At 63.7% G+C, this 56563-nt stretch carries 51 protein-coding genes (2 of these 51 cut by a window edge); 30 read left to right on the forward strand and 21 right to left on the reverse strand.

Annotated features, from left to right (window positions below; genetic code table 11):
- Positions 1–146, reverse strand: the 5' end (the start) of a protein-coding gene (locus OKA05_RS07090; protein WP_264486422.1) for a hypothetical protein. 985 nt of this gene lie to the left of the window's left edge; 146 of the gene's 1131 nt are visible here — the first part of the coding sequence; it begins with the start codon at positions 144–146; its stop codon lies beyond the left edge, outside the window.
- Between the two features lie 110 nt (positions 147–256).
- Between OKA05_RS07090 and rseP the strand changes: the two genes are divergently transcribed.
- From rseP to OKA05_RS07130, 8 genes are all read left to right on the forward strand, one after another.
- Positions 257–1675, forward strand: coding sequence for an RIP metalloprotease RseP (gene rseP / locus OKA05_RS07095; protein WP_264486423.1), 1419 nt, complete (start codon positions 257–259; stop codon positions 1673–1675).
- Positions 1676–1783: 108 nt separating this feature from the next.
- Positions 1784–3304, forward strand: coding sequence for a UxaA family hydrolase (locus tag OKA05_RS07100; RefSeq protein WP_264486424.1), 1521 nt, complete (start codon positions 1784–1786; stop codon positions 3302–3304).
- Complete coding sequence (locus tag OKA05_RS07105; protein ID WP_264486425.1) at positions 3280–4095, forward strand: hypothetical protein; 816 nt, start codon at positions 3280–3282, stop codon at positions 4093–4095. Before OKA05_RS07100 ends, OKA05_RS07105 begins: the two co-directional genes overlap by 25 nt.
- An 80-nt stretch (positions 4096–4175) precedes the next feature.
- Positions 4176–5087: a hypothetical protein gene (locus OKA05_RS07110; protein WP_264486426.1), complete on the forward strand. Its 912-nt coding sequence runs from the start codon at positions 4176–4178 to the stop codon at positions 5085–5087.
- A gap of 1 nt (position 5088) precedes the next feature.
- Positions 5089–5955 carry an SUMF1/EgtB/PvdO family nonheme iron enzyme gene (locus OKA05_RS07115; RefSeq protein ID WP_264486427.1) on the forward strand — a complete coding sequence of 289 codons (867 nt, stop codon included), beginning with the start codon at positions 5089–5091 and terminating at the stop codon, positions 5953–5955.
- 44 nt (positions 5956–5999) lie between these two features.
- Positions 6000–6485 (forward strand): DUF5069 domain-containing protein, encoded by a 486-nt coding sequence (locus OKA05_RS07120; RefSeq protein WP_264486428.1) that lies wholly within the window; start codon positions 6000–6002, stop codon positions 6483–6485.
- Between the two features lie 19 nt (positions 6486–6504).
- Positions 6505–6738: a hypervirulence associated TUDOR domain-containing protein gene (locus tag OKA05_RS07125; protein WP_264486429.1), complete on the forward strand. Its 234-nt coding sequence runs from the start codon at positions 6505–6507 to the stop codon at positions 6736–6738.
- A 195-nt stretch (positions 6739–6933) separates the two neighbouring features.
- Positions 6934–7197, forward strand: a complete 264-nt coding sequence (locus OKA05_RS07130) for a hypothetical protein (RefSeq protein ID WP_264486430.1) — start codon at positions 6934–6936, stop codon at positions 7195–7197.
- A 95-nt stretch (positions 7198–7292) separates the two neighbouring features.
- Here the strand turns inward: OKA05_RS07130 and OKA05_RS07135 are convergent, their stop codons facing one another.
- The 3 genes from OKA05_RS07135 to OKA05_RS07145 form a co-directional block, all read right to left on the reverse strand.
- Positions 7293–8030, reverse strand: a complete 738-nt coding sequence (locus tag OKA05_RS07135; RefSeq protein WP_264486431.1) for a hypothetical protein — start codon at positions 8028–8030, stop codon at positions 7293–7295.
- Complete coding sequence (locus tag OKA05_RS07140) at positions 8027–9358, reverse strand: PA2928 family protein (RefSeq protein WP_264486432.1); 1332 nt, start codon at positions 9356–9358, stop codon at positions 8027–8029. Before OKA05_RS07140 ends, OKA05_RS07135 begins: the two co-directional genes overlap by 4 nt.
- Positions 9359–9646: 288 nt before the next feature.
- Complete coding sequence (locus tag OKA05_RS07145) at positions 9647–10651, reverse strand: L,D-transpeptidase (protein WP_264486433.1); 1005 nt, start codon at positions 10649–10651, stop codon at positions 9647–9649.
- A 759-nt stretch (positions 10652–11410) separates the two neighbouring features.
- On the opposite strand from OKA05_RS07145, the gene OKA05_RS07150 reads away from it, so the two are divergent.
- The 4 genes from OKA05_RS07150 (at position 11411) to OKA05_RS07165 (ending at position 13599) form a co-directional block, all read left to right on the forward strand.
- Complete coding sequence (locus OKA05_RS07150) at positions 11411–11830, forward strand: hypothetical protein (RefSeq protein ID WP_264486434.1); 420 nt, start codon at positions 11411–11413, stop codon at positions 11828–11830.
- Between the two features lie 319 nt (positions 11831–12149).
- Positions 12150–12671: a hypothetical protein gene (locus OKA05_RS07155; protein WP_264486435.1), complete on the forward strand. Its 522-nt coding sequence runs from the start codon at positions 12150–12152 to the stop codon at positions 12669–12671.
- Positions 12672–12705: 34 nt separating this feature from the next.
- The gene (locus tag OKA05_RS07160; RefSeq protein ID WP_264486436.1) at positions 12706–13200 is read left to right on the forward strand and encodes a hypothetical protein; all 495 of its coding nucleotides are present in this window, start codon (positions 12706–12708) and stop codon (positions 13198–13200) included.
- 60 nt (positions 13201–13260) lie between these two features.
- Positions 13261–13599, forward strand: a complete 339-nt coding sequence (locus OKA05_RS07165) for a hypothetical protein (protein ID WP_264486437.1) — start codon at positions 13261–13263, stop codon at positions 13597–13599.
- A gap of 133 nt (positions 13600–13732) precedes the next feature.
- Here OKA05_RS07165 and OKA05_RS07170 read toward each other — a convergent pair whose 3' ends face one another.
- A complete protein-coding gene (locus OKA05_RS07170) occupies positions 13733–13978 on the reverse strand; it encodes a toxin-antitoxin system HicB family antitoxin (protein ID WP_264486438.1) in 246 nt (81 codons plus the stop codon).
- Positions 13975–14409, reverse strand: a complete 435-nt coding sequence (locus OKA05_RS07175) for a putative toxin-antitoxin system toxin component, PIN family (protein ID WP_264486439.1) — start codon at positions 14407–14409, stop codon at positions 13975–13977. The genes OKA05_RS07170 and OKA05_RS07175 overlap by 4 nt, the downstream gene beginning before the upstream one ends.
- 116 nt (positions 14410–14525) lie before the next feature.
- Here OKA05_RS07175 and OKA05_RS07180 point away from each other — a divergent pair, with 116 nt between their 5' ends.
- The 3 genes from OKA05_RS07180 to OKA05_RS07190 all read left to right on the forward strand — a co-directional run bounded on the left by OKA05_RS07180 (position 14526) and on the right by OKA05_RS07190 (position 21770).
- The gene (locus OKA05_RS07180; protein WP_264486440.1) at positions 14526–16766 is read left to right on the forward strand and encodes a sensor histidine kinase; all 2241 of its coding nucleotides are present in this window, start codon (positions 14526–14528) and stop codon (positions 16764–16766) included.
- A 281-nt stretch (positions 16767–17047) separates the two neighbouring features.
- Positions 17048–17671 carry a response regulator transcription factor gene (locus OKA05_RS07185; RefSeq protein ID WP_264486441.1) on the forward strand — a complete coding sequence of 208 codons (624 nt, stop codon included), beginning with the start codon at positions 17048–17050 and terminating at the stop codon, positions 17669–17671.
- A 265-nt stretch (positions 17672–17936) separates the two neighbouring features.
- Positions 17937–21770: a beta strand repeat-containing protein gene (locus OKA05_RS07190; RefSeq protein WP_264486442.1), complete on the forward strand. Its 3834-nt coding sequence runs from the start codon at positions 17937–17939 to the stop codon at positions 21768–21770.
- 356 nt (positions 21771–22126) lie between these two features.
- On the opposite strand, the gene OKA05_RS29275 is transcribed toward OKA05_RS07190, so the two are convergent.
- The gene (locus OKA05_RS29275; RefSeq protein ID WP_319800641.1) at positions 22127–25528 is read right to left on the reverse strand and encodes an autotransporter-associated beta strand repeat-containing protein; all 3402 of its coding nucleotides are present in this window, start codon (positions 25526–25528) and stop codon (positions 22127–22129) included.
- Between the two features lie 148 nt (positions 25529–25676).
- Here OKA05_RS29275 and OKA05_RS07200 point away from each other — a divergent pair, with 148 nt between their 5' ends.
- Together OKA05_RS07200 and OKA05_RS07205 are read left to right on the forward strand one after the other, a co-directional pair.
- The gene (locus OKA05_RS07200) at positions 25677–25958 is read left to right on the forward strand and encodes a type II toxin-antitoxin system RelE/ParE family toxin (protein WP_264486443.1); all 282 of its coding nucleotides are present in this window, start codon (positions 25677–25679) and stop codon (positions 25956–25958) included.
- 5 nt (positions 25959–25963) lie between these two features.
- Positions 25964–26272, forward strand: a complete 309-nt coding sequence (locus OKA05_RS07205) for a HigA family addiction module antitoxin (RefSeq protein WP_264486444.1) — start codon at positions 25964–25966, stop codon at positions 26270–26272.
- 58 nt (positions 26273–26330) lie between these two features.
- On the opposite strand, the gene OKA05_RS07210 is transcribed toward OKA05_RS07205, so the two are convergent.
- Positions 26331–27197: an AraC family transcriptional regulator gene (locus tag OKA05_RS07210; RefSeq protein WP_264486445.1), complete on the reverse strand. Its 867-nt coding sequence runs from the start codon at positions 27195–27197 to the stop codon at positions 26331–26333.
- A gap of 113 nt (positions 27198–27310) precedes the next feature.
- Here OKA05_RS07210 and OKA05_RS07215 point away from each other — a divergent pair, with 113 nt between their 5' ends.
- From OKA05_RS07215 to OKA05_RS07230, 4 genes are all read left to right on the forward strand, one after another.
- Positions 27311–28270 (forward strand): aldo/keto reductase, encoded by a 960-nt coding sequence (locus OKA05_RS07215; RefSeq protein ID WP_264486446.1) that lies wholly within the window; start codon positions 27311–27313, stop codon positions 28268–28270.
- Positions 28254–28931: a cyclase family protein gene (locus OKA05_RS07220; RefSeq protein ID WP_264486447.1), complete on the forward strand. Its 678-nt coding sequence runs from the start codon at positions 28254–28256 to the stop codon at positions 28929–28931. Before OKA05_RS07215 ends, OKA05_RS07220 begins: the two co-directional genes overlap by 17 nt.
- A gap of 233 nt (positions 28932–29164) precedes the next feature.
- Complete coding sequence (locus OKA05_RS07225) at positions 29165–30652, forward strand: UxaA family hydrolase (RefSeq protein ID WP_264486448.1); 1488 nt, start codon at positions 29165–29167, stop codon at positions 30650–30652.
- A 399-nt stretch (positions 30653–31051) separates the two neighbouring features.
- Positions 31052–32128, forward strand: coding sequence for a mannitol dehydrogenase family protein (locus OKA05_RS07230; RefSeq protein WP_264486449.1), 1077 nt, complete (start codon positions 31052–31054; stop codon positions 32126–32128).
- Between the two features lie 50 nt (positions 32129–32178).
- Here OKA05_RS07230 and OKA05_RS07235 read toward each other — a convergent pair whose 3' ends face one another.
- The gene (locus OKA05_RS07235; RefSeq protein ID WP_264486450.1) at positions 32179–32646 is read right to left on the reverse strand and encodes an RDD family protein; all 468 of its coding nucleotides are present in this window, start codon (positions 32644–32646) and stop codon (positions 32179–32181) included.
- 112 nt (positions 32647–32758) lie between these two features.
- Between OKA05_RS07235 and OKA05_RS07240 the strand changes: the two genes are divergently transcribed.
- From OKA05_RS07240 to OKA05_RS07260, 5 genes are all read left to right on the forward strand, one after another.
- Positions 32759–33769, forward strand: coding sequence for an NHL repeat-containing protein (locus OKA05_RS07240; RefSeq protein WP_264486451.1), 1011 nt, complete (start codon positions 32759–32761; stop codon positions 33767–33769).
- Positions 33770–34042: 273 nt separating this feature from the next.
- Positions 34043–36025 carry a transketolase gene (gene tkt, locus OKA05_RS07245; protein ID WP_264486452.1) on the forward strand — a complete coding sequence of 661 codons (1983 nt, stop codon included), beginning with the start codon at positions 34043–34045 and terminating at the stop codon, positions 36023–36025.
- Positions 36026–36276: 251 nt separating this feature from the next.
- The gene (locus OKA05_RS07250; protein WP_264486453.1) at positions 36277–37815 is read left to right on the forward strand and encodes a hypothetical protein; all 1539 of its coding nucleotides are present in this window, start codon (positions 36277–36279) and stop codon (positions 37813–37815) included.
- 292 nt (positions 37816–38107) lie between these two features.
- A complete protein-coding gene (locus OKA05_RS07255) occupies positions 38108–38752 on the forward strand; it encodes an HD domain-containing protein (protein WP_264486454.1) in 645 nt (214 codons plus the stop codon).
- Between the two features lie 47 nt (positions 38753–38799).
- Entirely contained in the window at positions 38800–39402 is a 603-nt protein-coding gene (locus OKA05_RS07260) for a flavin reductase family protein (RefSeq protein WP_264486455.1), read from the forward strand.
- Between the two features lie 6 nt (positions 39403–39408).
- On the opposite strand, the gene OKA05_RS07265 is transcribed toward OKA05_RS07260, so the two are convergent.
- Positions 39409–39561, reverse strand: a complete 153-nt coding sequence (locus tag OKA05_RS07265) for a hypothetical protein (RefSeq protein ID WP_264486456.1) — start codon at positions 39559–39561, stop codon at positions 39409–39411.
- Between the two features lie 173 nt (positions 39562–39734).
- Here OKA05_RS07265 and OKA05_RS07270 point away from each other — a divergent pair, with 173 nt between their 5' ends.
- The 3 genes from OKA05_RS07270 (at position 39735) to OKA05_RS07280 (ending at position 44070) form a co-directional block, all read left to right on the forward strand.
- Entirely contained in the window at positions 39735–42650 is a 2916-nt protein-coding gene (locus tag OKA05_RS07270; protein ID WP_264486457.1) for a PVC-type heme-binding CxxCH protein, read from the forward strand.
- Positions 42647–43732, forward strand: a complete 1086-nt coding sequence (locus OKA05_RS07275; RefSeq protein WP_264486458.1) for a hypothetical protein — start codon at positions 42647–42649, stop codon at positions 43730–43732. Before OKA05_RS07270 ends, OKA05_RS07275 begins: the two co-directional genes overlap by 4 nt.
- Before the next feature lie 143 nt (positions 43733–43875).
- Positions 43876–44070, forward strand: a complete 195-nt coding sequence (locus tag OKA05_RS07280; protein WP_264486459.1) for a hypothetical protein — start codon at positions 43876–43878, stop codon at positions 44068–44070.
- A gap of 27 nt (positions 44071–44097) precedes the next feature.
- On the opposite strand, the gene OKA05_RS07285 is transcribed toward OKA05_RS07280, so the two are convergent.
- The 3 genes from OKA05_RS07285 to OKA05_RS07295 form a co-directional block, all read right to left on the reverse strand.
- Positions 44098–45465: a DUF1552 domain-containing protein gene (locus OKA05_RS07285; protein ID WP_264486460.1), complete on the reverse strand. Its 1368-nt coding sequence runs from the start codon at positions 45463–45465 to the stop codon at positions 44098–44100.
- A 61-nt stretch (positions 45466–45526) separates the two neighbouring features.
- A complete protein-coding gene (locus tag OKA05_RS07290) occupies positions 45527–47869 on the reverse strand; it encodes a DUF1592 domain-containing protein (protein WP_264486461.1) in 2343 nt (780 codons plus the stop codon).
- On the reverse strand, positions 47866–48837 hold the full coding sequence (locus OKA05_RS07295; RefSeq protein WP_264486462.1) for an alpha/beta hydrolase: 972 nt from the start codon (positions 48835–48837) through the stop codon (positions 47866–47868). The genes OKA05_RS07290 and OKA05_RS07295 overlap by 4 nt, the downstream gene beginning before the upstream one ends.
- 157 nt (positions 48838–48994) lie before the next feature.
- Between OKA05_RS07295 and OKA05_RS07300 the strand changes: the two genes are divergently transcribed.
- A complete protein-coding gene (locus OKA05_RS07300) occupies positions 48995–49708 on the forward strand; it encodes a DNA alkylation repair protein (RefSeq protein WP_264486463.1) in 714 nt (237 codons plus the stop codon).
- 65 nt (positions 49709–49773) lie between these two features.
- On the opposite strand, the gene OKA05_RS07305 is transcribed toward OKA05_RS07300, so the two are convergent.
- The 8 genes from OKA05_RS07305 to OKA05_RS07340 form a co-directional block, all read right to left on the reverse strand.
- On the reverse strand, positions 49774–50154 hold the full coding sequence (locus OKA05_RS07305) for a hypothetical protein (RefSeq protein WP_264486464.1): 381 nt from the start codon (positions 50152–50154) through the stop codon (positions 49774–49776).
- A 246-nt stretch (positions 50155–50400) separates the two neighbouring features.
- On the reverse strand, positions 50401–51177 hold the full coding sequence (locus OKA05_RS07310; protein ID WP_264486465.1) for a hypothetical protein: 777 nt from the start codon (positions 51175–51177) through the stop codon (positions 50401–50403).
- Positions 51174–51959: a hypothetical protein gene (locus OKA05_RS07315; RefSeq protein ID WP_264486466.1), complete on the reverse strand. Its 786-nt coding sequence runs from the start codon at positions 51957–51959 to the stop codon at positions 51174–51176. The genes OKA05_RS07310 and OKA05_RS07315 overlap by 4 nt, the downstream gene beginning before the upstream one ends.
- Complete coding sequence (locus OKA05_RS07320) at positions 51956–52132, reverse strand: hypothetical protein (RefSeq protein ID WP_264486467.1); 177 nt, start codon at positions 52130–52132, stop codon at positions 51956–51958. Before OKA05_RS07320 ends, OKA05_RS07315 begins: the two co-directional genes overlap by 4 nt.
- A complete protein-coding gene (locus OKA05_RS07325; RefSeq protein ID WP_264486468.1) occupies positions 52125–52913 on the reverse strand; it encodes a hypothetical protein in 789 nt (262 codons plus the stop codon). The genes OKA05_RS07320 and OKA05_RS07325 overlap by 8 nt, the downstream gene beginning before the upstream one ends.
- Positions 52910–53584, reverse strand: coding sequence for a hypothetical protein (locus tag OKA05_RS07330; protein ID WP_264486469.1), 675 nt, complete (start codon positions 53582–53584; stop codon positions 52910–52912). The genes OKA05_RS07325 and OKA05_RS07330 overlap by 4 nt, the downstream gene beginning before the upstream one ends.
- A 167-nt stretch (positions 53585–53751) precedes the next feature.
- Positions 53752–54651, reverse strand: a complete 900-nt coding sequence (locus OKA05_RS07335; RefSeq protein ID WP_264486470.1) for a Mul1B family putative transporter subunit — start codon at positions 54649–54651, stop codon at positions 53752–53754.
- Positions 54648–56563: the 3' portion of a tetratricopeptide repeat protein gene (locus OKA05_RS07340; RefSeq protein ID WP_264486471.1), read on the reverse strand. The gene runs 970 nt beyond the window's last position; the window shows 1916 of its 2886 coding nt (coding positions 971–2886); the start codon falls outside the window, past its right edge; it ends in the stop codon at positions 54648–54650. Before OKA05_RS07340 ends, OKA05_RS07335 begins: the two co-directional genes overlap by 4 nt.

Here is a 56563-nt window from a genome sequence, read left to right on the forward strand (position 1 = left end):
CCGGCGAGGTCGCGCCAGCAATCGCCACTCAGTTCCAGCGTCACCGGCTGCTCCCGACCGGCCAGCCACACCCAGCCTGCGGTCTTCCCCTCGACCGTGTTGTCGATTTCCCCGCGCACCACGGCCTGGACGATTCTGCAAGCCACGGACCGCAGTCTCCAAGGAAGGCGGGGGGGACGTCAATCCTGCTAGAGTCCCGGCTAGGTTTAACTTCTTGAAGCATTGACGGTCCCAGCTACGCTATGCCTGCAACCTCATGGCAGCTCTCAGCACCGTTCCGCAGATCGCCCTCCTGATCCTGGTGGTCATCGTGGTCTTCAATCTGATCATTTTCGTCCACGAACTCGGCCATTATTGGGCGGCCAAGTGGCGTGGCCTCAAGATTGACCGTTTCCAGATCTGGTTCGGCAAGCCGATCTGGAGCAAGACCATCAACGGTGTGCAATGGGGCCTTGGCTGGATTCCCGCCGGTGGCTTCGTTGCCCTGCCGCAGATGGCACCGATGGAGTCGATCGAAGGCGGCAATCTCGACCGCGAGGCGCTGCCGCCGATCAAGCCGCTCGACAAGATCATCGTCGCCTTTGCGGGTCCGCTTTTTTCCTTCCTGCTCGCGCTGTCCGCCGCGGTCGGCGTTTACATTGTCGGTAAGCCGAAGGACTTCGCGCCCACCCAGGTCATCGCCGGTGTCTTGGAAGGCAGCCCGGGTGAAAAGGCCGGCCTCAAGGCGGGCGACAAGATCACCCACATTAACGGCAGCGTCGTCAACGGCTGGGATGGCCGGCTCGACAGCATCTTCACCCAGATCGTGACCAGCGAGGGGGACGACATCGAAATCACCGTGGAGCGTCCGGGCGAGGCCAAGCCGCTCACTCTGACGTCGCACTTCGAGATTCCGAAGACCCGCTGGTGGCAGCGCAAGGCCCTGCGTCAGGTCGGCATCGAGCCGGAGACGGGTTGGGTGTTTGCGATCTCCACCTTGAAGGGGTCGCCCGCCGAAGCCGCCGGCATCGAGGAAGGCGACCGGCTGGTCACCGCCGATGGGAAGGAATTCACCAGCTCCGAGGAGCTCATCGACTACATCCGTTCCAAGGGCGAGGCTCCGATCAACTTCGTCTTCGAGCGCAAGAAGGAGATGCTCGAGGTGACCATCCGCCCGCGTGTTCCGATCAAACCGGAAGGCAAGAATGCGATGATCGGCATGAGCTTCGGCGACGGCTTGGTTTACGAAAACCACATCGTTCACCCCAAACCGCTCGACCAAATCACCGACACGCTGAAGCAGATGTGGCTGACCATCGCGCGGGTGGCCTCGCCGAAGTCGAGCATTGGCGTGGGCCATCTCAGCGGTCCCGTGGGCATCGCCAAGCTCCAGTACCGGATGCTGCGGATGGACCACCCGTGGCAGCGCATCCTCGCCTTCATGGTGCTGCTCAATATCAACCTCGCCATCCTCAACATGCTGCCCTTCCCGGTGCTGGATGGCGGACATATCACGCTCGCGACCATGGAGGCCATCGCTGGCCGTCCCGTGCGGGCGAAGATCTTGGAGTTCGTTCAGGTCGGTTTCGCGATGCTGCTCTTCAGCCTGATGATTTTCGTCACCAGCAAGGACATCGGTGACGGGTTCCGGCCGCAGGAAGGCAAGGCCGAGGAGTACGTCTTCCCGGCGAACTGAGGCGGACCGGCCCGGCGCGGTGCCGGGTATCCGAAATCCAAGTCCGCTTATTCGCGGGGCTTCCGTTCTGTTCATGCGCGTCCGCCGCCGTCAGACGGGAGATCCGCCATGAACCGCATCTTCCTTCTTCACGCCGAGGACCCCGTCGCCGTTGCCCTCGCCGATTTGCCCGCGGGCGAGATCTTGCCCGGCGCCGCCACGGTCCGCGGCGGCGTGCCTCGCGGTCACAAGGTCGCCCTGTGTGACATCGCGGAAGGCGCGGCGGTTTATAAATACGGCCAGGTCATCGGCCACGCCACCCGGCCCATCGCTGCCGGCGAGCACGTCCACAGCCACAATCTCGGCATGTCGGCCCACACCGACGACTATGCCCATGGTAGTTTGGCAAAGCCCACTGCCTACGTCCCGGAAGACCAGCGCGATACCTTCATGGGCTATCGTCGTGGCGACGGGAAGACCGGCACGCGCAACTACGTGGGCATCATTTCCTCGGTGAATTGCTCCGCCACCGTCGCCCATCACGTCGTCCGCGAGGTGGAGAAGCGCGGCCTGTTAGAAAACTTCCCGCACGTTGATGGCGTGATCGCCATCACCCACGGCCTCGGCTGCTGCATCTCGAACCGCAACGAGGCCTTCGCCATGCTCCAGCGCACGATCTGGGGCCACGTCCGCCATCCGAATTTCGGCGCGGTCATGATGGTCGGCCTCGGTTGCGAGACCAACCAGATCCCGGCGATGGTCGAGGCCTTCGGCAAGCCACCCAGCGGCAGCATGCACTACCTGACCATCCAGCAAATGGGCGGCACCCGGAAGACCATCGAGGCTTGCATTGAAAAGCTCATCTCCGACGTGCTGCCCACGGCCAATCAAGCGCGGCGCGAACCGGTGTCAGCCAGCGAACTCATCGTCGCCCTGCAATGCGGTGGCTCCGACGGTTTGTCCGGCATCACCGCGAATCCCGCGCTCGGCCTCGCCGTGGATCGGCTCGTTGCCCAAGGTGGCTCTGCGGTTCTTGCCGAGACGCCGGAGGTCTATGGGGCCGAGCACCTGCTGACCCGCCGCGCCGTTCGCCCGGAGGTCGGCGAGGCGCTCATCGAGCGCATCCGCTGGTGGGAAGACTACGCCGCCAAGCTCGATGGCGAGATCAACAACAACCCCACCCCGGGCAACAAGGCCGGCGGCCTGACCACCATCCTCGAAAAGTCCCTCGGCGCCGTCTGCAAGGCGGGCTCCACCAACCTCGTTTCCGTGCTCCGCTACGCCGAGCCGGTCAAGGAGCGCGGCATGTCGATGATGGACACTCCCGGCTACGACCCGATGGGCGTGACCGGTCAGGTCGCGGGCGGTTCGAATCTGCTCTGCTTCACCACCGGCCGCGGTTCGGTCTTCGGCTACAAGCCGACGCCCTCGATCAAGATCGCGACCAACACGCCGATGTTCCGCCACATGGAGGAAGACATGGACATCAACGCGGGCTCCATTGCGGACGGCGAGGAAACCCATGAACAGGTCGCGGACCGCATCTATCAGGAGATCCTGCGCGTTGCCAGCGGCGGCCAGAGCAAGTCCGAGGCCCTCGGGTTCGGCGATTGTGAGTTCGTGCCTTGGAATATCTCGGCGCAGATGTGAAGCGGAGCTGGAAAAGTGCCCCGAAATGGGCGGGTCCGCCTGCTTGTCTGTTAGGCATCACTACGAGCGGGAGATTGTTAGTGGCAGCGGCGGTAATTCTTGTCGTCGGACGATTTGCCTACACCGCGTGGGACTTCGTGTCGTCACGGCACGTCCCGCCAAGGGGACCGGCGGGCGGGATTACCCCGGAAGAAGTCGTGGCAAGCGATGTCACCGTGATCGCCCCCTCGTCGGGCTCGGGGAGCTGCAGGGTGGTGGCGAAGGTCACCAACCGCGCGTCGAAGCCATTGGTGCTTCCGGTCTTTAATGTCGCCATCGGTCACCCGCCGGGCGAGGTCCACAAGTGCGTGGCCTCGTTCATCCTCGCGCCGGGAGAGACCGGAACCTTCGCGACCGGCGGCCTTTCCTCGTCGGCGGCCGGTCCGCATGCGGCCTATGCCACGGTCACGCTGGCCTACAGTGATCCCATCGTGGAGAGCAGCTATGTCGACCGGCAGTTGAAGTACCGGCGGATGCTCGGCCTCACCGCCGGGGGCGAGTTCCGCAATGACTCCGGGCTCGAGATCGATCGCATCCAGGGAACCGTGATCATCGAGGACTCGGTCGGCACGCCGCTGTCGGTGGTTCCTTTCACGTTCGAGCCGAAGAAGGCTTATCCGGAAGGCTACCGGCTCGGCGGTGATTATCGCGGGCCGGGGGCGGCAGGTCGGCGCGTGGTGGAGATCCACTCGTTCCACGAGGCCGGCTCGACCGACCCGAAGGCCGTGCCGGTGGCCCCCACGGTGCGCTGACTCAGGAGCCTTCGGAACAAGACGCGGAGACATGGTTTTCTGAGTCGCCAGCGGGACATCCTGTTCTTACGGTGATCACCATGAAATGCCCCGCATTCATCCCGGCTCTCGCGCTCTTGTTTCCTCTGGCCGCTACGCTCCGCGCTGCGGAAGACGGTCCTGCCTTGCTCGACAAGGTGATCCAGTTTCCCGGCTCCTATGCCCAGGTTTGCGATGTGTGCACCGCACCTCCCGACCTGCCCTATCGGGCGTATCAGCTTTCCGGGTTTGCCGGCGCGTCCTTTTCCAAGGCGAACCTCGCCGCGATGAAGGCGAACCGTGAGACGCTCGTGAAAGCCATCCGCGCGCGCTTGCTGGAGATCGATCTGGTGAAGAAAGCGGCAGAGCCGAAGCAAGATCCCGCGCCGGAGGAGAGCTTCGATGGCGAGGACACCGGTTGCGATCCGAAGGTGCTCAACCCGCTTTTGTTAGAAATCATCCTGACGCTGCAAGCGACCGAGGTGCTGCCGGAGCTGCTGGTGCTGGAATCAAAGCTCGTCGCGGGCATTGCCAAGGCGAAGGACGACGCGAAGGCCGACCCGCCAAGGGTCAGCGGCTGGTTCGTCGCGGAAGAGAGGGAGAGCTATGACGAGAATGAGCCCCAGGCAAAGCGCGATCGCCGCACGCAGCTCTTCCAATCCCGCGTGGCGCAGCGTGATCTGGTGATCCTGATGGGCCGGCTGCTGCGCGAGAAAAGCTACGCTCCGTATCTGACGACTTCGCTCGAGAAGGCCTACGTGAAGGGTATCAAGAAGGAGGCCCAGGAACTTGGCATCGCCGACTACCAGCCGGGCAAGCCGCTGCCGAAGAACAAGCAGCATCTGGAACTCTCGCTCGATCCGGTGTCGAAGGTGCCCGTCGATGCCTACACTTCGATCGCCATTCCCTACAGTCGCGAATCGCGCGATGAAGTTCGCGCCGCGGCCGAAAAGTGGATCAAGGAGAAGGGCTGAGATGAGGACTGTCAGGCTGCTACTGCTTTTCTCGTACTTCGCAACCTTGGCTGGCGCGGCGGAAATGGGGCGCGGCGAGAACGACCATCGCCTCGTCCGGGTGGCCGCGGGCGAGTATGCGCTCGGCGCGGCGGATCATCGCTTCAACAAGGCGCATCGTTTCAAGACGGACGGCTTCCTGATCTCCGACACGGAGACGACCAATGGGCAGTTCGCCGCCTTCGTGAAAGCGACCGGCTACCAAACCCGTGCGGAGAGGACGGGCTGGAGCCTCAGCGGTGGTGAGGGCAGCGCCGAGTGGGAGTGGAAGCGCGTCGATGGCGCGAACTGGCGACTGCCCTTCGGTCCGGACGGCCCTGCCGCGGAGAAGCTTCCCGATCATCCCGTCACCCAGATTTCCGGCGAGGATGCGCGTGCTTACTGCCGTTGGATCGGCGGACGGTTGCCGACGATTGACGAATGGGAAACAGCAGCCCGCGCCGGTGCCACCACGCCTTACCCATGGGACGCGGAGTTTTCCGTGAAGGCCTGCAATATCTGGAACGGTGCCAGCCATCTCAAGAACACCCGCGAGGACGGCCATGTCCTCACCGCTCCGGTCCGCAGCTTCCCGCCGAACGCCTGGGGCCTTCACGACGTGATCGGAAATGTCTTCGAATACTGCGAAGGCCACGCGCCATGGATGGAGAGCAGCATCGTCGAGACGCGCATCTGCGGACGCGGCGGCTCATGGTGGTGCTCGGCGAACTCCTGCCACTTCTACAACCTGCTCGACATCGGCAGCATGGCGAAAGGGGCCTCACTGCCGAACCAGGGATTCCGTGTGGTCTTCGACCTTCCTGCCAAGGATGCGTCGACCGGCAAGTGATTGGGTAGCGCGATTGGCCCGCCTCTTGCGAAAGGGATAGCGCCATGAGTACGAACACCATTCACCAAGACGTCCGCACCCTCGCCAAAGATCTGAGCATCGGCTACCCGCGCAGCCCGCGGACGAAATTGGCAGGCTATGTCCTCGCCGCCCGCGCCCTCGACAAGTGCCGCGCCGAACTCGCCGGCACCCAGGGTGAGTATCACTACGCCTGCCCGCTCGACAGCATGTTTCTCGACTTCTCGGGGATCGATCCGGGAGCCTTCAAGCAAGCCGTGGCCGAAGGCCGAAGCGATGAAGAGATGGAGCGCTGGATCCGCGAGCATGCGACCAATTCCAGCAAGGAAGAGGTCATCCGCTGGAACAATGGCTTGCGTGATAAGCGCATCAGCGAACTCGATACGGAGCTTCAGACCTACCTCGAGGAATACATCGACAAGAACATCCCGGGACGAGTCGTTTACCATTGGTTCGACGTCTACGACATCGAGGAGAAGCGCCTCGATGCCCCCGTCATCAGCGACCGTTGAGCTACGAAAGTAGGAAGTGATGAAACCGGAATCGCTTCATAAGGGAGACAAGGTCGAGTGGGAGACTTCCCAAGGCAAAACGCAGGGGAAGATCGTGCGGAAACTCACCGCGCCGCGCATGATCAAGGGTCACAAGGTGGCTGCTTCCAAGGATGGCCCGCAATATTTGGTCGAAAGCGAAAAGTCGGGCGAGCAAGCCGCCCATCGTCCGGAAGCGCTGACGAAGCGGAAGGCACCATCATCGAAAAGCTGAGATTTCCCGGTCTTTTCCACAGAATCCATTTGCACTTCGCTGGTTCGATGCGACCGGTATCCTAGAGCCGGACGATTCCGATGCGGCAGAGTCAGTAAACCCACGAGGTGATCCTGATAGCGCTGGAAACTCGCCCGGCTCGCTTCTGTACGGATCGGGCCGCTGTGGCACGAGCCCTGCGAAGAGGGATGGCATATGAAAGCCAGCCCGAAAAAGTCCTCACCACCAGCCCAGCGCGAAGCAGCCACCCGCGGCGAGGAAGCGACCACAGCTTCGATCGATCAAGGTGCTGAGGTTGCCACGCGCGAAGAACGCGAGACGCCCGCAGATGATTATGAAGCGAACGCGCGTCTTGATGACGTGAGCGCCGGAGCCGACTTCGAAGACGACCAAGACACCTACGACCGTCCCGATAGCGCTGCCATTGCGCGCGAGGAGGAAGAAGAGGAGGAGGAATAACTCTCAAGCACCGCGACTCCCGGACGGTTCACATTTCCGGCTTTGTCTGCTCGCTTCATCAAAGAAGTCGCAGCACCAGCTTTTGTCGCGGCGACTCATTCCCACTCGTCATCCAGGCTGCTGCTCGCGCCGATGCCGGTGACGACCATGACCTCGCGAAGCTCACGATAGCGCGGGTCGGCGCTCGACACCTGCTCCATGGTGGGCAGATCGGGGATCGCCTTGATCACCGCGAGATCGGTGGGCCCCAGAGTGACGTCGAAGTAAAGGCGCTCGCCCTCCTCGACATCGAGTGTGCCGAGAGAGCCGTCATCATCATCGAGCGCCGGACTCCAGCCGTCGTGGGCGCGGCTGTGCTGCTGCTCGTTGTCCACCCAGAAGAGGAAGGGCTTTCGATTCAGCGCCTGCAGCTTCGCCATGGTCATGCCGATGTGGACGCCGTGCTTGCCGCGCCAGCGTGAACCGGCATCGGTCACCGAGATGCCGGCGAAATGCTCGAATTCCTCATCCTCGTAAAACGTGACATAGGCGCGCCGGCTCGGGTCGTCCGGGAAGAGCACTACGCGTGGCTCCGGCGTGGTTTCCTTCCGCACGTTAGCTTTGCCGAAGCGCGCCTCGAGATCCGCCAAGGTGGTGGACTCCGCGTAGTCGCCCGGGAGCACGAGGAAGGCATCGGCTGCTGTTGGCGTCGCTTCGGCTTTCGTTTCTGCTGCCGCTGCCGGGGTTTCCTTCGGTGCCTCGGCGGGTTTCGCATCCGGCTTGCACGATGCGAGGACGATGGCTGCGCCCATGACCAATGCGCAGGCCAGAGGAAGAAGAGGAGATGGGTTCATGGCTTTTGTTGGGTGAGGTCTTCCGCCGGCCAGTCGCGGTGGAAGTCGGGGTTGAAGGATTTGATTTCACCGGTATCGAGATCGATCGACACGATCTGCATCACGGTGTTCTCGCCTTCTTCCGCCATCGGTGAGTGCTGGGCCGAGGGGTCGGGACCGAGCATCAGCGCGTGGCGTTCGGCCGGCAGCCAGGTGCTCATCGCGGAAAGGGGTAGTGCCTTGCTCCAGACCGGGCGGCCTGCCGGTCCGGAGATTCGAGCGATCTGCATGCGCCCGGCCTCGCCAAGTCGGTCGCGCGAGAGCACGAACACGCTGTCCGGATTCCGCCGCCACAAGGCGGACTGCTGGTCCCAAGTGGGCGCATCCTGCGTCAGCAGCCCGGCCATCAGGAACTCCGGGCTCTCCGGCAGTGGCGAGGGATCGAGGAATCGAAACCCCACGCCGAGGAAGTCTTGGACGTTCTTGAACCGCGCCCGATACAGCCGGTGCCGCATCGGCTCGGTGAAGTTCATCTGGCTGCTGACCGTTTTCCGCTCGGTGGCTTCCGCCAATTCGGATTCCGAGAGCAGGCCCAGCCAGTCCTGCTCGCCATCCGGCCGCGGCATGGTCACGCCGCGCACCATGGCTCGCCACTCCATGCCGTTGCTCAAGCGCTCGACCTTGGCCCGCACCGTGGCTTTTTCCACTCCGTCCTTGCTGGCCTTCGCCTCGCGTTTCTTCTCTTCGGAAAGAGGCACATACGGCGTCGCTTCCAAGGTCACCGGATCGATCCGGACCTTCCGTGCGTCGTCCAGCCTCACGATCATCCCGGCGTCGGGGTCGAAAGCCAGCGGCTGCATGGACTCCGGCAGGAACATCCCGACCCCCGGCGGCTTCGGCATCAGCCCTGCGAGCGAGGGATTGCGCGCCTCGATCTTCGCGGCGTCCGCCACGATCACGCCATCGGCGAGACGAATGCCGGCCAGCTCCGGGATCCGCGCCCACAGGACGCCCTGCTCCAGACCCATTGCGCTCGAGTCGCCATGGGCCTTGTCCTTCTTCAGCCGCTTGCGGAAGACCGGCTGCGCGGTCGCCGCGTCGATCGCCCAGAGGTCGATGTGGAGCCAACTCGTCGTCCGCCGGCTGGAGGTGGAGCGGGAGCCGACCCGGCTGATCCGTTTTTCCCACTGGCTGGTGAGGTAGTAAAGGCGGTCGCCCTGGTCATCCTTGAGCCGCACCGGTCCCCCCAGGATCTCGGGCGTGGAAAGAGTGAGCTGGGACTGCCAGCGGCCCATCCAGAAAAGGGCGGCACCACCGAGGACGAGGAGGATGGTGAGGATCTTCTTCACGTGGGCCGTGGGGTGGGTGAGTGAGGCGGTGGCTCTGGCTTGATCCTAACAATTCCATTGATCGGGCTCTGATGCAAACCTCCTTCACGGCCGGCGGGAAACACGGGGTGGTAGTCCGCACACTCCGTGTGCGGGAGCGAAGGACCGGGCGGTGGAGGACACCGGCTGCATCCGGAGATTGTCCACGCGACGGAAGGTGCAGACCACTATGGCTGGCAGGATGCTGGCCGGTGATCTCCGACGGCTGGGAGAGCTGCTTCGGCCACACTCGGAGAGTGCGGACCACGTTCAGTTCTCGAAGAACGACTCGTTGCTCAGCTTCCGCACGACCTCGCGCTCGGTGACGATGACGGTGGTGCCCGGGGTCAGGATGTCATCCACCTTGGTGGCGAATTCGGGATTGAAGCGCAGGCGACTGGCGACCTTGTCGGCGTCGGCGAACATCGCCTTCTCGGTCTTCACGCTCATCCAGCGGCGGGCATTGCGGCCCGGGGCGAGCTTGCTGGGCTCGGTGGTGGCGCCTTCCAGCAGCGAGAAGACGTGCTCGCCGAGCGCGCCCCAGCCGGTGATCTCCACCACGGCGCGGCCGATCGGATTCCCGCCGCGGTAGACATACATCATCTTGTCCGCCGAGCTGACCACGATGGTGATGGGGCCGGTCTTGCTGCGCTCCGGCTGCCACTCGTACTGGCCCTCGCCGAGCTGCTCCAGCATCTTGGGCGTGAAGTCCTTCGGCGCGAGCAATTGGCCGGGGTTGTCCGCCAGATAGGGCGTCGGCACCTTGCCATCGCCCACGACCACGGTGCCGCCCTTCTCCGTGGCGGTGAAGAGGAGCTGGGAGAAATCATACGGCAGGCGGATGCAACCGTGGCTCGCGGGGAAGCCCGGCAGATTCCCCGAGTGCATCGCGATGCCGCTCCACGTCAGCCGCTGCATGTTCGGCATCGGCGCGTTGTTGTACTTTTTGGAGCGATGGGTCTTCTTCTTCTCGAGGATGGTGAAGACGCCGCCGGGAGTGGAGTGGCCCTTCGCGCCGGTGCTGACCGTCGAGCGACCGATCAGGATGCCATTGCGATACACGTGCATCGTCTGCTTCGGCACGCTCACCAGGATCATCAGAGGTCCATTCGGCGAGAGCGCGGGATTCCACCAGTATTCGCCCGGCTTCAGCTCGCCGGCCGGTTTGTCCACGGGGATGCCCTTGGTATGGGCGGCCGGGCGATCCATCGCGTGGGAAACGACAGCGAGGGAAAAGAATGCGGCGAAGATGGCGAGCAAGGTCGGGAGCCTCATGTTCCTTCGGGATATCAAGAAATGGATAAAGGTTCAAGCTCTCGTCCCGGGCGGTCCTGCCACACGAGAGCGCGGGGCTTGGTTTTCGTAGCAGGACGACTTCGTCGTTCCGGCGGGAGAAGGTTCGAACCGGCAATCCAAGTGGCAATCCGGCGAGTGGCATCGCTCAGCCGGACCACTGTTGTCGGGGCTGGCAGAGGGGGCAGGGGAAACGCGGCTCTTCTGGTGGAATGTGGCGACGCCGCCGGAGTGCCCTTCACTGGGAGCGCGAATTCATTCCGCCCGAAGTGAAGTGCCGCGCCCTTGCCGCTGGGGATGGGCTGCGGTCGATGACGGGGCTGGCGGAGTTCACCGCGGAGACGCAAAGGTCGCGGAGGGACGCAGAGAAGAAGATGATCCTGTATGGGGTCCTCCTGAACTTCTCTGCCTTCATCCATCCTGGCCCCGCATCGCAGCCGTCCGATCTTCTTGATCTGTGTCCATCTGCGTCATCTGTGGTTGATGCCTTTGGTTTCCGGACCGCCCCGAAGTGCCAGAGGAATTCAACCGCAGATTACACAGATTGACGCAGATAAGAGGGATGGTGTCGGTGGTCGGGCTCGAGCCCGCCAGCCCTATCCATTTCATTCGTCCCTGCCAGATCATCTCCGCGACCCTCTGCGACCTTTGCGGCTCTGCGTTTACCTCGAAGGGTGCTCTTTATCCCAAGTGATAGAAAACGGCCTGAGTCAAAAGCGTGCGGTGGTCTGGGCACTCGGGATGGACGAGCTCTACAGCTTCACGCTGGCCGCGTGGGACAGCCCTGCGCCGAAGCTCGAGCCGAAGTCCCGCCACCCGCTGCCGGATCGCGATGGCCACGACCTGCGCGCCATGCCGGGCAGCTCTGATCTCGTCCTTTCCACCGATGCCCACGTCTGGCTCTTCGACCGCGACAAGGGCGAGTTTCGCCCCCATCCTGACCTCCACGACCGGCCCGCGGTGAAGACCGTGGAACCGCATCCCACGACCGGCCGCCTCGTCGTCGTGCAAGCCAAGAAGCCCAACTGGTGGACCGATACCATCACCCTCCTCCACCCCGCCGCCGAATGTCGGCTCGAGGGCGAAAAGATCTACAAGGCGCGGTGGCTGACCGTGCCTGAAAAAGCGCCTTCACCCGATGAAGCGCCCGCCGGACCCTGAAGGCCCTGCCATGCCTTCCCGTAGGCGCGGTGGTGACACCGCGGAAGCCACCGGCAAAGCGGACCTCACCCTTGCCTCCCGCGGTGTCATCACAGCGCCTACGGGAGCGAAACCAGCTCCGCGCTTGAGTTCATGCCGGTGGCGGAACACAGTTCGTCATGGTCGACCGGACGAAATCCCATCCTGAACCCGGACCCGAACCCGTGCGGGGCATGCCCCGTTGGCGGGAGCGGCAGCGGAACCTTCCCCTGGCCGAAAAGGTGGAACTCATTGGGCGCATGATCCTAGAGACCCGCGAACTCGAAGCCATCAAGAAGGCATGCAAGCCGTCTGCGACGTCCTCGAAGAACTCCTGAAATCGGGCGTCGTCGCATCGTATGCCATCGGTGGCGCGACGGCTGCCGGCTTCCATGGCGAACCGCTCGCGACCCGCGACATCGATGTGTTCGTGTTCCTGAATCCGCAGCCGGGCTCGATTCTCCTCTCGCTCGATCCGGTCTTCCGGGAACTCGGGAGGATGGGCTTCGACGAATTTGATGAAGAGGGGATCCTGATCCATGGATTTCCCGTCCAATTTCTCGCGGCTGCACCCGGGCTGGAATCCGAAGCGATCACGGAAGCCGGGCTTTTCGAATGGGACGGCCACCGCGCACGGGTAATGTCGGCGGAGCATCTCGCGGCGATTGCCCTGACGGTGGGGCGGCCAAAGGACCGGGCGCGGGTGGTGTATCTCGTTTCACTTCCGGCCTTTGATCGAAACCGCTTTGGCGGGATCCTGGAACGGCACAACCTCTTGGCACGCTGGCAATCTTGGGCGGAGGCTCTCGGGCTCTCGCCGTGAGGGGCAGCCTCAGTGACTCTTTTCCGCAACGACGATGATCACCCTCCAGGACTGCATCGCGATCCTCGACCAGCGCGAGGACTCCCCTGCCTACGCGCAATTCAAGGACCTCGCCCAAGCGGCGAACAAGCTGGAGAACTTCCACGGCAGCCGCATGCAGGGCTTCAAGAAGGACGGGGTGAACGTCCACTTCGAGCATGTCGCCCCGCGCGTCCTGGTCGTCAGCGCCGTGCACCTCTATGCGAAGAAGGAGTCGCGCTTCACGCCCTACGCCGGCGATGTCGCGCCCGGCGTGACCCTGGCCGCGATCCGCAGCGCCCTCGTCGCCGCCCTAGGCACGCCCTCCTCATCCGGCGGCGATATGGCTCCGTGGGCCAGTTCGGCCTCGCGAACCGCGTCTGGGAGCGCTGGGACTACGATGACCATTCGCTGCGCTTCGACTACGAGGCCGATGGCTCCACCCTCTACAACGCCTGCGTCCAGCGCCCGCGCGATGTTCAGGCGTTCGAGAAGCGGCGGGCCGGCCTGATCCCCTAGCCCGCGCATCAGGGCTTCCGGGAGGTGACGGGATCGCCTAGGAAGTGAGGCGATGTCCGTCCCGCCAGCCATCAATTCCGAGCGCAAGAACGCCTACCGGCACCTGCTCTACGCGGTGTTTGTCCACATGCGTGCCGGGCATCGAGAGGCGGTTTGGTGGAGACCGGCGAGTTGGTTCCGCACCGGCCAGGAATTGCGAAAGCTGAAGGAACTGGCGGACCGATTCCACAATCTTGCGTTTTTCTCGCTCCACGACTTCAAGAACTTCGATGAAGAAAGGTTCTGGCAGGACATCGTCCTCCTCGGCCGATCCCAAGGCCCGGAGCTGGCCGAGCGTTGCCGCAGGATCTTCGACGAGTATCTCACGGGCCGGTCGGCGCGCCTGCTCTGATCGCGTTCCGATGCAAGCCCACCGGGATGTGATGATGCGGGGACTGACCCCCAGCCCGGGCGAGGCAATGACTATGACTATGGGTCCGACTTCGAGATGGAGAGGGTTTGTCGCTTGATTGCAGCGAGCAGAATCACCTCTCCGACAGCCGGTCGTGTTCCTCCGGCGGCACGTCGGGAACCTTGGCGAGGATAGTATCGATCGCGACGTTGTGGCCGCGTTCGACGCGTTCGCGGAGGTAGCGCTCGGCGTCGAGGGCGGAGAGCTTTTCGGCGAGGGCGCTGCTGACGAGTTGGTTGATCGAGATGCCTTCGCTCTCGGCCAGGCGCTTCGCGTGCTGGTGCAGGGAATTCGGCAGGCGGATGCTGAGGGTGCTCATGGCGGTGATGGTGGAAGTTTCGAAAGGAGCCCGGCCGGAGTCAGGACGGAGAGGCCGAGTTTCGCGGCGGGCCGGAAGTCGGAAAGGTTGTAAGTGACGAGGTGATCGGCGGCACTGGCCATCGCGGCTTCCAGCACCATGTCGTCCTTCGGGTCGGAGAGCAGGGGACGCCAGAGGAAATGGACCTTGTGGAGCGAGGAGAGCGAGACGAACCAATCGATGAAGCCTTCGATATCGGCCTGTCCGAGATGAGGCAGCAGCGCTCGCCGTGACAGAACATCTTGGTATTCGAACACGAGTGGCGCGGTGACGGGCGGGGTGAACGCACCGGACCGCAGCCGCCGGATGACCTCGAAGGAAGCTCCAGTGGACGATTTGAGAGCGGAAAGCATGGCGTTCGAATCCAACACGACGACCACGTTTGGTATCATATATGATACCGCTATTGGGCCAAGGTAGCGTTTCCTTCGTGGATGAAAGCTGCGGACCTTGAGGGCAGATTTGCCGATTGATCGCAGCGGGCAGGCGGCATGTAGTGACCGTCACGATGCGGATTCTCATCGCAGCGATGGCTTTGTGGGCAGCGGCGCGGGTGGGCGTGGCGCAGGAGGGCGGCGTGCCCCCGGCTAGTGGGAGCGTTGAGCCCGCAGTCCTCACCAGCGCCTCTGAGATCCGGTCGCTGCCTTCGGAGACGGCGGGGTTGGGTGGGGCGGTGGAGTTGCGGGGGGTGGTGACTTGGCGGAGTGCGCGGCGGAATCATGCGATCATCGTGCATGATGGGGAGATGGCGATTTGGGTGACGCTGCTGGCGATGAGCTCGCAGTGGGAGAAGGGCCTGGCGCCGGAGCCGCCGGTGTGCGAGCCGGGGACGCTGGTGCGGGTGCGGGGGAAGACGAATCCGGGCGGTTATGCGCCGGTGGTGGTGGCGAGGGAGCTGGAGGTGCTAGGGACTTCTCCTTTGCCGGAGCCGCTGAGGTTGCCGGTGGAGGAGTTGTTGTCGGGGAGCATGGACGCGCAGCCGGTGGAGGTGGAGGGGGTGGTGCAGGAGGTGACGGTGCCGGATGACGCGGGCATCGCCTCGGCGATGATGGTGGTGGCGGGGCATGTGTGCCGGGTGGATGTGGAGCGCGGCACGGAGCTGGACCGGGAGACGCTGATCGATGCGCGGGTGCGGGTGCGCGGGGCCTTGACGCCGCTCTTCAACCTGCGCTCGCAATTGACAGCGCTGAAGCTGAGCAGCACGGGCCGGGACGATTTCCAAGTGGTGCGGCCGGCACCGGCGGATCCCTTCCAATCGCCGCGGGTGCCGCTGGGGAACCTGCGGAAATTCTCGCCAGCCTCGAATCCGTATCACCGGGTGGTGACGGGCGGGGTGGTGACGTTCTCGATGCCGAAGGAATTCTTCTTCCTGCAGGACGGGGCGACGGGGGTGCGGGTGAGCTCGCTGGAGGCGGAGGTGGCGGTGGGCGATGTGGTGACGGTGGCGGCCTTCGTCGATACGACGCGGACGCTGGCGGCGCTGAATGGCGCGGTGGTGGAGAAGACGGGCCGGGCGGAGGTGCCGGCACCGGAAACGATGGATGCGACGGGCATCCTGCAGCCGCAGTTCCGCGATTCCTCGCGGCGGGTGGCGCTGGTGGATTACGATGGGCGGCTGGTGAGCCTGGTGTCGCACGTGAAGCGGGTGGAGCCGCTGGATGACCAGGGCGGCCTGGGCGTGGTGGCGGAGTCGGATGGGCAGGTCTTCGCCGCGGTGCTGCCCTCGGGCGTGGCGATGCCGGCGGGCCTGCGGGAGAAGCTGGTGCCGGGCGCGGAGGTGCGCTTCACCGGCTTGTGCGACCTGACCTTCGTGGAGGAGACGCCGAAGCTGGATTTGATCGGCATCACGGGATTCCGGCTGTGGCTGCGATCGCCGCAGGACATGGCGGTGCTGCGTTCGCCGCCGTGGTGGACGGCCGGGCGATTGCAGGCGGTGTTGGTTACGGTGGGTCTAGTACTTGCGCTGGCGATGGCATCGAATATCGCGCTGCGGCGGCTGTTGAGAAGGCGGACGCGGCGGCTGGAGGAGGTGATGCGGCTGCACCGGGACTCCGAGCTGGAATTCCATGCGGCGCGGGAAGAGCGGCAGCGGTTGGCGGCGGACATGCATGATGGCCTTCAGCAGTTGCTCGTCAGCGCGGCGTATCGAATGGAAGCCGCGGCCGCCCGCATGGGCGAGGGTCCGGCGGCGGCGAAGGATCAGCTCACGGCGGCGCACGGCGCGCTGACCCGCGCGCAATCCGGACTGCGCGAATGCCTGTGGGGGCTGAAGCAGGTGGAGGATGCGGGCGAGGATGATTTCGCCGCGCTGTTGCGCCATGCGGCCGTGACCGTGGAGCATTGGCCGAAGGATCTGGTGATGGTGGAGGTGGAGGGCGAGCCTTTCAGCCTGTCGCGGCAGGTGATGGGCAGCCTGCTGCTGCTGATGCAGGAGGCGGTGGGGAATGCCTGCAAGCACGGCAAGGCCTCCGCGGTGAAGGTGACGCTGCACTATTTCCCGGACCGCTTTGAAATGGCGATCCGCGACAATGGCCGCGGCTTCGATCCCGAGCATGTGCCCGGCACGCGGCAGGGGCACCACGGCCTGGAATCGATGCGGCTGCGGATGAAGTGGCTGGGCGGGCACCTGAAGGTGACGAGCCATCCGGGCAATGGCACGCTGATCGTCTGCCAGGTGGCGAGGACCGCGGCGGAGGCGCTGCTGCCTGCTACGGGGAAGGGCGGGCAGGGGGAGGCGATGGGGACTTGATGGCTGGTCTGCCGGGTTTGCGGACCGCTGGGTGGTTTACCGCGGAGTCGCAGAGGTCGCGGAGGGACGCAGAGATTTGGGGATGGTGGTTTTGGCGTATGGATTTCCTCAAGCTCGCACCCAAGATTCTTCCTCCGTGGTCCTCTGCGTCCTTTGCGACTCTGCGGTGAGCCATTACCGTGGTCGCGGCCACAACCACCATCATGTCCGGCGACTCAAACGATCGAAAAACTACCCGCGGGAGGGATGGACGCGGGGAGCGCGGGCGGTCAGCCCTTGGCATGGACGGAAAGATCCGGCTGCTGATCGTGGATGACCACGCGATGGTGCGGGAGGGCCTCGAGGCGATGCTCTCGGTGGACCCGCGCTTCGAGTGCATTCTCACAGCGTCGTCGCGGGATGAGACTATGCAGATCCTGGAGGAATCGCGGCCGCACTTGATTTTGTTAGACCTGCGGATGCCGGGCTTCGATGGCTTCAATGTGCTCGATACGGTGCTGGCGCGTTGGCCCGCGATGCGGGTGCTGATTCTGTCCGCGGGGGCCACGGGGCCGGAGATTTATCTGGCTCGGCGCACCGGGGCGCGTGGCTACATTTGCAAGACGGCGAAGCGGGATGCGCTGCTGAAGGCGATCGACACGGTCATCGCGGGCGGGACGTTTTTCGAAGACCAGCCGGTGCCGGACGAGGGCGACATGGCGCTGTCCGCGCGGGAGTTGGAGGTGCTGCGGCAGCTCGGCCGCAGTCTTTCCGCGGAGGAGCTGGGCGTGGTGCTCGGCATCAGCAAGCACACCGTGAAGAGCCACCTGAAGGCGATCTTCGTGAAGCTCGGCGTGGCGGGTCAGGCGGAGGCGGTGTCGCGTGCGTACGAGATGGGGATCATCACGGTGGAGAAGGGGAGGTGAGGTGGTGTGGCGGCTTGGGAGCGCCGCTCTTCGGGCCGGCATTCGAAGGACCATTCGGGCCGGTCTGAAGACCGGCGCTCCCGGGGAACCTGCTCCTCCAGGCGGAATATCCCTCCGGGGAGGGATAGTGAAAAATTCCCGGATGGCGTTGCCTTGGGACCGATGCGGGTAACCCCGTGTTCCCGCAGGAAAAACCCCTCCGGGCGAGGCATCGCAACCCAGCGGTTTCCCTCCGCCCGACGTCAAATCCCAGCCGTCCGAACCCATGTTGAACTCGTACCCGACCTCTCGTTCTTCCCGTCGTCTTGCGCTCCAGCTCGCGGGCCTTGTCACCCTGGTGACCGTGGCTCCAGCCGCTGCCGCGACCTTCACCTACACACCCGTATCGGGCACCGGCGATCTTTGGTCGGCAGGGACCCACTGGGATGCCGTCCCGGTCAGCTCTTTCGACACGCGCCTGACCTTCGTCGGGGACAATCTCACGCCGCTCGCCGATTCGCTGGTGAATGTGAACACGGACGATGTTTCCGACCAATTCTCGCTCAACATCCTCGACCTGCAGGGCACGGGTCCGGCCGCCGGTGGCGCATCGATCACGGTGAATGCCGCCGCTCCGGCGACGGGTCTCACGCTGGTGACCGACCTCAGTGCGCCAGTGGTAAATCTGAACGCGCTCGCGGGTGCCTCGGGTCTGACCTATCAGGTCAATCCGGTCCTCACGTTGGCCAATGATGCGACCTTCATCGGAGCGGGCACGGCCACGTTCAAGTTCTCCGGGGGCATCATCGGCGATGGCCGGACGCTTACCAAATCCGGGGCCAGCCTGATGTCGATCGGTGGCACGACCACGCTGGAGAGCCTGCATGTCGGCTTCAACAATGGCGTGGCGGGAAACAACGGTGCGGGTGGAAAGATCACCGCAGCGGCTGGGAGCACGCTGAGCGTCGGCACGGGCACGGGTGCCATCCGTGTCGGCTCGATCAATAGCTCGACCGTCAGCCCGACTGCCGTTGGTGCCCTCGATCTTTCCGCCGCCACGAGCTTCACCGCGAACGTCACCGAGTTCTTCGTGGGCGTGAACTACGGCGGCATGACTACCACCGGCGAAGGCACGCTTAACCTTTCTCCGGCCAACACGATCACAGCCACTACGACGTTTGCGGTAGGACGTAGTGCGGGGAATTTCAACACACCGCTCGCGACTGGCACGGTGCCGGCGAATAGCGCCACCATCGTCAACACGCCGCGGATGGCGATCGGCCAGGGCAAGTCCAACGCCAGCTTCACGGTGGGCAGCAACTCGACCTTTGACGTCAATGGCGTCAGCGGTGGGCGTGCCGAGCTCTGGATCGGGCACCATGACCAAACCGGCTCGGGTAACTGGAGCACCACCGCGGACTTCGGCAACGGTCCCTTCCGGGGATTCCTCTCCACTATTTCCGTCGGCCGGAAATTCGCGGCTTCCACCGGCAACACCACCGGCACCGCGACCTTTGGCAACAGCGATCAAAACGACTTCAACCTCAGTGCCTCGGGCAGCCCGCTGGTGGTCGGCCGCGTGGATGCCGGCACCTCCGGCGTGGCCACCGGCACCCTGACGATCGGTCACCTCGGATCTAACAGTACCATCACCTCCACCAACAACGGCACCGCGATCCTGATCGCCACCGGAGCGGGCACCGCCCAGCGGGCGGTGGGCACCCTGAACCTGGGCCCGGGCAGCCTCACGCTAAACACCACGGGCGCCGGGATCTCGGGTGACACCACGAACCTGCTCAACACCGGCAAGGTGAAGTTCAATGGCACCACGCTGATCGCGGGCGGTGCGAGCACCGGCTTCATCCAAGGCCTCGACAACGCGGAGATCTCCGACGGCGGACTGACCATCGCCTCGAACAGCAACATCACCATTCCCCAGGGCCTGAGCCATGACCCCGCCGGTGCGGCGATCGACGGCGGCCTGACCAAGGACAATCCCGGCATTCTCACCCTGCCCTCTACCAATACCTACACCGGCACCACCACGATCGCCGGTGGCATCATCTTCTTCACGAAGACCGCGGCGCTGCCCGGCTTCGCCACGCCCGGCCGGCTTTCGGTTGGAGAGTTGGGCGGGCTTGGCATGAATGTCGGCGGTGCGGGTGAATTCACACTTGCCCAGCTCGACACGTATCGCACCGACGGCACGACCTTCACAGGCACCCATCACCCGCTCATCCTCGACACCGCGAATGCGGGCGGCGAACTCACCTACACGACCACGCGATCGGACATGGGTTCCTTCGTGAAACGCGGCAGCCACAAGCTGACGCTCGACACCGACGTGGACATCAAGGGTGGCCTCGACATCGGCATCAGCCAGAATGGCGGCACCCTTGCCATCGCCGCCGGCAAGGACTTCAGCCTCGCGCCGTCCGAGCTCAATGGTCTCGGTGCCGTGAACCTCGGCGTGGCGGGCGGGACCAACTCGCTCGGCACGCTGGATGCCTCGGCGGCGGATAGTTTCTCCATGGAAGCGTCCACCTTGCGGCTGGGAGTGACCACCGGCAGTGGCACCGCGGGAGGAACCCTTTCCCTGCCCGCGACTTCCTCCATCACCGCCCACACCGAGATCGTCGTCGCGGATAGCAACAACACCTTCAACAACGTCAACAGCACCATCACCACCGCTGCGGGCGGCACGGCGCAGATCCGCACGCCGCGGCTGTGGATCGGCCATGGCAAGGGGCGCGGCTTCTTGACCCTCGGTGCCGGTTCCACGCTCGATCTCGCCCATCTCGAAGGTGGCCGCACCGCGGTGGAAGTGGGGAACAATACCACCAGTGGCGGCAGCGGCGGCTGGACCGGCACCGTGGATCTCTCCGCCGGTGTCTTCAAGGGCGAGCTCAGCAGCCTGCTCATCGGGGCCACCAGTGCCACCAGCGCGACTTCGTCGGCGGTCGGCACGATGACGCTTTCTAACAGTCCGCTCAACCATCTGGACATCGAGGGTGCCGGCAGTCCCCTGACCATCGGCCGATATACTGGCAGCACCAGCGGCACCGCCACCGGCACGCTCACGCTCGGCAACCTCGACGCCGACAGCTCGATCACCAGTACGGACAACGGCACGGCCATCCTCATCGCGACCGGCGGTGGGGCAGGCGCGGCGAAAGCGACGGGTACGCTCAATCTCAACGGCGGAACCCTGACCATCACCACCACCGGCAGCGCGCTCCGTGGCGACGCGGCGAATCCCGACAACGTGAGCACGGTCAACTTCAACGGCATCACCCTCAAGGCCGGCGCCTCAAGCACCGACTGGATCGGCAATCTCAAGACCGCCAATATCGCTGCCGGTGGACTGACGCTGGATACCAACGGCTTCGACATCGCGATCGCCCAGGTGCTCTCCGGGACGGGCTCCTTCACGAAGAGCGGCACCGGCGCGCTCATCTGCTACGACGCGAACTCCTATAGTGGTAGTACTACGGTGAGTGCCGGCGCGCTCTCGCTCGCCGATGTCATGCTGTCCGATACTGCTGCGGTGACCGTGGCCGCCGGCGCGGTGCTTGATCTGGCGTATCCCGCCGCCGCGACCGATACCGTGCTGTCGCTGTCGCTCGGCGGCGTGCCTGCGAGCATCGGCGTGTGGGGCGCGGTGGGATCCGGTGCACCGAATACCAGCGCGCTGATCACCGGCATCGGACGCCTCAATGTGCTCACCGGGCCCGCCGGCAGCGATCCCTACGACACCTGGGCCAGCCAGATCACGAATCCCGATGATCGCGATCGTTCGGATGATGCCGATCACGATGGCTTCTCCAATGAGCTGGAGTATCTCTTCGGCACCTCGCCTGTCGCGAACGATGGCGCGCTGGTCCAGAGCAGCCTGGTGGGAACAAACCTTATCGTGCGGTGGAACCAGCTCGAAAGCGGCGGCATCTATCAGCTTCAGGAGAGTCTCACCCTGGTGGACTCGCCCTGGCCGGTGAGTGTGGTGGTTCCGGTCATCGCTGCCGATCAAGGCGGGGTTCCCTCGAGCTATGATCGAATGGAAGCTACGGTGCCGATCGATGGCGCGCGCAAGTTCGTGCGGGTCAGTGGGTTGGAGGATTGAAGATTGAAGATTTTCGCAAGGCGCTCATTGGGTTCCGTCTTGGGATGAGAGCACCGGTCCGCAAGGGCCGGTGCTTTTGTTTTTCATCCTAGACGTGAGGCGAATCATCTCTGGTTTCTAGCAAATCGACACGGCCACTTCATATGGAGGCCGAAGGCCCTCGGACTGCTGCGATTGTTCGCAGCTTTGGAGTGAAGGGTGAGGCGCACTTCTCCTTTGGATGGAAGCGGTCCCGGCGGGTCGCTTCACTTCACCGGAACGGACGGCCCTGGGGTTCATTCGGAGAGCTGCGAAGAATCGCAGCAGTCCCAGGGCGGCTGCGCCGCGGTCATGGTTCAGACCACGGGGGAGGGCCATCAATCCTCCGGCACGCCGAGCCGCGCGGGCAACTGATTCCCACTGCCGAAGTTCGGCAGCCCCGGGCCGAACACCGGCCACGGGGTGTTGGCTTCGAGGAACTCGGGGCGCGTCATCAGATAGAGGGACGCGGGAAATAGGGTGGTGGAGTTGAAGGCTCCCCAACTAACCGTAGTGCCGACGCGGTTCGCGCCGACGTAGTGATCAGCTCCGGTCGTAAGCACCTGGGACAGGCAGTTGCCGATGATCGTCTGCCGCCGCGTTCCCGATTGCGCGCTGCCGACCTTGCCGGTGGCGAAGTTCCTGAACCACGTGTTGCCGGGGCCGGTGGTGGCCTCGATGTCGGCCCAGCCGTCCTTGGAGGTGTCCGCATAGCCTTCCTCGAACATGTTGCCTTCGAAGAGATTCATGTAGGCGTGGACGGCGTGCAGGGCCACGTCGTTGTAGTCGTGGTTCTGCTCCACGGAGTTGTAGCTGATCACATTGTGATTCGCGCCGATGGAAACGATGATGGGGTGACGCAGCCGTTGCGCCTTGTTGTTCGTGATCCGGCAGCCGGTGGTCGCCACGAGGTTGTAGCCATAGCCATAGCCGCCGGTGGTGTGCTTCCAGCAGTCGTGGACGAAGTTCCCGGTCATCAGGCAGTCCTTCGAGTTCTCAAAGCCGACGTGGGTCCGGCCGGAGTAGTTCGACTCGATCCCCGTGACCCAGCAATTGTCGGCGCAGGCGAATTCCAGATTGCTCACGTCCTGGGCCACCGGCTCGTTCACGCGGTCGATGCCGATTGCACTCACTTTAATGTTGCGGATGACGGTGATCTCCCGGGTGACGGGGGCGTAGGAGGCCGGGTAATCTAACAGCACCTTCATGTCCAGGATCAGGGTGTTCCCGTACTTCGCCATCACGCGGAAGATCTGTGAGTAGATCTGGAGCGACCACGCCTGACCGGTATTGGTGAGCGGGGCATGGTCCGCGTAGAGCTGGATGATGTCGCCGACGGCGATGGAACCCGCGTCGGAGAGCGTGAGCTGCTTGTCGCCTGGCTTGGGCGGCACACTCACAGAGATCGGCGAGCGAGTGCTTCCGGCGAAGCGGATCTCTGCATTGGTGCTTCCGGGAGCGACGATGCGGAAGATCGTTTGGTCGCGGCCATCGCCATCGATCCAGAGGTTGCTGGTGGAGATGGTGAGGTTGGTATTGAAGTAGTAAGTGCCCGCGGGGAAATACAGGCGTCGCTTACCTGAGGTGCTGGAGAGGATCTGTGCGATCATCGCTGCCGCATCGAGGGATGGCGTGTTGGCGGGCAAGCCAAGGGTGGTCACGTCTAGGGTCACCCAGCCGCCGGGATCGATCCATCGCGTGTCTTTCCATGGCTCCGCAGGGAACCGGGTAGTTTCGATGGAACTCGCGGCGACGCTGAAGGTAGCAAACTGGCTCGGCTTCCCGTCCATCGGCAACTCGTGGAGGGCACGCGATCCATTGCCGAGGAAGACCGGCGTGGCGGCGCTCCACGTGCCGAGGTTCTCCGTGGCGAAGACCTGGTAGTGTTGGAAGGGCATCGTGTCGTGCGCGAGCTCCATGAAGCCGTCCGCTGTTGTTGCGACGTCCATCTGCATGCCCGCCACCTTTAGGAGAACGGGCACGGTGCTGGTGGTGGTGCCGTAGGGATTGGTGATGGTGACCGTGTAGTCACCCGTATCGCCGGGCCGTGCGGTCGCGATAGTATGAGCTGCGGTCGTCGGTCCCGGGATGGGAACTCCATTGAATAGCCATTGGTAGCTGATCGGCCAGCCGCCGGTGACCGGCGCGGAAAGCGTCACCGCTTGTCCTTCGAGGAGTTCCGTGGCTGTTGCCTCCAGCGGACCGGTGAATGAAGGCGGCCGGGTGTCCGTCACCACCCGCAGCGTGCCATCGACCGCGAGTTGCGAGGCATCGACATATAATCCATTCACTGGTGCGGGAATCACCGCGATCTGGCTGAAGGCTCCGGAATAGGAGGCGGCCTCGAACAGCTGGAAGACATCGCCGGCGGCGAACTCACCTCCTGTTAGGTCGAGGGCGAGCGTGCCGCCATAGGTCACGGAGGTGAGGCCGGTCACGACGTCGTTCCCAGGACCGCCTCCCTTGTGGATCTTCAGGCGGATGGTTCCCGCAAGTGAGAGTGAGCTGTGGATGGTGAGGGGGACGATGGATGGTCCCGCGGTGAGCGTGCCATTCGCGGAAATGGAGACGGGGCTAGCGAGCGAGCCGGAGAGGGCCAGCGTTCCGGCGCTCACGTTTGTCCCGCCAGTGTAGGTGTTCTCGCCCGCCAGCGTCAGCGTGCCGCTACCGGATTTCAAGAGGCCGCCATCGGTGGCTGCATCCCCCGCCAGATCGCTGTGGAGCAGCGGCTGTTGGATGGCGATGTCGAAGCCAGCGGTATCGATGACCGCACCTCCGTTTCTCACGTTGGCCCGGCTTAGACCGGTCATGAAGCCCGTGCCAGAAGCGTTCGCGAGCAACTTGCCGCCATTGAAGTTAAAGATCGCGCTGGTGCCCGCGCCTTTTCTAACAAGCGGGGTTTCAAGCGTACCGCCATTCAGATGGACGGTCCCGCTGCCCGCTGCTCCGGCGGCCAGTTGCAGGCCTGCCGTCGAAGCCGCGTTGATTGAAACGGTGCCGCTGTTCAGTTCCAGGTTCCCCGCACCTCCCGAGCCCACATTGAGCGGCTGCCTGCCGGAGCCGAAGTCGATGGACCCTCCATTGACGCGCGCGGTGGCGTTGCTGCCTGCCGAGATGCCGATGACCAGGCTGCCGGAGGCTCCGCTGTTGTCCGGCCCCGACCACAGGCCACCTGTTAGGATATTCAAGATCGTGCCCGAGCCATCGATCCCGCCGGTGTTACTGCTGTTCTGCTTGAGCACCCCGCCGCTGGCGATGGTGATGGTCCCGCCGGCAGTGGTGCCGTTTTCTCCGGCGATCAGGCCGGTGCTCACGCCATTGCGCACGGTGACATTGTTGCCGATGACCAATGTCTTGCCCGAGCTCACGCGTAGCTGCGGCTCGGTCGATCCGCTTGTGCGGGTGAAGCTCACCGTCTGAGCGGCGGAGGCGGAGAGGGTGTAGCCGGAATTCTGGAACCACGCGTCCTCCGCGGAGACCGCCGTGCCGACCGTGACGGCATACGTTCCATCCGCCCCGGCGAAGATGGCGCTATTGGCCGCGCTCCATGCGACGTTGCCGCTTCCGGTATTCCATACTCGGTTGGTGGACGTGGTATTCCAGGTGCCGTTCGCGGGATTGATGGTGGAGCCGTTGCCGGTGTTGCCGCTGTCCCACACGAGGTCGGCGGCGTGTCCCGTCCCGGCTGAGGCGAGAAAGCCCAGCAGACACGCGCGGGGGAGATTCCACCGGGAGGACATGATCGCAGGGTCCACCGGCTTCCGTCCCTATGGAATCCCTCGCGGGAGGGATTCCGGGGGAAGCTGAAGCTCGCTTTGCGAATCAAGCGACGATCACTTCTCCGGAACTTCGACTTGCGGGATACGCGGATTTGAGTAGAATGTCTGGGTGATCCTAAACTTCGGGGACAAGGAGACTGAGAAAGTTTTCCAACTGCTCTTCTCCCGCAAGCTCCCCCGGAACATTCAGGAGCGGGCCTACCACAAGCTCGTCGCCATCCATGAAGCCGAATCCCTCGAAAACCTTCGCCAGCCACCGGGGAACCGCCTTGAGGCCCTTCGGGGAGATTTCGAAGGATTTCATTCCATCCGGATCAACGATCAGTGGCGCATCGTATTCCGCTGGGAAGGAAAAGACGCCAGCGAAGTAAGGATCACCGACTACCATTGATTACCATGAAACGAAAAGACATCGGAATTCCCCTCACCAACAGCGCTGCCGCCCTGTTGCGGGATTTTCTTGAGGACCATGGTCTTTCCCAAGCAAGGCTCGCGGCGGATCTGCACATCAGCCCGCAGTTGCTCAATGACCTGCTCGCCAGCCGCCGGCTGTTGACGCCGGAGCATTGCCTCAAGCTCGGGCGCTACTTCGGCAACGAGCCGGAATATTGGATGCGCCTCCAAAATCACTACCTTTTCCGCAAGACCCAACGGGAGAAGGCGGCGGAACTTGAAGCTGTCGTGCCTTTGCGAGCAGCGGGCTGAAAGCGGATGGGCTGGAGAAGAAGTTTGCGGGAAGAGGCTGCTTAAGGTCGGCCCGCAGCTACCCCCTCCTCCTCAAAAACTCCGCCGGCGACACGCCGTGAACCCGCTTGAAGACGCGGGAGAAGTGGAAAGCATCCAGGCCGAGGCGTTCGGCGACTTCGCGGACGATCTTGTCGCCGCCATCGAGCAGGGCGGCGGCGTGGCGCATGCGGCAGCGGAGCAGTGCGTGGTAGGGTGTCTCGTGGCAGTGGAGGGAAAACAGCCGGGACAGGTAGGCGGGGGAGACGTGGCAGGCGGCGGCGACCTCGGCGGCGGTGGTGAATTCCAGGAAGCGCTCCTCGATGCAGGTGCGGCACTTCAGGAAGGTCTGGTAGGATTGGTCGCGACCGCTGCCGGCGACCACCGATTCGGCGAGCGTGAGCAGCAGGATTTCCGCCTGGAGCGCGGCGATCTTTGTGGCCTGCGGGCCGGCGTGCTTGCCGGTTTCGAGAAGTTGCTCGAAGGCGCGCTCGACCTCGTCGGGATTGCCGGTGCTGCGGCAGGAGCCGGGCGCGAGGCCCGCGGCGCGCAGCAGGTCGGTGCCGGCCCGGCCGCTGAAATCGAGGAAGTATTTCTGCAAGGGATCAGCTGGGTCGGACTCAATGCGGTGGGCGCAGCCGGGGCCGTAGGCGAAGACGGTGCCGCGTCGCAGCGGCCAGTCCTTTCCCGCCATGGCGAGCTTTCCCGCGCCACCGGCGACGAACTCTACGCAGAGGAAGGGGAAGTCCGCCCGCTCGACGTGGAAGTCCGGAGCGCAGGATTCCCAGCCGCCGCAGACGACGGTCAGCGTGTGGCCGGGGGGGGGATTGAGATTCAGGTAAAAGCGCCGCGCCTCCGTCACCTGGCGGGAGATAAAGGATGGAAGTTCCGTGGCGGGCCGATTCACGAAATTCAAGATGCTTTGCCGAATTTTCGGGTCAAGGATCGTCATGGATTGGCAAAGATCCGCCATGGCCATGCGGGCCCGGCCGCGCCATGGTGGCCGCGTCTTCATTTTTCATGAACTACCGTCCGCTCGGCTCCACCGGCCTCCAGGTCCCCGTTCTCGGTTTCGGCGCGTCATCGCTGGGCTCCGTATTCCGTCAGGTCTCGCTCGCTGACTGCATCGCCACGGTCCAGGCGGCGCTGGAGGGCGGGATGAATTTCATCGATGTCTCGCCCTCGTATGGCGAGACGCTGGCCGAGCTGCGGCTGGGCCGGGCGCTGGAAGGCGTACCCCGCGAGTCCTACCTGCTGGCAACGAAGATCGGCAGCTACTCCGAACCGCGCGGCGACTACGATTTCTCGAAGGCGAGCACCGAGCGCAGTGTGGAGCACAGCCTGAAGCGCCTCGGCGTGGACTACGTGGACCTGATCCAGTGCCACGACATCGAATTCGCTGACCACGACCAGATCGTGAATGAGACGCTGCCCACGCTGCACCGGCTGAGGGAGCAGGGCTACGTGCGGCACATCGGCATCACCGGGCTGCCGCTGAAGATCTTCCCTGCCATCCTCGACCGGGTGGAGCCGGGCGTGGTGGAGACCATCCTTTCCTTCTGCCACTACGAGCTGAACGATACCTCGCTGGGCGATCTGATTCCGTATCTGGAGGAGAAGGGCGTGGGGATCATCAATGCCTCGCCGACCGGCATGGGTTTGCTCACGCAGCGTGGCGCGCCCGCCTGGCACCCCTCCACCCCGGCGATCCAGGAAGGCTGTCGCAAGGCGATGGAGCATTGCCGAGCGAAGGGCGTGGATATCGTGCGGCTGGCGATCCAATTCGCGTGTGACGATGAGCGGATCGCCTGCACCCTGGTGGGCTCGGCCAACCCGGAGAACATCAAGGCGAACATCAACCACCTTGAAGCGCCCCGCGACCCCGAGCTGCTCGCGGAGGTGATGGAGATCCTTCAGCCGATCCACAATTTCAACTGGACCCGCGGGATGCCGCAGCACCGCGATGAGATTCTTGGTTGAAAACCTTTCTTCGCTGATGCGCTTCTTCGACCTTTCCCAACCTCTCTTCGACGGCTGCCCGAATTGCCACGTGCATCCGCCGGTGCGCTTGCCGGTGACGGCGGATCATCCGGCCGATGGCTGGCGGATGGAGGAATTTCACATGGCCTCGCACACCGGCACGCACCTCGATGCGCCGCTGCACAAGATCGCGGGCGGAGCGACGATCGATTCGTTCCCGCTGGAGACCTTCACCGGCGAGTGCTGCATCCTCGATCTCACGCATCTCTCCGCCGGTCACCCGATTGGACCGGATGACTTGGGCGGTGCGGAGCCGGGCAAGATCCTGCTGCTCAATACCGGCTGGGGTCACAAGCGCGCGAAGACGGACGAGTGGATCCATGGCACGCCTTATCTCGCGCCGGAGGGAGCGCAGTGGATTGTCGATCAAGGTATCCCGGCGGTGGGCATCGATCACTTTTCGATCGGCGGCACCGGGCCGGACAACACGCCGACGCATGAGATCCTGTTAGGGAACAATGTGTGGGTGATCGAGGAGCTATGCTTCCGCGATGGCTGGCGCGAGTTCGCCAAAGGCGCGACCTTCATGGCGCTGCCGTTGTTGTTGCCCGGCTTCTCCGGGTCGCCGTGCCGGGCGGTGCTGGTGAAGAGCGGAAATTGAATCAACCACAGATGAACACGGATGGACACAGATGGCTGAAGGATGGCGAGGCCCAAGCTTCGTTCCGTAGGCGCGGTGGTGACACCGCGGAAGCCGCCTATAATGCCCGCTCCACCCTCGCTTCCGCGGTGTCACCACCGCGCCTACGTTTCGGAATCCCTGCCTTTCATCTGTGTCCTTCTGCGTTCATCTGTGGTTGAAAAACTCGAATCACTCCGCGGCTCGCGTTTAGCATGAAACTCCTCGTCCATATCCATCCCGACGACAATGTGGCCGTCGCGCCGCAAGCGATCGCAGCGGGAACGCGTGATGGCGGGCTCGACTTCGCCGACATCCCCGCGGGCCACAAGGCGGCGCTGCGGCCGATCGCGGCGGGCGAGCCGGTGATCAAGTATGGCTTTCCCATCGGCCTCGCCACAGCGGACATCGCGCCGGGCGAGCATGTCCATGTTCATAATGTCCGCACCGGACTCGCGGAGGACACGGAGCTGAAATACGAGGGTTCTCGTAGTTCGATCCCCGCCGCGGGTGAGGTGCCGGTCTTCATGGGCTACCGTCGTCCCGACGGTCGTGCGGCGACGCGCAACGAGATCTGGATCGTCAATACGGTGGCCTGCGTGAATGTGCCGAGCCAGCGCATCGCCGATCTCGCTGCACGCGAGTTCGTCACGCCCGGCGGGGCCATCGATGGCATCCACGCCTTCACCCATCCCTATGGATGCTCGCAGCTTGGCGATGACCTGGGCCACACGCGCAAGATCCTCGCCGGACTCGTTCGCCATCCGAATGCCGCGGCGGTGCTGATCCTCGGCCTCGGTTGCGAGAATAACACGCTGAAGTCCTTCCTCGCCGAAGCCGGCACGCTTGATCCACAGCGGGTGAAATTCTTCAACGCGCAGGAAGTGTTGGATGAGATCGAGCATGGCCTCGAGGCAATTCGTGAGCTGGTCGCCTATGCCTCGCAGTTCAAGCGCGAGCCGATTCCCGCGAGCGAGCTGGTGCTGGGCATGAAGTGCGGAGGGAGCGACGGCTTCAGCGGCATCACCGCGAATCCTTTGGTGGGCCGGATTTCGGAGAGGCTCTCAAGCTGGGGCGGGACGGCGATTCTAACAGAAGTTCCCGAGATGTTCGGTGCCGAGGCACCGCTTTTCAGTCGTTGCGATAGCGAACAAACCTTCGACGAAGCGCTCGGCATGGTGAACGAGTTCAAGGAATACTTCCGCCGCCACGGCGAAGCGGTCCATGAGAACCCGTCGCCCGGCAATAAGGACGGCGGCATCACCACGCTGGAGGAGAAGTCACTCGGCTGCATCCAGAAGGGTGGCCGCGCGCCGGTGAAGCAAGTGGTCGGCTACGGCGAGTCCGCGAAGCAAGGGCTTGGTGGTCTTTGCCTGGTCGAAGCGCCGGGTAATGACGGCGTCTCCTGCACTGCGCTCGCTGCCGCCGGTGCACATGAGATCCTCTTCACCACTGGCCGCGGGACGCCGCTCGGCGTGCCGGTGCCAACGCTCAAGATCGCGTCGAATCACTCGCTCGCCGAACGCAAGCCCGGCTGGATCGACTTCGATGCCGGACGCTTGTTAGATCCCGAAGCCTCCGCCGACCAGGTCGCCGATGATTTGATGTCGCTCATCCTCGAAGTGGCCTCCGGCAAGGAGGCGAAGAACGAACGCAATGGCTTCCGCGAGATCACCATCTGGAAGCAAGGCGTGACCCTCTAACCTGTCGCCGATGCCTCTGAACTCACGCCGCCGTCCTCTTCGTCCCAACGGGACGACTCATAAAAGCCCGGCACGTAGTGCCGGGTTTGTTGGGGGGCGGATCGGCGTCCTGAAGGGACGCCCCATGCGGGGGGCGGTGCGCCCGAAGGGGTCGGCCCGTTTGGATGCCGCCGGCCTGACCCCGCATGAGCCGACCCTTCAGGACGGGGTGACCTTGCGCTCCCAACCCGGCACTTCGTGCCGGGCTATTATGAGTGGTCCCGTTGGGACCTTTGGAGCGGGTTGCTTCGTGAGGATGTGTTGTGTTGTTAGGCCGCGTTTCTCCGTTGGAACGCGTTGCTCCGTCCGGCCTTTTTCAAGTCTTCTGTCTGTCGTCTTCCCATCTTCTGTCTCCCTACCATGATCCTCCAATTCGGTGCCGGCAACTTCCTCCGCGCGTTCGTTGATCTGTTCGTTTCGCAGACCGGCTTCGACCGCATCGTGGTGGTCCAATCCACCGGCATCGAGCGGGCTGAGGCGCTGAATCGCGCGGGCTGCAGGTATCACGTCGCGATCCAAGGGTTTGCCGATGGCCGGGTGATCGATGAGACGGAAGAGGTCGCTTCCATTCGTGAAGCGCTTCACGCTGGCACGCAGTGGGACAAGGTGCTCGAGGCGGCCCGTGATCCGGAGTTGCGCTGGATTGTCTCGAACACGACCGAGGCGGGTTTCGCGCTCGATGATGCGGACACCGCGAATGACGGCATGCCGCAGTCCTTCCCCGCGAAGCTCCTGGCCGTGCTACTTGCGCGTCATGCCGCGGGCTTGTCAGGCGTGACGGTGTTGCCTTGCGAACTCATCGAGCACAACGGCGACCGCTTGCGCGAGCTGGTGCTGGAGCAAGCGGCACGCTGGCAGATCTCCCCGGAGGCCATCGTGTGGCTGAAGGAAAGCTGCGCGTGGGTGAACAACCTCGTCGATCGCATCGTGCCCGGGCCGCCGAAGGAGCATCCGCTGTTAGGGGAGGATCCCTTGCTGCTGTCGGCCGAGCCGTTTGCGTTTTGGGCGATCGAGACGACGGACGAGTTTCCGCTGAAGCACCCGGCCATCGTCACCTCGCCGGACATCACGCCGTACTACCTGCGGAAAGTCCGCATCCTGAATGGCCTCCACTCCGCACTAGTCTGCCATGCCGTGCCGCTGGGCATCGAGACCGTCCGCGAGGCGGTGGAGCACCCGGAGGTCGGCCCGTGGTTGGAGCGGTTGCTCACCGAGGAAATTGTTCCCGTGCTGGAAGGCCGCGTGGACGATCCCACCGGCTTCGGCCGCACCACGCTCGACCGCTTCCGCAATCCTTTCCTGGAGCACAAGCTCTCCGCCATCGCGCTTAACCACGAGGCCAAGGTGAAGGTGCGACTGCTACCGACCTACGAGGAATATCGTAGCAAGTTCGGGAAGGAGCCGGAACTGCTATCGGCGATTCTGGGCAAGGGCTGATGTTGCCCGGTTCGCGTTGCTCTTATTTGACGCGGGCTCACGATTTGAGATCATCCTCCGGATCGCGTTGTAGCGGGCTTCATGAGAATTTTACGGACCACGTAGGTCTTCGACGCAGCATCGTGCCAGCCGGTGCCGTCGCGACCGAAGAAGCTGAGCCAGTCCAACGGGATGAGGCGTGCCATGGTTCGTCCGAGCAAGCGGAGCCGGGTCGGAGAGAATCCCTCGGCATCGCAGACCGCGGTGCGGGTCAGCAGCTTGCCGGGCGTGGTCTTGAATGCGACTTCAGTCGCCAAATAGAAAAGCAGCAGCCCCGACCAGTTCAAAAGAAGTGAGAGCCGGCGTTCCGGCATGTCACGCAGGGCTTCGAGCCACGGGTCGGGAAAGAACGGCAGTAAGAATTTCAAGAGCGCACCAAGGGCGATCAGACCGAGCGCCGAGTCGACCAGGCAATGGATCGCCCGCTGCCACTTCGCAGCGTAGTCGAGATCGGGCAGTTGGACGGGGATTTGGTTCATGGCTGCAAGACTTGATCGTTCCTCAAGTAAAAGCATGCCGCGTGGCGGTGCGGCAAGTCTTCGTCATTCCCCGCGTATTGCCAAATTCCATTCATTCGATTCACTGGCTCCGATGAACCCACGCGCCCTTCTATTTCTTCTTCCGACCCTTGCCTTGGCCCATCCCGATCACGGGACGCAACCGGGCAAGGATATTCATGAAGCAGTCCGCACCGGCAATGGCGCGTGGCAGTATGAAGCCGTCCCGCATTGGGGTGAGCTGCCGGATGGCAAGAACCTCGGCCCGACCCACGGCGGCGTGATCATCGATGCGAAGACCGGGCTGATCTATGTCTCCACCGATGCCGCGCACGGCATCCTCGTCTATCAGCCGGATGGCAAGCTGGCGAAGAGCATCGCGCCGGAGTGCCAGGGCTTCCACGCCATGGCGGTGCGCGAGGAAGGCGGCCAGACCGTGATCTACGGTGCCCAGCTCGCCGGGCCGAAGCCGCTGCGCGTCTGCAAGCTGGATACCGAGGGCAAGCTGTTGCTGGAGATTTCCAAGGCCACCGCCGGCGAGGTGCAGGGCGGTTGGAAGGGCCTGACCGCGGTGACCGTGGCACCCGACGGCGCGATCTTCTGCTCGATGGGCTACGGCGCGCAGTTCATCCACAAGTTCGACGCGGCCGGGAAGCACATCAAAACGTTCGGCGGCAAGGGCGGCGGCGATGGGCAAACGAATTGCAGCCACGGGATGGCGATCGACACGCGCTTCGGCGAGCCGCGGTTGCTGGTCTGCGACCGAGAGAACCGCCGGTTGGTCCATTTCGACCTCGAGGGGAAATGGATCGGTGTCCACGCGACGAACCTGCGCCGGCCGTGCACCGTTTCGATCCTCGGCGATGCCTGCGCGGTGGCCGAGCTGGAGGCGCGGGTGACCGTCCTCGACAAGAACGGCGCGCCGGTCGCCTTCCTCGGTGACAATCCCGACAAGAAGCAGTGGGCGAAGTTCCCGATTCCCCTGGAGCAAATGAAGCTTGGGATCTTCACGTCGCCGCACGGGTTGTCCTTCGACAAGGACGGCAATCTCTACGTGCAGGATTGGAACGCCAGCGGCCGGGTCACGAAGCTCAAGAAGCTCTGAGGCGGAGGTGCCCGCTCGGATCGGTCCGCGGAGTGATTCGGACCCGGCTGGAAACCCTCCGGGTTTCGAGGCTGCGTAGCTTGAAACCGGTGGTCTTCGACCACCGGCTACTGGCTTTGATCCCTCCGGGATCATGGTGGGTGCGATGGCCTCCCAAAATGCACGTGTCGCATTTCTACCATGAATTCGTCACGGGATCATGCCCCGCTTGCGGCTTGCCAGCGGGGTTTGTCCCCCTACCCTGCGCCGCCTGTCCGACATCCTAGAACGCCAATGAATACCGCCATCCTCTCCCAAGCCGCGACCCAAGCACGCGGCCTCGCCATGGACGCCGTCCATGCTTGCAACTCCGGCCACCTGGGCCTGCCGCTCGGCTGTGCGGAGATCGGCGCCGTCCTCTACAGCGGCGCTCTCCGCCAGAATCCGGACGCTCCGAAATGGCTCAACCGCGACCGTTTCATCCTCTCCGCCGGCCACGGCTCGATGTTCCTCTACACGTGGCTTCACCTCTCCGGCTACGCGCTGCCGCTGGATGAACTGAAGCGCTTCCGCCAGCTCGGCTCCCACACCCCGGGTCACCCGGAGTCCTTTGAAACCGTCGGCGTCGAGGCCACCACCGGCCCGCTCGGCCAGGGCATCGGCAATGCCGTCGGCTTCGCCCTTTCCGGCAAGCGCGCCGCGGCGAAGTTCAATACCGCCGACCACGTCATCTTCGACCAGCACATCTTCGCCCTGCACGGCGACGGCTGCCTTCAGGAAGGCGTCGCAAAGGAGGCCATCGCCTTCGCCGGCCACACCGGCCTCGATAACCTGATCCTCATCTATGACTCCAATGACGTCACTCTCGACGCCATGGCCGACCGGACCCAGGGCGAGGATGCGGAGGCTTACTTCAAGTCCCAGCAGTGGGACGCCGTAACCATCGATGGCCACGACTTCGCCGCGATCGCCGCCGCGATCGAGAAGGCCAAGTCTGACAAGAACGGCCGCCCGAAGGTGATCATCGCCAAGACCCTGATCGGAAAGGGCATCCCGCAGGTCGCCGGCACCGCCAGCGCCCACGGTGAAGGCGGCGCGAAATTCATCGATGAAGCCCGCGCGAATCTCGGCCTGCCAGCCGACGAGCACTTCTACGTTTCCGCCGAGGTCTATGCCCACTTCGCCGAAGTGAAGGCCGAGCAGAAAAAGGGCTTCGAAGCCTGGACGGCCACCTACAATGCATGGTCCGCCGCCAATCCGGAGCTCGCCGCCGAGTTGACCAATTCGGTCGCCGGTGCGGTGCCCAGCGACCTTTCCTCGAAGATCCCGGCTTTCGCCGCCGATTACAAGGACGCCACCCGCGGTGCCGGCGGCGTCGTGGTCCAGGCGCTTGCCAAGGCCGTGCCGCAATTCATCACCGGTTCGGCCGACCTTTACGGCTCCACCAAGAACTATATCAAGGACGGCGGCGACTTCTCCGCCAGCAATCCGCTCGGCCGCAATATCTGGTTCGGTATCCGCGAGCACGCGATGGGCGCCATCTGCAATGGCATCGCGTACGACGGCTTGTTCCGTGCGTCCGGCGCTACCTTCATGGTCTTCGCCGACTACGTCCGCCCGGCGATCCGCCTCGCTTCGCTGTCGAAGCTGCCGGTGACCTACATCTTCACCCACGACTCCGTCGGTGTCGGTGAAGACGGCCCGACCCACCAGCCGGTGGAGACCGTCAGCGGCCTGCGCGTGATCCCGAATCTCGACGTCATCCGCCCGGCCGATGCCGAGGAGACCGCCGGTGCCTTCGTCGCTGCGCAGCTCCGCTCCGATGGCCCCACGATGCTCAGCCTGACCCGCCAGGCGGTGCCACTGATGAATGAACTGTCCGTCGAAGAGCGCCGCGATGGCGTGCTGCGCGGCGGCTACATTGCGAAGAAGGAAAACGGCGATCTCAAGCTGATCCTCATGTCCTCCGGCTCCGAGCTGCAGCACGCGATGGCCGCGGTGGCTGAGCTTGGCGACGGCGTTCGCGTCGTCTCGATGCCTTGCTTCGAGCGCTTCGACCGCCAGGGTGCCGACTATCAGGAGAGCGTCTTGCCGAAGAGCTGCACCAAGCGCATCGCCATCGAAGCCGGCGTCTCCGGCCTCTGGTGGAAGTATGTCGGCCTCGGCGGCAAGGTCCTAGGCATCGACCGCTTCGGTATCAGCGCTCCGGGCAACACGGTGATGAAAGAGCTTGGCATGACCAAGGAGCACGTCGTCGCCGCGGCGAAGGCGCTTTAACGGAGTCTGTTTTCGATTTAGATCAAGGCGCGCTCTCTGCACGGGGAGCGCGCCTTTCTTATGTAGCGGCGCGTCTATGACCGTCGCACTTTGGCGGCAAGAAGCCGCATCGTGAGATCCCCGAATCGTCTCCACAAGGATGCGGCCCATGCCGCCAAAGTGCGACGGTCGCAGACCGACGCTACATGGTAAGGATCCCGCCCGGCAATCGTGGGTTTGCCACCCGTTCTTCCATGGGGCAAAATGTCAGCATGCGTCGATTGTTGGGGATCATGCTGATACCGGCCGCGGTTTTCGCGGAGCGGATCAACCACGAGGGACGCCTTCTCGGGGAGGTGCCGGTGGTGACGCAGCCCCTGCTCTTCAATACGCCGCAAGCGGATGCCGTGGTTTCCGCGATGCAGATCATGCCGCTCGACAGTCCTTGGAATGAGGACATTTCCACACGGCCGCTGCTGGCGAATAGCCCCGCCATGATCGGCCGGATCACCAGCGATCTGGATACGGACCGGCGGAACTTGCGGCTGTTCGAGGAGATGAACTACGCGCTGGTGCCCGAGTCCCAGGCGAAGGTGCCGATCACCTTCTTCCAGTATCCCGCCGAATCCGATCTCGATGGTGGCGCGTCCGGCATCGGCCAGTATCCGATTCCCGCGAACCTGCCGGTGGAAACCTGGCCGACCGGCACTGGCACGCTGACGCTGGAAGATTGGCAGGCGGACACCATCAACCGCGGCGGCGATCGTCACTCGATCACTGTGAAGCCGGGCTCCGGTTTCATCTGGGAGACATGGCTAACCAAGCGCGTGGGAGCTGCTTGGCGAGCGGCCAATGGCGCGAAGTTTTCCCTGAACTCCAATGCCCTGCGGCCCGCTGGCTGGACCTCAGCCGATGCCGCGGGTCTGCCGATGTTCCCGGCGCTGGTGCGCTATGACGAGTGCCAGCGTGGGATGGTCGAGCACGCCATGCGGATCGTGGTGAAGCGCACGCGCCGTGCCTACATTTACCCGGCGACTCACCATGCCTCCAATCCTGTGACGGAGGAGGAAGAGGTTCCCGCGATGGGCCAGCGGGTGCGCTTGAAGGCAAACTTCGCAATTCCCACGAACTGGACCATTCAAGAAAAGGCGGTGGCGCTCGGCCTGAAGAAGTACGGTGCCTTTGTCGCGGACAACGGGAACTTCTTCTCGATCTCCATCACGCCGGACAACCGCTACCCTTCGGGTTGCTTCAGCCGATTGCGGAATCTCTTGGTCAGTGATTTCGAGGTGATCCAAACCACTGGCGCCGGTGAAGGACCACGCTCGGCGGGAGCGCCTACTGCGAATGCGGGGCCCGATCTCAATGTGGTCGCTGGAGGCAGCGCGGACCTCGCTGGTGTGGTGACCCATAGCTTGCCGGTGACCGTGCAGTGGAAACTCTATGCGGGACCGGGCACGGTATCATTCGGAACCACGGGTCAGACCACGACGACCGCCGTTTTCACGGTGCCGGGCAATTACACGCTGATGCTGAAAGCGGCCGATGGCATTCACACGCCCGCCTTCGATGCTGTGAAAGTCGAGGTGACGCTGCCGGTGAGTGTGACCCGGGATGGCATCGACACGCGGATTGAGTTCCCCAGCGCGAGCGGCCGGCAGTACCGCGTGGAGCGAAGCGGGAATCTCACCGTTTGGCAGACCGTGGTGGATCAACTCATGGGAACGGGGGCCACTCTCCAAGCGACCCACGCGGGAACACCTGGCTCGCCGGAGACGAAGCAGTTCTACCGGGTCGTGGTTCTCGATTAAGATCCCCGTGAGCGCCGGTCTTCAGACCGGCCCGAATGGTCCCTTGATACCAGCCTCCACATCGGCCCGCTGGGAGCGCGGAGCCTGCGGCCCACAGAAGCACCTCATCCGATCTGCTGCTCCCCGAGGTCCGCATCGCCTTCACAGCCGGCAGTCATTTATATGACAACGTTCGTTATCAGGCCGGCAACGAAGGACCACTCGGGCCGGTCTGAAGACCGGCGCTTCCGGGAGAGGTCTCCCTCTCCACACTTGATTGCCAGCACTCCCTCCTCTCCTATCCTGTCACGCAATGGACCTCGACCTGCCCAGTGAGCTCTCTGATCGCTTCATCTGCTGGTGCCGGGCAGCCAATGCATCGGAGCCGGAAGCAGAGACGATCTGGTCAAGTCTCTCCGCACTCTATCAGGAACCCCACCGGCACTATCACACGCTGAGCCACATCGCCGCCTCGCTCGCGGAACTGGATGCTACCGGACACGGAATTCCGGAACTCGAAGGAGCGATCTGGTTTCACGATGTGGTTTACGACCCGACTCGGGCGGACAATGAGGAAGCGAGCATTGCTTGGTTCGAGAGCGTCACCGCGACATGGCTGGCACCGGAGACGAGGCTCACCATTGCTCGATTGATCTCCGCCACCGACTTCCGATTGCCGCGCTCGGATCGTGAGGATGAGGCGCTCATGGTGGACATCGATCTCGCGATTCTTTCCTCCGAATGGCCTGCCTACGATGCCTACCGGAGAGCGGTGCGACGCGAGTATGCCCATGTGCCGGACGAGGCTTTTCGGACCGGTCGCGCCAAGGTCATGGCGTCGTTTCTCAAGCAGCCGGTCTATCGCACGGCTTCCTATGCGATCCGCGAAGCCAAGGCTCGCGAGAACATCTCGCGCGAGCTTGAAGAACTGGCTTCGGGTCAGCCGCTGGCTTCTTGAGCCACTATCGGCTTGCACATCGCGATGGATGAACGACATCGGATGCCATGGAACTCGACTTGCTCGGCGCTCACGCCGACCGCGCTTATCCGATCCTCGCCGGGCTGGTGGTGCCGCGGCCGATTGCCTGGGTGACCACGCTCAATGAGAACGGCACCGTCAACGCCGCGCCCTTTTCCTTCTTCAATGTCTTCGGTGACGATCCACCGCTGGTCATCTTTGCTCCCGGTGATCGCGAGGATGGCACGCCGAAGGACAGCGCGAGGAACGCGAAGCGCACGGGTGAATTTGTCGTCAACCTCGTCGATGAAAGCCTCGCCGAAGTGATGAACCGCACGTCCGCGCCGCATCCGCCGGGGGCGAGTGAAACCGAACACGAAGGCTTGGCCACCGCGCCTTCCTCAGTGGTCGCACCGCCGCGGATCGCCGCTGCGCCGGCAGCGCTGGAGTGCAAGGTCCACTCGATTCAGGAGATCGGCACGAACCGGCTGGTGCTTGGCATCATCCATCGCGTCCACGTGCAGGATGCTCTCATCGATCCGGAGAAACTCCGGATCCGGCAGGAAGTTTACCACCCGATTGGCCGGATGGCGGTGCCGGATTGGTACTGCCACACGACCGACCTCTTCGAGATGACGCGGCCGCGTTGAGGTCCGTCATTCAGCGACCACTGGAGTCATCGCGCGAGGCGACCGGTGGTCATCCGCGGCGGCGGCATTGGCGGCCATGGTGATGACCAGGAGGATGAGCAAGGCCAGCAGCACGTGGTCGATGCTGATGCCTGGGAAATTCTTGAGCTTCGATTTCATGACCCGTGGCGATCGGGGTTTGATGAGGGCGAACCTTTCGTCCCTCTTCTAGCCAACGAATGGGAAACCTTGAATGGGACTTTCGGTGCAATTCCGTCGAGGTCTGGGATTTCATCGGAAGTGCTCGTCAAACGGAGTTGAAAGCGGGGCTGAATTGGTGCGGTATCGGTCGAATGCGTCGCACCCTGATCCTCCTCGCCGCCGGTTTCGTGGCGCCTGTTTCCGCCCAGAGCGGGATGGCCAAGGGTAATCCCGTCAAGGAGGCGGCGGGGCGGATGACCGTGCCGGCGGGCTTTGCCGTCGATCTCATCGCCGGCGAGCCGGATGTGGTGCAGCCGATCGCGATGTGCTTCGACGCCCGCGGGCGGATTTGGGTGGCCGAGGGGCTGACCTATCCGAAGCGTGCTCCGGAAGGGGAGGGGAAGGATCGCATCGTGATCTTCGAGGATGCCGATGCGAATGGCACTTTCGAGACCCGCAAGGTTTTCGCCGACGGGCTGAATCTGGTCAGCGGCATGGAGACGGGATTCGGCGGCGTCTTCGTGGGTGCCGCGCCGAACCTGATGTTCCTCGCGGATGAGAACAGCGACGACCGCGCCGATGGTGAACCGAAGATTTTGTTAGATGGCTGGGGCTACCAGGACACGCACGAGACGCTGAATTCATTCATCTGGGGGCCGGATGGCTGGCTCTATGGCTGCCATGGCGTCTTCACGCATTCCAAGGTCGGAAAGCCGGACACGCCGGATGACCAGCGCGTGCCGCTCAATGCGGGCATCTGGCGCTTTCATCCGGTCACGGAGAAGTTCGAGGTCTTCGCCCACGGCACCTCGAATCCGTGGGGACTCGATTTCAATGACTGGGGCGAGGCCTTCGTCGAGGCGTGCGTAATCCCTCACCTGTGGCACATCATTCCCGGCGGCTTCTACCAGCGGCAGGCCGGCTCGCATTACAACAAGCACATCTACGAGCCGCTGGAAACCATCGCCGATCACCGGCATTGGGTGGGCGACATCAGCGATCACGCGCACTGGGGCAAGGAGGATGCGGTGTCGAAGGAAGTGGCGGATGCCGGCGGCGGTCATGCTCACAGCGGCTTCGCGATATGCCTGAGCGAGGCATTCCCGAAGGAGATGCGTGGCAGCGCGCTGTTCTTCAACATCCACGGCCACCGCCTGAACCGCGATGTGTTGGAGCGGAAAGGCTCCGGCTGGACCGGCAAGCACGCGCCCGATGTGATGCTGTCGAATGACCAGTGGTTCCTCGGCGTGGCGATCGAGTCCGGGCCGGATGGCGCGCTCTACTTCACCGACTGGCATGATGAGACGAGCTGCCATCGTACCGATCCCGTGCGATGGAATCGTGGCAATGGCCGTGTCTTTCGCTTGCGCCATGGCGACGTGCAGCCGTGGCAAGGCGACTTGGCGAAAGTGTCCGACCTGGAACTCGCGAAGCACCAAGCGGGCCGCGACGAGTGGCGGATCCGCACCGCGCGGCGCGTGCTTCAGGAGCGCATGGCGAAGGGCAGCACGCTCGATCCGGCGGCGCGCGAGTTCCTCGTGAAGACCTTGCAGAGCCATCCCGATCCCACGCGCCGGCTGCGGGCCCTGTGGTGCCTGGGGGCGTGCGATTTGTTAGACCGGAGCCTGCTGCCGCTGGCGGATGCCGACGAGAGCGTCCGCGCCTGGGCGGTGCGTCTGGCGGCGCAGTCCGGCGCGGCCATGGAGCGCAGCCACTGGCTGAGGCTCGTGTCGAAGGAGGACTCACCGGTGGTGCTGCTTTCGCTGTGCTCCGCGCTGCCGAAGCTGCCGCGGGAACTCTCGATGGACCTCGCCGCCTGGATCGCCCCGAAGATGACCAAGGCGGATCCGAACCTCACGCGGATGTTCTGGTTCGGCGTCGAAGCGCAGGTGCCGTCCGATGAAGCGCGGGCCATGACCATGGCGCTGAGTTGCCCGGATGACCGGTTGGCAAAATGGACGGCGCGCCGGATTTCCTCGCCGGATGCGCTCGTGGAATCGCTCGCGACCGCAGGAAGAAGGACCGGGCTTCTTTTGGATGCTCTGACCGGCCGCCTCGACGAAAAGCCTGACGAGAGATTGTCAGCCACCCAGTTGCAGGTCATTTCGGCGCTCACCGGAGACAAGGCGGTGAAGGCCAAGGCCGCGGCGATTGCCGAGCGCAGCGGCGGCCAGCAAGCGATCGCCCGCCTGTGGTCGAAGGTGGAGGACCGCAAGGCGGATGCGGCAGACCGGCTGGATTCCCTGCGCCTGTTGGCGACCTTTTTGAAGGAGACCGACGAAAGCCGCCTCGCAGGCCTGCTGGATGATCCCGCGCTCCGCTTGCCGGTGCTGACGGCCCGGCCGGCCATGCTCGCGCATGGCGCGACGAGTGATCGCGTCGCTGGATTCACGGCGGAAGAAAAAGCCGCCGTGTCGCGACTCGCGGCAAGCGAGGGCCACGCCACGAAGCTGCTCGAGTGGCTGGCGGCGATGAAGCTCAAGCAACAGGATGTCCCCGCCGATGCGGTGGCGAGGCTTCGCGAAGTACGGAAGGCCTCGTTGCAGGCGAAGGTCGTTGAGCTATGGGGCGAGCCGACGACCGATGCCAATGCCCGTCGCGCAGTGATCGAAAGCTGGCACGGCAAGCTGACTCCCGCCGTGCTCGCAGGGGCGGACACCGCCAAGGGGCGCGCGATTTTCGACCGGACCTGCGCCGCTTGCCACAAGCTCTTCGGCGAAGGAGGCGCGATCGGCCCTGAACTCACCGGCGGCGAGCGCGGTAGTGTCGGCCACTGGCTGGACAACATTCTCGACCCGAATGCGCTGGTCGGGCAGGGCTATGCGCTCCACCGCATCGAGAAGAACGACGGCACCACCGTCACCGGCATGCTCGCGGGGGAGAACGATGGCGAACTGATCCTGCGCATGGTGGGCATCGAAACGCGGGTGGCGAAGAAGGACGTGAAGAGCAACACCGCGCTCGGGAACTCCATGATGCCGGAGGGCTTGCTCACCGGGCTTTCGGACGATGAGGTGCGCGACCTGATCGGCTACCTCATGTCGCCTGCCCAAGTGAAGAAGCCATGAGCCTCTCCCGAACTGCAATGCTGCTGGCGCTGGTGCTGTCAGGTGCACAGGCCGGGCAGACTGTCGTGGCGATCCGCGGCGAGGATTTCCTCATCAACGGCAAGCCCACGCTCGAAGGCCGCACTTGGCGAAAGCATGATGTGGAAGGCCTGCTCCCGAATTCGCGGATGGTGCAGGGCATCTTCGATGACTTGAACCCGGAGACCGCCAGGCAATGGGCCTATCCCGACACCGGCACGTGGGACGCGGAGCGCAACACCCGCGAGTTCGTCGCGGCGATGAAGGCATGGCGCGAGCACGGGCTGCTTGCCTTCACGCTCAACTTGCAGGGTGGTTCGCCGCAGGGCTACTCGAAGAACCAGCCGTGGCACAACTCAGCCTTCGATGAGAGCGGCGTGCTGCGCGAGGCCTACCTGGTCCGTCTCAAGGCCATCCTCGACGAGGCCGACCGGCTCGGGATGGCCGTGATCCTCGGCTACTTCTACTTCGGCCAGGACGAGCACCTGAAAGACGAGGCCGCGGTCATCCACGCCACCGACGCGGCGACGGATTGGATCGTGAAGCGGGGCTACCGCCACGTACTCGTCGAGATCAACAACGAGTGCGACGTTCGCTACGATCATGCGATCTTGAAGCCGGAGCGGGTGCACGAGTTGATCGACCGCGTGAAGCGTCGTTCGGCGGAGGCGGGAGTGCCGCTGTTGGCCAGCACCTCGTATGGAGGAGGGAGCCTGCCCGGGCCGAAGGTGGTGAAGGCTGCGGATTTCTTGTTGCTCCACGGCAACGGGGTGAAAGGACCGGAAGCGATCCGTTCGATGGTCGAGCGCACCCGCAAGATGGAGGGCTACCGTGGCCAGCCGATCGTCTTCAATGAGGACGACCACTTCGATTTCGAAATGGAGAACAACCACTTCACTGCCGCAACCGCCGCGGGTGCGTCGTGGGGCTACTTTGATTTCCGCATGAAGGACGAGGGTTTCGCCGAAGGATTCCAGAGCGTGCCGGTCGATTGGTCGATCAGCAGCGAACGTAAAAAGGGCTTCTTCCGCCTGCTTGCGGAGATGAGCGGGGAAGGGAAGTAGCGGCTCTCGTTTTTCGCAGCACACCACGCGCCGTCATGAATTCCGTTCGTAGTCATCGCAGCACGAATCATCAAAGAATCATCGTTTAAAAGTCACTTTCGATCCGAAATGGGGCTCTGCGTGCTTTGCTTTCCCTTACCAACGTGAAAGTCACTCCCGCGAAACGCGCCATTCCGTCCAGCCGCCGCCACTATCATCTCCCGAGCCGCCAGAACCCCGATTCGTGGCAGGGCTGGGTGGGAGATCGGCGTGGGAAGCGAAGCCGCTGGGAGTGGGTCTTCGCGCTGGTCATGGTCGTGGCGCTGGTGGGGGCGATCGTATTTTGGCGGATGGTGTGAAGTCCGCCGGCACCGGATCCCGGCGGGTCACACCTTGCGCAGCACGCCTGTCGAGTCGCCGAAGCGTTTCTCCTTCACGCCCATCTCCTCCATCATCCGGAGGTAGAGATTGGCGAGCGGGACATTCTCCCCGAGTTCGACGTGGCGGCCGGGCTTGAAGGCACCACCGGCATTGCCAGCGAGGACGATGGGCAGGTCGTCGTGGTTGTGACGGTCGCCGTCGGAAATGCAGCCGCCATACACGATCATCGAGTTGTGGAGCAGGCTCTTGCCGTCCACGTCCTCGGTGTTCTTCATCTTGTCGAGGAAGTAGGCGAGCTGCTGCATGTAGAAGAGGTCGATCTTGGCGATCTTCTCCAGGTTGTCTTTCTTGCCCTGGTGGTGGGAGATGTTGTGGTGGCCATCATTGACGCCGATCTCCTTGAAGCTGCGGTTGCTGCCGTCGTGCGCCATCAGGAAGGTGGAGATGCGGGTGGAGTCGGTTTTGAAGGCCAGCACCATCATGTCCATCATCAGCCGCAGGTGATCCCCATAGGTGCCGGGCTCGCCCTTCGGCGCGGCTTGGCCGGGGTCGGGTGGCAGGCCCATGGCCTCGGTCTTCTCGATCTGCTTCTCGATCTCGCGGACGCCGGTGAGGTACTCATCGAGCTTCTGCTGGTCGCCGCGGCCGAGCCGGCGGTGGAGCGCCTTCGCGTCGTGCTCGATGAAGTCGAGCATCGACTTCTTGGCGGCGTAGCGGCGGCCCAGGCTGTCGGCGCGCTCCTTCGCATCGCCCGCGCCGAAGAGGCGCTCGAAGACGGCGCGCGCATTCGACTCCGGGGTCATCGGCTGGTTTTCCGAGCGCCAGGAGAGGTTGAATTGATAGGCGCAGGAGTAGCCGGAGTCGCAGGAGCCGGACTTGCGCACGCCATCCGCGGAGAGTTCCAGCGAAGGCAGGCGGGTCTGGCTGCCGATCGCATTCGCGGCGACCTGATCGATGGAGATGCCGAGATTGATGTCGGAGCCGGCGGTCTTGCGGGCCTGGCGACTGGTCAGGAAGGTGGCGACGCCGCGGGCATGGTCACCCGGGCCATCGCCATTGGCTGCGGCGAATTGCTGCTCGAAGCCGGTGTAGATCTGGAAGTGCTCGCGCAGGGCTTCCATCGGCTTGAAGGTTTCGCCCATCTTGTAGCCCGCCGTGGTGCCGTTCGGCCGCCAGTGGGCCAGATTCACGCCATTCGGGATGTAGAGGAAGGCGGTGCGCAGGGGTGCGCCGCTGGCGGTGGTGGCCAGCGCACGGCCCGCGGTCTCCGCGGCCATCAGCGGGCGGAAGCCCTCGAGGGCGGGCAAGCCGACGGCGGCTCCCAGGCCGCGGAGGAAACCGCGGCGGCTCGTCAGTCCGGGATACGTGCTCATGGTGAGAAAGGGTGTTCGGGGGATTCTTTGATACAGGCTGAAAACGTGAGGCTTGTCACGGTTAGTCGTCGCCACGCCGCCGCTGGAAGGGGGCGCTTTCGACGATTCCATAGATCAGTTCGCGGAGCTTGCCGTCGTTCTTCTCCAAGCGCTCGACGAGCTGGTCGATGGTGGTGGCGTCGTAATACTCGACGCCGCGGCCGATGGCGTAGGTGAGGAGCTTCTCGGAAAGGCAGCGGTAGAAATCCTCACGGCGCTTGGTGGCGAGCACGTCCTTCAGCTCGGCCACGTTGGAGAATTTCTCGCCGGTGAGGAGCTGACCGCCGGTGTCGATCTTCTTGCCATGCTCGTCAGTGCGGAATTGGCCGAGCGCATTGAAGTTCTCCAAGCCGAGGCCGATCGGGTCCATGCGCGCGTGGCAGCCGCGGCAATCCGGCTTGCTGCGGTGGAACTCCATCATTTCACGCATCGTCGGGTTCTTGCCGGTCGCGGTGGAGGCGTCCTCGAGCTTCGGGACATCCGGCGGGGCCGGTGGGGCGGGGGTGCCGAGGATGTTATCCAGCACGAAGAGCCCGCGCTTCACCGGCGAGGTGCGGGTCGGATTCGAGGTCACCATCAGCACGCTGCCCTGGGTCAGCAGGCCACCGCGCTCCGGATGCTCGGTGAGATCCACGGGCTGGAAGTCCTCACCCTCGACCCCAGCGATGCCATAGAACTTCGCCAGCCGCCCATTGAGGAAGCTGTAGCGGGCCGAGATCAATTCCTGCGCGGGCCGGTCCTTGCGCAGCACGAAATCGAACAGCATCTGCGTCTCTGTCTGCATGTCGGAACGCAGCCGTACGTCGAAGGCACGTGCCGCCTCGCGGTTGCTGCCGAGGCCGAGGATGTCCTTCGCGCTGACCGGCACCGACTCGACATCGCGAGCCTGCAGCCATTGGCCGATGAAGTTTTCCGTGAGACGCGCCGACCGCGGATCGAGTAGCATGCGGTCGATCTGTGCGTGCAGGTTCGCCCGCAGCTTGTTGTTGAAGGCCAGGCTCAGCAGCTCGTCATCCGGCACCGAGCCCCAGAGAAAAAACGACAGGCGCGCGGCAACGGAGTATTCGTCGAGCGGCACGATCTTCGCCGGGTTGTTCGGCTCCGGCTGGATCTCCACGCGGAACAGGAAACGCGGCGAGGCGAGGCAGGTCGCGATCGCCTGCTTGAGCCCGTCCTCGAATTCCTTGCCCGGTTGGCGGTCCACTTCCTTCACGATGTCCACCAGTCGGTCGATGGTGGAATCATCGAGCGGCTTGCGGAAGGCGCGGCTCACGAAGCTGCGCATGATCTTGCGGGCGTAGCGTTCGCGCTCGGCCTCCTTCTCGGGGGCGGGACCATCGACGAAGATCATCCGGTAGCCTTTGGCATACTCGCGTTTGTCACCGCCCAGCGGGCCTTGGACGATCACGCGGTGGATGGTGAGGAAGAGCTCTTCTTCGCCAGAAGCGGGCTGCCGTCCGGGATTCAGGCTGATCTCGAAGGCCTGCTTGCCCTTCTTCAGCGGGGCCTTGCCGGTGAGTTCGATCACCCGCCGCTGGTCCCAGCCGAGGGAGACTTCGCCCACCTTCGCGCCGCCGGCTTTCACAACCATCTGCGCCTCGTGCACCGTGGCCTCGGTTGCGCCCTTTATGGCGTATTCCACCTTGATCTGATACTCGCCGTCGTAAGGGATCTCCTGCTCCACGGTGACCTGCTGCTTCTTTGCGAAAGGCAGCCAGCGGCCGGTGATCTTGTCGTCGAAGGGCACCTTGAACGCCTTGCCCTCGATATCGATCCGCGGGACCTGCGCCGCGGCTCCTTCGGGCAGAGCAAGCGCCACTACCTCATCCGCGGCGGCGATGTATTTCTCCATCAGCAGCGGCGAGATCGAGAGTACGTCGCCGATATTGTCGAAGCCGTAGCCCGTGTCGTCCGGCGGAAAGACGTCCTTGGTATCGTATTCGACGCCGAGCAAATCGAAGACCGCATTCTGATATTCCGTGCGGTTCAAACGGCGGATCGTCACCCGGCCGGGATCCGGATTCTGCGGGTCGAGCTTGAAGACTTTCGTCTCGATCCACGCCTGCAGCTTGCGCTTCTCCGTCGGGGTGAGCTGGTCCTTGTCGGCCGGCGGCATGACCTGGCTGCGGAGATTCTTCCACACCGGCAGCCAGTGCTTGCGATCGCCCAGATGGGCCGAGAGGTCCTTGTACTCGTCCATCGAGAACTTCCCCTTGGCCGAGCCGTCGCCGTGGCAGGAGAAGCAGTAGTTCTCTAACAGCGGAAGGATCTCCGTCTTGTAGCTCGCTTCCGGAGTCGCAGCGAATGCGGCGGCGGGAAGCAACAGGGAAAAGAGGATCGATCTGGCAAGCATGCGGCGGGTCACGGGGCGGGCTTCGTCGCGGCGGGTGTGTCGGGGTAGCCCTGCCACAGCCACTCGAGCGCGCCGGGCAGGGTCTGGCGGGTCACGCGGCCATCGGTATGGCCCGCCTTTTCAGAGAAGACGAAACGGTAGGCGTATTCCTTTTTCTTCAATTCGGCGGCCATCAGGCGATTTGCGCGGACCCAATTGTGATACGAGGAGTCGTCGCGGTCGTGGCCATTGTCCTTCTCGCTGACCTGCAACCAGATGCGCAGCGGCTTGGCCTTCGCGCGGGGAATCAGGTTCTCGTGATACTCCCAGGCACCGTGCGGCGTGCGGCGGTTTTCCGGCGACTGCTGGTTCACGTAGGTGCCGGAATAGCTCAGCACGCGGTGGTAGAGATCGGGGCGGAACCACGCCATGGTGAACGCGGCCGCGGCACCCGAACTGCCGCCCATCGTGGCGCGTGCCTCTGGGTCCTTGGTCAGCCTCAGGTCGCATTCTTTCTCCACGCGGGGCAGGACTTCCTTTTCCACGAACTCCGCGTAGACGCCATCGACAGTATCGTATTCCAGCCCGCGCTGGCTGCCCTGCGCATCGCCGCCGCCGGAGTCGATCAGGATCGCGACCATTGCGGGCACCCGCTTCTCCTGGATCAGATTGTCCAGCACCGGCGGCACCACGCCGAGGTACCAGCCGCCGTCCTGCGCGATGAGGAAAGGCGCGGGCTTCTTCTTGTCGAGCTGCTCGGGGATGTAGACCGCGACCTTCCGCTCGTAGGGCACCTTGCCCTTCTTCCCCTTGGCGATGCCCTTGTAGATCTTGCTGTCCTCCGACTTCATGGTGAAGCGGACGATCTTTCCCTTGGGCACGCCGTCCTTCGCCTTCACCTCCGGCGCATCGGTGTAGTCCGGCCCGATGGTGAGGTCTTCCGCTCCGGCCATGGCAGTGGCCAGGCAGGCAGCGGCGAAGAAGGCCGGGACGAATTTCATGGTCCCGACATGTCAGACAACTTGGTTTGTCAGGTCAAACCTTGTTGCCGTCAGCTTGAGTTCCGCAGGTGGGTTCCACGAGGGCTCTCCACCGGGCCCAGGGCGATTCCTCCTTGAGCCCGCTATCCGGCGGGCATTCACTGGATGGAAACCCGTCATGAGCACCGCGACCGAGATCCTGGAGGAACTGCGCGCTCTGGGCAGCGAAAGCATCAAGCGCATGCTAATGAAAAACCACGGCGTGAAGGAGCCGTGCTTCGGCGTGAAAATCGGCGACATGCAGAAGATCCGGAAGCGGATCAAGCAGGACCACGAACTCGCGCTCGCGCTCTACGACAGCGGCAACTACGACGCGATGTATCTCGCGGCCTACCTCACCGACGATGCGCGGATGACCAAGGCGGACCTGCAACGCTGGGCGGATGCGGCCTACGGAGCGGGCCTGCCCGGCACCACGGTGCCGTGGGTGGCCTCCGGCAGCCCGCATGGTCGCGAGATGGCACTGAAGTGGATCGACTCGAAGAAGCCACACGTGGCCGTCGCCGGATGGTCCGCGCTCTCCTGCCTGATGGCGCTGAAGGACGATGCCGATCTCGATCTAACCGAACTCACCGGTTTGATCGAACGTGTGAAAAAATCGATTCATGCCACACCCGATGTGGTGAAGTATGCGATGAATGGATTTCTTATCTCCGCCGGATCTTATGTGAAACCGCTCATGGAGATCGCCATTCATACGGGTGAAGAAATCGGCCGGGTCGAGGCGGACCTGGGCAGCAACAGTTGTGAGTTCTTCTATGCCCCGGACTACATCCGCAAGGTGCAGGCGCAGGGGACGATCGGGAAGAAGCGGAAGACGATGCGATGCTGAGCTTGGGTTTTCGCCCCCGTGCCTTCCTTCATCGGAAGGCACGGGGGCGACAGCCGGCGGGCGGCTCAGATCCGCAGTTGCCACATGGTCTCGGTCTCGCGGTCCCGCCATTCGGGGCGGCGTGAGATCGGGTCTTGCAGGGTGCGGATGGCCTTGCGGCCCGCAGTGAACAGGAAGCTTTCGCTGCCGATTTCAACGACCTCCAGGCCCATGTAGTAGGTCTGGTGGAGTGTGGTCACGGCTTCGGACCCGAAGGCCTCGGCCAGGTGCTCACGCAGTAGCTCTGCTTCCTTCTTGCCGACGAAGAGGAAGGCCGGCGTCTCGCCGAACCTGCACTTCGATCGGATCAGTTCGGAGACGGCCCGGGCATCCCAGGTGTCTCGCATGTGTAACTCCGGCTTCAGCGTCGTGCTGTCCGGAATCGGTGTATGGTGTCGTGTGTTCATGGGTGAGATGGGAAGGTGAACCCGTGTTGGGCGTCGCAAGTTACGCGCCAACGTCCCGATTTTATCAGAAAACCGGGCATGAACGTGAATCCGTTTCTTTCAACGAAATCGTTAAAATTGCTCACGGGTCGCGATATCAACGGCGTTTGCATTATGATGTCGGACAGCATGTGGATGCCCTTCAATAGATTTGTTAGAACACGCAATGGTGTTCCTTTCCAACGGGGCATGCGAGCGATGCGCGGATCAAGGCTTCACGCCATCGCGTGCGGCCATCGCTCTCGCGATCCATGCGTCCAGCTCCTCGGCGCGGATCTCCACGACTTCATGGCCGGCCGTCAGAATCATGCGCCTGACCGATCCGTCTTGGGAGTAAGGGGGAGAAATCAATAGCGGCAACGACGGATCGGATGAAGTGGTCAAACCCTTGCCCAGATAGAGTACCGGTTCGCGGGGGTGTCCCGCGTATTGTCCGCGGAGAAACAAGTCATCTGCATTGATGCGCTTGCGATTCACGAGAACCTCCAGGCTGTCGGGATAGCGTTCGTCGTCTAACTCGGCGTCGATCAACGCCAAGCCGAGCTGCTTGAGCTGCTGCTTGAAGTACGATGCTTCACCGAATTCGCGGACGAACCAAGGTGCCTTCGCGAGCTGCTGCACTTGCAGGAATACCCCGGGCACGAGGAAGGAGATAGCGAAGAGCAAGGGCAGTAGCAAGCCGAGCGAAAACGTGGTGGAAGCTCTCCATCCCTGTTGCCGGCGTTGCGCCCATGAACGGCCGAACCCATGGATCACAGCAAGACCTAACAGGAATGCTGCAAGGCCCGGGCCCCAGGTGCCGGCATCACTGGAAATCTTGTGGAGATTCGCTGAGAGGAAAAAAGCGAAGCCCAGGAGTAGGCGACCACAAGCCTCGATAAGCGCGAAGATTCCCGGGATAGGTAGCGCGAGAAACGGCACCACGAGAAGCAAGGTGACGATCGCGAACGTCCGTGTCGCGAGGTGGCTACCGGGTCTTTTCATGGCTCGTCGGTCGCTGGGGCGCGCCGGGATTTGAGCGCGCGCCGTGATTCGAGAATGCCGGGCAAGTCGGCGGCGGGATGGACTTCCGTGGTTCCCTTTAGGTAGCCGACGATCACCACCTCGCGCTGGCGTAGTACGGGAGAGACAAGCACGACTGTATCCGGATCGGACCCGGCATCAGGTTTCAAATAGACGAAAGGCTCCGGAGCGAGGTCGGAGAGGGGCCGGACCGTTAGCAATCGCGATGGAAGCGACAACTCGGACAGGGAGTCCGGATAGCGTTCTTGTTTCCAGCGGAAATCCTCCAGCGTCAGCAGAATCTGACGGGTGCTGCTCATCGCGTCCGCGCGAGACACGTCCGCGCCGCGGCTTTCGTAGAGTGGTTTGTCGAAAAGCCATGTGAGCTGGTGGACGACACCGCTCAGTGCGATGGCAGCAGCGGCTCCTGACAAAACGATGGCCGTCGCCGACAACGTGTAGCCTGCGCGCCAATCCACCGCGTTGCCTTTCGTCGCACACCACCAGCGGATGAAGCGGTGAATCAGCCATGTGGCAACCGCCAGGCACCCGAGCGGTAGCAGCAGTTCAGGCCATCTAGGGAGCAAGGTGGGAAGGGAGGCCTGAATATGACCGGGCCATCCCAAGGCCACATGAGATGAAATCTCAGAGATGCCCAGCACTGAGGTGATGACGAGGAAGATGATGACCGGCCGCGCCACGTACCAGATCCGCGACAGCCATTTGCGACGCGGGGCAGCGGCAGCAGTGGAGGAATCGCTCATCGCTTCCACTGGACTTCGAGATCTCGTTTCAGCGTTTCTTCCGAGTGGTCCTCGATGCTGCCGTCTGCGAAGGCGAGGCTACCTGTCGCCGGCAGCGACAGAACGAACAAACCAGAGGGCAAAGCCAGGATTGCGACTGTCCGCTTGAGCCCATTGGATCGGCGCTCATTCATGGCGTTTCGATGCGGGGTTGAGCCGAGTTTCGAAAATTTCCGGGAGTTGCTGATGAGGTAGGGACCTCGCTGCTCCCGAGGTGAAGCCGACTACAACCCACTTCCGGTCGGTGCCTAACAGTGGCGAAACGAGGATCGCGCTGTCGACGTCATCATCAGTCTCTGTTGGAGCCTCGCGAGGCTTGAGGTAGATGATGGGTTCCGATGGCTCGCCTTCGTCGGGAGATTGGTAGAGGAGCTTCGGGTTGGTCTTCAACTCGGCCAGCGAGTCGGGGTAGCGGCCGTGCTCGTTTTCAAAATCGAGGATCGCGAGGTGAAGTTGCTTGATCTTATTCATGGCGTCGGAGCGGACCGCGAATCTGCCGCTGTTCCTCCACCACGGTGCGTCCGCAAGCCAGATGGCCTGATGCACCACGCCGCTAAGTGCGATGGCCGCTGCGGAGCCTAACAGCACCAGCAAGGTTGCGGACAAGGTCTGGCGCGCCCGCCAGTCGATAGTGCTGCCTTTCGCCGCGAGCGCCCAGCGGATGAAGCGATGAACCAGCCACGTGGCCAGCATCAGACAACCGAGCGGGAGCAGCAGCTTGTGCCATTGTGGCAACAGTCCGGGAATCGCCTGCGCAAAATGCCAGATCCCGCCGAAGGCGAGGCGCAGTGGAAGTTCCAGCAGCGTGAGAAGCCCGGTGCATGCGGCAAACATCACAACGAGACTGATTGCGATGGTGGCGTAAAGTCGCTCGCTCCAGATTTGCGCCTTCGTGGGTGGTGGCTCTTCGCTCATCGCTTCCACTGGGCGTCGAGGTCTCGCTTCAGTGTTCCTTCCGAGCGGTCCTCGATGGTGCCATCGGCGAGCAGCACGAAGCGCCGGCCACCGGCGGTGGAGGGCTCGTAGGCCAGCACTTCGCGGCCACCGCCGGGACGGATACCCGGCATCAGGCAATAGAGACCGCCGCCTGCGAACTTCCATCGCTCCGGCTCGATGCCATCGGTTAGAGGGCCGGGTGGTGGCTGGCCATCGTGCGCTTTTGCATACGCCCAGATCGCGTCCTGGAGTTCACGCAGCTTGGCGCGGCGCTCGTCCTTGGAGAGTTCGGCAGGGCCGCCTTCGCGGTTGCGATAACCCATGCCCTGCTTTTCCCATGCACCCGGCGTGAGCAATTCACGTGCGCCGGAGATCATGGTCAGCACCACGTAAAACATCAGGCCGGTGAGAAAGACCAGACCGAGCGCGCGGCGGTAGTCGAGCCGTGGCAAGGCGGTGAAGGTTTTGCCCAGGTGGTTCCACAGGCCCTTCACGGCCCACGCGATGAGGAAGTAGGAGACGAGAAAGAACGAGAGCGCGTCGAGCCGGGCGCGGGCGACATCGGTGAGCGTGATGACGGTCATGCCGGCCTGCGCGTGAGTGGCGATGGAAAGCCACAGGCAAGAAACGAGCAGGAGTTTGCGGGGCATTAGGGAAGATATTGCGAAACGGTGGCGCTGACGCAAGGATTGCGGCCACGGGGAGAGTGGAATTCATTCCGTCGGAGAGCGGGACTTCTCCATTGGAAGAGAAGTGCGCGGCTGTCGCTTTTAGTCGGCTCGCTGGTACTCGGGCGGAATGAATTCCGCGGTCCCAGTCAACGTTTCGCGCGGAACTTGAGCAGCGGCTTTTGCTCCGCGGGCAATGGTGTGCCGGCACCCAGGGTCAGCTCGAAGAGATCCGCGACCGCGGCGGCTTCGGCGAGGCGGCGGTGGCCGGGAGATTGGGAGTCTTCCGCGGGCGTGCCCCATTGCTTCATCGCGGCCTGCACTTCGGGGTCCTTTTGATGAAGGCGCATCACCCGCACGGCGGCATCCCGCACCAGGTCTTCCGAGGCACCGCCATCGGCGGTGAGAGCGGTCTGATAGGAATCGATGGCCTCATGGGGCCGGCCCTGCGATTCGTGGGCGAGGCCCAGGCACCATGCCACTTGCGTGCGCTGGCCGCCGGGCAGCTTCTCCTTGAGCCGGGCGGTGGCGAGTTCCTGCAGGCGTGGCCAGTCCTTGAGGCGGACGGCGTCCCACAGCAGGTAGAGGTCAAGCTGGCGAAGCTGGTAGCGACGGGTGAGGCCGGTCTTGTCGAATGCTTCGAGCGCCTTGGCTAGGCCCGCCAGATCGCCACTCTTGCGCAGGCATTCCATCTCGAAATAGCCGGCAGCCGTCGCGGGGTTGTCGGGCAGCGAGCGCAGCGCGTGGTAGGCGGTCTTGATGGCGGCGAACTTCGCCTTCGCCGCGGCATACTGGCGGGCTTGGAAAAGATCGAGCGCCTCGCTCAGCGAGGCCGGCTCGAGCAGATAGATGGATGCGATGCCCGAGACGGCGGCTTCCGTGGAATCGCCGCCTTGCTCTTGCTTCTGATAGCGGATGTTGCCCTTGGTCGCGGCGGTGATCCAGACGCGCTCGCTGCCGCCCGCGGCGTCGATGAGGAAGGCTTCCGCCGGCTGCTGCGCGGAAGCGGCCGCCGTGAAGAGCATCAGGGGAAGAACAAACCGCTTCATGGCTTCTCCTCCTTGGTGGGTGCGGGAGTGGCGGCACTGAGCGAGCCGGCGCGTGCCTCGACTTCCTGCCATGCGGCCTTCTCGGCCTCGGTCAGATTGGCGAAGGCGGGCTTGGTGCGGACCAGGTAGTTCATGGCCGGCTCGCGCAGAGCGTCGGAAGGCTTGCCTTGTTTGGCGGAGAGTTCGAGCCATGCGAGCAGGGCCGGGGCGGAGACGCGGATGGTGTCCTGCCACTTGGTCCAAACGTCGCGATAGGCGGCGAGTGCTTCGTTCGGTTTGCCGAGTGCTTCGTACGACTTTCCTAGTAGCAAGCCGGCCTCGGGCGCGAGGCGTGCTCCTTCCACCGCCAGGTACTGGCGGGTGGTCTCGGCGGCTTGGCTGGCGTCACCGGCGGCGAACTGGGTTTCGGCGATGCGAAAGCGGGCGAGATCCTTCACCGCTTCATCGGTCGCATTGTTGGCGATGCCCTTGAAATCCTCGATGGCGCGGGCCTTTTCCTCCGGGCTGCCAGAGGCGAGCACGGCGGCCCGGCCAAAGCGGGCGGCGACATGCAGCGAGGCATCCGGACGTGCGAGCGCTTCCTCGTAGTAAGGCAGCGCCTGGCGTGGGGCGGAGGTCTTCGTGCGCAGGTAGTCACCGAGCCGGACGAGAGTCGAGGGCGTGAAGTCGGCCGGGGCGAAGCCGCTCTTGAGTTCCTGATAGAGCGCCTTCACGCGGGCTGCGCCCGGTTCGTCGGTCTGCTTCTCCGCCTCGCCAATCAGCGCGATCTTGAGGCGTGCGATGGCGGCCTTGTTCGCGGGATCGAAGCCGGGAAAAGCAGTGAAGTGCTGCTGTAGTTCATCGAGCCCGTGCTTGGCCGCGTAGGCCGCGGCGTAGCGATCGATCGCGTCCTGCAGGCCGGGTGCCTCGGCGAGAGAAATGCATTCGCGCAGGCGGGTGAGTGCTTCCTCGCCGCGTTTGGCGGCGTCCAATGCCTCGAGCTGTGCCACCGCCATGCGCAGTTTCAACGGTGAGCCGGCGTGGACTTTCCAAAAGCGATCGGCGTACGCAACCGCCTCCGGCTTGGCACCGAGCAGCGTGACGAGCTGATAGAGGGATTCGGCGGACACCTCGGCATGGTCGCGGCGCTCCGCGGCATCGAGCGCCTTCTTGAAGGTGGCGATCGCTTCCTCGGCCTTGCCATCGCCTTGCAGGATGCGGCCCTTCAAAACGAGGGCGGCATCGAGAGCCTCGGTTTCGGGGAATTCCTTCTCCAGGCGGACTAGCTTTTCCATGGCCTCTGCGGGCTGGTCCTGCGCGAGGTGGCAGGTCGCGCGATCGTAGAGCGCGAAGGGCAAGTAGGGGCCGGGGTCCACGGCGAGGAATTGGTCGAGCGCCTCCGCCGCCTCCGGCCATTGGCGCAGGCGGGCGCGGTCGGACGCTTGGAAATAGCGGGCCGCCTGATGCTGCGGGCTCTTCGGATACTTCTCGACGTGCTTGTCGAGCAGCGGCCGGGCCCGGTCGTGCTGGCCGAGGTGGTAGTGGCTGGCGGCGAGGACGTAGAGGGCCTGGTCGTGCTCGGCGGAGCCCTCGGCAAGCTTCGGCAGCAGATCGGCCGAGATGCGCACCGCAGACTCGTAGTCGCCGGCTTGGAACAGCGACGAAAGCAGCAGGCGGCGCACCGCGGGCAGATGCTTCGAGTTCGGGAAGTCCTTCAGGAAGCGCTCGCCGTATTCGCCGGCGGGCTCGCCGAGGATGGCGGTGGTGCGGACGAGTTGAAAGAGGTGGTCCTCACGCTTGGCGGCCTTCGGGAAGTACTGCTCGAGCTGGCGGTAGGCGGCGAGAGCCCCGCGGAGATTGCCGCGCTTCTCGTGGACCACCGCGATCAGGCCGAGCTGGATGACCTCGAAGGGCTCGCCTGCGGTCCGCTGTT

Origin of the sequence: Luteolibacter arcticus (genome assembly GCF_025950235.1) — a bacterium.
GTDB classification, from domain to species: domain Bacteria; phylum Verrucomicrobiota; class Verrucomicrobiia; order Verrucomicrobiales; family Akkermansiaceae; genus Haloferula; species Haloferula arctica.

What these genes read in the sequence shown, in the direction of transcription:
- rseP (WP_264486423.1), top strand. Translation starts at nt 257, where the DNA reads ATGGCAGCTCTCAGCACCGTTCCGCAGATCGCCCTCCTGATCCTGGTG.
- OKA05_RS07100 (WP_264486424.1), top strand. Translation starts at nt 1,784, where the DNA reads ATGAACCGCATCTTCCTTCTTCACGCCGAGGACCCCGTCGCCGTTGCC.
- OKA05_RS07110 (WP_264486426.1), top strand. Translation starts at nt 4,176, where the DNA reads ATGAAATGCCCCGCATTCATCCCGGCTCTCGCGCTCTTGTTTCCTCTG.
- OKA05_RS07115 (WP_264486427.1), top strand. Translation starts at nt 5,089, where the DNA reads ATGAGGACTGTCAGGCTGCTACTGCTTTTCTCGTACTTCGCAACCTTG.
- OKA05_RS07120 (WP_264486428.1), top strand. Translation starts at nt 6,000, where the DNA reads ATGAGTACGAACACCATTCACCAAGACGTCCGCACCCTCGCCAAAGAT.
- OKA05_RS07125 (WP_264486429.1), top strand. Translation starts at nt 6,505, where the DNA reads ATGAAACCGGAATCGCTTCATAAGGGAGACAAGGTCGAGTGGGAGACT.
- OKA05_RS07130 (WP_264486430.1), top strand. Translation starts at nt 6,934, where the DNA reads ATGAAAGCCAGCCCGAAAAAGTCCTCACCACCAGCCCAGCGCGAAGCA.
- OKA05_RS07135 (WP_264486431.1), bottom strand. Translation starts at nt 8,030, where the DNA reads ATGAACCCATCTCCTCTTCTTCCTCTGGCCTGCGCATTGGTCATGGGC.
- OKA05_RS07145 (WP_264486433.1), bottom strand. Translation starts at nt 10,651, where the DNA reads ATGAGGCTCCCGACCTTGCTCGCCATCTTCGCCGCATTCTTTTCCCTC.
- OKA05_RS07150 (WP_264486434.1), top strand. Translation starts at nt 11,411, where the DNA reads ATGGACGAGCTCTACAGCTTCACGCTGGCCGCGTGGGACAGCCCTGCG.
- OKA05_RS07155 (WP_264486435.1), top strand. Translation starts at nt 12,150, where the DNA reads ATGCAAGCCGTCTGCGACGTCCTCGAAGAACTCCTGAAATCGGGCGTC.
- OKA05_RS07160 (WP_264486436.1), top strand. Translation starts at nt 12,706, where the DNA reads ATGATCACCCTCCAGGACTGCATCGCGATCCTCGACCAGCGCGAGGAC.
- OKA05_RS07165 (WP_264486437.1), top strand. Translation starts at nt 13,261, where the DNA reads ATGTCCGTCCCGCCAGCCATCAATTCCGAGCGCAAGAACGCCTACCGG.
- OKA05_RS07170 (WP_264486438.1), bottom strand. Translation starts at nt 13,978, where the DNA reads ATGAGCACCCTCAGCATCCGCCTGCCGAATTCCCTGCACCAGCACGCG.
- OKA05_RS07175 (WP_264486439.1), bottom strand. Translation starts at nt 14,409, where the DNA reads ATGATACCAAACGTGGTCGTCGTGTTGGATTCGAACGCCATGCTTTCC.
- OKA05_RS07180 (WP_264486440.1), top strand. Translation starts at nt 14,526, where the DNA reads ATGCGGATTCTCATCGCAGCGATGGCTTTGTGGGCAGCGGCGCGGGTG.
- OKA05_RS07185 (WP_264486441.1), top strand. Translation starts at nt 17,048, where the DNA reads ATGGACGGAAAGATCCGGCTGCTGATCGTGGATGACCACGCGATGGTG.
- OKA05_RS07190 (WP_264486442.1), top strand. Translation starts at nt 17,937, where the DNA reads ATGTTGAACTCGTACCCGACCTCTCGTTCTTCCCGTCGTCTTGCGCTC.
- OKA05_RS29275 (WP_319800641.1), bottom strand. Translation starts at nt 25,528, where the DNA reads ATGTCCTCCCGGTGGAATCTCCCCCGCGCGTGTCTGCTGGGCTTTCTC.
- OKA05_RS07205 (WP_264486444.1), top strand. Translation starts at nt 25,964, where the DNA reads ATGAAACGAAAAGACATCGGAATTCCCCTCACCAACAGCGCTGCCGCC.
- OKA05_RS07215 (WP_264486446.1), top strand. Translation starts at nt 27,311, where the DNA reads ATGAACTACCGTCCGCTCGGCTCCACCGGCCTCCAGGTCCCCGTTCTC.
- OKA05_RS07220 (WP_264486447.1), top strand. Translation starts at nt 28,254, where the DNA reads ATGAGATTCTTGGTTGAAAACCTTTCTTCGCTGATGCGCTTCTTCGAC.
- OKA05_RS07225 (WP_264486448.1), top strand. Translation starts at nt 29,165, where the DNA reads ATGAAACTCCTCGTCCATATCCATCCCGACGACAATGTGGCCGTCGCG.
- OKA05_RS07230 (WP_264486449.1), top strand. Translation starts at nt 31,052, where the DNA reads ATGATCCTCCAATTCGGTGCCGGCAACTTCCTCCGCGCGTTCGTTGAT.
- OKA05_RS07235 (WP_264486450.1), bottom strand. Translation starts at nt 32,646, where the DNA reads ATGAACCAAATCCCCGTCCAACTGCCCGATCTCGACTACGCTGCGAAG.
- OKA05_RS07240 (WP_264486451.1), top strand. Translation starts at nt 32,759, where the DNA reads ATGAACCCACGCGCCCTTCTATTTCTTCTTCCGACCCTTGCCTTGGCC.
- tkt (WP_264486452.1), top strand. Translation starts at nt 34,043, where the DNA reads ATGAATACCGCCATCCTCTCCCAAGCCGCGACCCAAGCACGCGGCCTC.
- OKA05_RS07250 (WP_264486453.1), top strand. Translation starts at nt 36,277, where the DNA reads ATGCGTCGATTGTTGGGGATCATGCTGATACCGGCCGCGGTTTTCGCG.
- OKA05_RS07255 (WP_264486454.1), top strand. Translation starts at nt 38,108, where the DNA reads ATGGACCTCGACCTGCCCAGTGAGCTCTCTGATCGCTTCATCTGCTGG.
- OKA05_RS07260 (WP_264486455.1), top strand. Translation starts at nt 38,800, where the DNA reads ATGGAACTCGACTTGCTCGGCGCTCACGCCGACCGCGCTTATCCGATC.
- OKA05_RS07265 (WP_264486456.1), bottom strand. Translation starts at nt 39,561, where the DNA reads ATGAAATCGAAGCTCAAGAATTTCCCAGGCATCAGCATCGACCACGTG.
- OKA05_RS07270 (WP_264486457.1), top strand. Translation starts at nt 39,735, where the DNA reads ATGCGTCGCACCCTGATCCTCCTCGCCGCCGGTTTCGTGGCGCCTGTT.
- OKA05_RS07275 (WP_264486458.1), top strand. Translation starts at nt 42,647, where the DNA reads ATGAGCCTCTCCCGAACTGCAATGCTGCTGGCGCTGGTGCTGTCAGGT.
- OKA05_RS07285 (WP_264486460.1), bottom strand. Translation starts at nt 45,465, where the DNA reads ATGAGCACGTATCCCGGACTGACGAGCCGCCGCGGTTTCCTCCGCGGC.
- OKA05_RS07295 (WP_264486462.1), bottom strand. Translation starts at nt 48,837, where the DNA reads ATGAAATTCGTCCCGGCCTTCTTCGCCGCTGCCTGCCTGGCCACTGCC.
- OKA05_RS07300 (WP_264486463.1), top strand. Translation starts at nt 48,995, where the DNA reads ATGAGCACCGCGACCGAGATCCTGGAGGAACTGCGCGCTCTGGGCAGC.
- OKA05_RS07305 (WP_264486464.1), bottom strand. Translation starts at nt 50,154, where the DNA reads ATGAACACACGACACCATACACCGATTCCGGACAGCACGACGCTGAAG.
- OKA05_RS07310 (WP_264486465.1), bottom strand. Translation starts at nt 51,177, where the DNA reads ATGAAAAGACCCGGTAGCCACCTCGCGACACGGACGTTCGCGATCGTC.
- OKA05_RS07315 (WP_264486466.1), bottom strand. Translation starts at nt 51,959, where the DNA reads ATGAGCGATTCCTCCACTGCTGCCGCTGCCCCGCGTCGCAAATGGCTG.
- OKA05_RS07320 (WP_264486467.1), bottom strand. Translation starts at nt 52,132, where the DNA reads ATGAATGAGCGCCGATCCAATGGGCTCAAGCGGACAGTCGCAATCCTG.
- OKA05_RS07325 (WP_264486468.1), bottom strand. Translation starts at nt 52,913, where the DNA reads ATGAGCGAAGAGCCACCACCCACGAAGGCGCAAATCTGGAGCGAGCGA.
- OKA05_RS07330 (WP_264486469.1), bottom strand. Translation starts at nt 53,584, where the DNA reads ATGCCCCGCAAACTCCTGCTCGTTTCTTGCCTGTGGCTTTCCATCGCC.
- OKA05_RS07335 (WP_264486470.1), bottom strand. Translation starts at nt 54,651, where the DNA reads ATGAAGCGGTTTGTTCTTCCCCTGATGCTCTTCACGGCGGCCGCTTCC.